Raw genomic sequence first — 53429 nt, 5'->3', positions numbered from 1 at the left:
CGTTCAGATCCGCACGATCAACGACGAGGAACTGGAGCAGGTCTGGGCTGGCAAAAAGTCGGCCAAGGATGCCCTGGACACCGCGGTCAAACGCGGCAACGAACAGCTGGAGCGATTCCAGAAGGCCAACAAGTCCTGATAATCTCGCCCGGGCCCCGCAAGGCGCCCCACCCGCCCCACCGCTGGCAGCCCCGGCCGGGGCGGGTTTTTCGTTGAACACGCACCCTTTGTGCACTGAAAGTCCCATGGAAAAACGAGTTCGGTTCAAGTCGTCTTGGCTGCCCTGGGCGCTGATCGCGCCGCAGATGGCCATCGTGCTGGTGTTCTTTTTCTGGCCGGCCGCCCAGGCGCTCTACCAAAGCCTGTTGACACAGGACCCGTTCGGTCTGTCCACCGAGTTTGTGGGTCTGGAGAATTTCCGGCGCTTGTGGGCCGACGACACCTACCTCGCCTCCTTCACCACCACCGCGGTGTTCTCGCTGCTTGTGGCGGTGATCGGTCTGTCGATTGCCCTGCTGCTGGCCGTGTACGCCGACCGTGTGCTCAAGGGCTCGGGGGTCTACAAGACGCTGCTCATCTGGCCCTATGCCGTGGCGCCCGTGGTGGCCGGCGTGTTGTGGCTGTTCATGTTCGCTTCGCCCATGGGCGTGGTGGCCTACTACCTGCGCGCGGTGGGCATCGAGTGGAACCACCTGCTGGACGCCGACCACGCCATGACGCTCATCGTGGCAGCCGCCGTCTGGAAGCAGATCTCCTACAACTTCCTGTTCTTCCTGGCCGGCCTGCAATCGATCCCGAAGTCGCTGATCGAAGCCGCCGCCATCGACGGTGCGGGCCCGTGGCGCCGCTTCTGGTCCATTGTGTTCCCGCTGCTGTCACCCACCACCTTCTTCCTGCTGGTGATCAACATCGTCTACGCCTTTTTCGACACCTTCGGCATCGTCGACGCCACCACCCAAGGTGGACCGGGCAAGGACACCGCCATCCTGGTCTACAAGGTCTACTACGACGGCTTCAAGGCGCTCGACATGGGCGGCTCGGCCGCGCAGTCGGTGGTGCTCATGGTGGTGGTCATCACGCTCACGGTGATCCAGTTCCGCTTCGTCGAGAAGAAAGTGCAGTACTGATGATCGAAAAACGCCCCGGCCTCACGGTCCTGTCCCACGTCGTGCTGATCCTCGGCGTGCTCATCGTCGGCTTCCCGCTCTACATCACCTTCATCGGCTCCACCCAGACGTCCGAGCAGATCGCGCAGGCCTTCCCCATGTCGCTCATCCCGGGCAACAACATGCTGGAGACCTACCGCACCGCGCTGTTTGGCGGCGAAACGCAAGCCGGCAGCCGCATTGCGGCGGCCGCGCCCATGATGTGGGTGAGTCTGGTGAGCGCGCTGGTGATCACCATCGGCAAGATCGCCATCTCGCTGCTCTCTGCCTTCGCCATCGTGTACTTCCGCTTCCCGATGCGCAACCTGGTGTTCTGGATGATCTTCGTCACCCTGATGCTGCCGGTGGAGGTGCGGATCGGGCCGACCTACGAAGTGGTGGCCAACCTCGGGATGCTCAACACCTACGCGGGCCTCACGGTTCCGTTGATTGCCTCGGCCACCGCCACCTTCCTGTTCCGGCAGTTCTTCCTGACCGTGCCCGACGAACTGGTGGAGGCTGCGCGCATGGACGGCGCGGGCCCCATGCGTTTCTTCAAAGACGTGCTGCTGCCACTGTCCAAGACATCGATCGCCGCGCTGTTCGTGATCCAGTTCATCTACGGCTGGAACCAGTATTTGTGGCCGCTGCTGGTGACCACCGACGAGTCCATGTACCCGGTGGTCATGGGCATCAAGCGCCTGATCTCGGGCGATTCGTACACCGAATGGAACGTGGTGATGGCCACCGCCATCCTGGCCATGCTGCCCCCGGCACTGGTCGTGATCTTCATGCAACGCTGGTTCGTCAAGGGCCTGGTCGACACTGAAAAGTAAAGACAAAAATGGCCTCCATTTCCCTGCGCAACGTCGTCAAGCGCTATGGCTCCGGCAAGACCGGGCTGCAAGTGATCCACGGCGTCAATGCCGAGATCACCAACGGCGAATTCATCGTCATCGTCGGCCCGTCGGGCTGCGGCAAGTCCACCCTGCTGCGCATGGTCGCAGGGCTTGAAGAAGTCAGCGGTGGCGAGATCTGCATCGGCGAGCGTGTGGTCAATGAACTGGAGCCGGCCGAACGCGACATCGCGATGGTGTTCCAGAACTACGCGCTCTACCCGCACATGACCGTGTTCGACAACATGGCCTACGGCCTGAAGATCAAGAAGGTGCCGATCGCCGAGATCAAGCAGCGCGTGGACAAGGCCGCCGGCATCCTGGAGCTGGGGCACCTGCTGGAGCGCAAGCCGCGCGAACTCTCGGGCGGCCAGCGCCAGCGCGTGGCCATGGGCCGCGCCATCGTGCGCCAGCCGCAGGTGTTCCTGTTTGACGAGCCGCTCTCCAACCTGGACGCCAAGCTGCGCGCCCAGACCCGGCTGGAGATCCAGAAACTGCACCGTGAATTGGGCATCACCTCGCTCTTCGTCACGCACGACCAGGTGGAGGCCATGACCCTGGCCGAACGCATGATCGTGATGAACGCCGGCAACATGGAGCAGTTCGGCACCCCCGAAGAGGTGTATTCGCGCCCCGCCACCACCTTCGTGGCCAGCTTCATCGGCTCGCCGCCCATGAACCTGCTCAAGAACGCTCCGGGTGGCAAGCCCGGCCAGATCCTGGGTGTGCGCCCCGAGCACCTCGACATCGGCACGGAAGGCTGGGCACTGCAAGTGGACACGGTGGAGCTGCTCGGCGCCGAACGCCTGGTGCACGCCCGCCTGGGCGACGAAAAACTCATCATCCGCACCCATGAGGACCAGGGCGCGCCGGTGGTGGGCAGCACCATCCACGCCCAGCCGCGGCTCGACCGGCTGCATTGGTTTGACGCGGCGACAGGCAAGCGGGTGTGAGCATGACCGACCCGATCCGGCCCTGGCCTTATCCGCGGTGGATCGCGCACCGGGGCGCCGGCAAGCTCGCGCCTGAAAACACCCTGGCCGCGTTCCGGCTGGGCGCGGCGCATGGCTACCGCATGTTCGAATGCGACGCCAAGCTCAGCGCCGACGGCGTGGTGTTCCTGCTGCACGACGACACGCTCAACCGCACCACCAACGGCCATGGTGTCGGCGGTGACCAATCCTGGAGCGCGCTGAGCCAGCTCGACGCCGGCGGCTGGCACTCGCGCGGTTTTGCGGGCGAGCCCCTGGCCACGCTCGAAGGCGTGGCCCGCTTCTGCCAGGCCAACGCCTGCTCGCTCAACATCGAGATCAAACCCACACCGGGCCTGGAAGCGCAGACCGGCCGGGCCGTGGCGGCCGCGGCTCAGCGCCTGTGGCAAGACCAGCCAGGCTGGCCACCGCTGCTCACCTCGTTCCGGCCCGAGGCCTTGCACGGTGCCATGCTCACCGCGCCCGAGCTGCCGCGCGGCCTGCTGCTGGACACGCTGTGGGACGGCTGGCTGGACGTGGCGCGTTCGCTCGAATGCGTGGCCATCGTCTGCAACCACGCGCTGTGGGACACGGCGCTGGTGAGCACCGCCCGCGCAAACGGTTTGCGCATGCTGGCCTACACGGTGAACGACGACTGGGCTGCCCAGCGCCTGCTCGACCTGGGGTTGGACGGCATCATCACAGACCGCTTGGAGCTGTTCGCGCCCGGGCGCTGAACCCGCGTGGGCTCAGCGCCCGCGCAGCCACCAAGCCAGCGTGCCTTGAACCAGCACCAGGGCGGCATAGGTGGCGATCCGGCCGTCGCGGCCAAAGTACGCCAGCCCCGCGAGCAAGACGCCGATGCCAGCCAGGCACAGCAGGGCGAGTTGCATGGCGCTGCCAAAACCCGGCCGTCCCTTGCGCCGGATGCGCAGACTGGCCCACAACAGCAAACCCACGCCGAGCGCGGGCGCCACAAAACCCGCCAGGTGGGCCAAGACAGACAGAAGTGTCATTGAAAGTTGACAGTGACATGCATAAGCGATCAATTTTATAATCGGGCCATGTCTGTCTGGACCCTCGGCATCAACCATCACACGGCTCCGCTCGATCTGCGGGGCCGTTTTGCGTTTGCCCTTGACCAGATCCAGCCCACGCTCAACGGATACCGCCAGAGCCTGGCGCGCCAACCCGAAGCCACCCTGCTCTCCACCTGCAACCGCACCGAGCTCTACGGCGCGGGCGACGCCTCATCCGTGGACCCCACGCTGGACTGGCTGGCCCAGACCGGTGGCGTGAGCACGCACGTGCTGCGCGACCACGCGTATGTGCTGCGCGACGACCAGGCTGCCCGCCATGCGTTTCGCGTGGCCAGCGGGCTCGACAGCATGGTGCTGGGCGAAGCGCAGATCCTGGGCCAGATGAAGGACGCGGTGCGCGCCGCCAACGACGCCGGCGCACTGGGCAGCACGCTGCACCAGCTGTTCCAGCGCTCGTTTGCCGTGGCCAAGGAAGTGCGCAGCTCCACCGAGATCGGCGCCCACTCCATCAGCATGACGGCCGCGGCCGTGCGCCTGGCCTCGCAGCTGTTTGAAGATTTGAAAGACATCCGGGTCCTGTTCGTGGGCGCGGGCGAGATGATCGAACTCGCTGCCACCCATTTCGCCGCCAAAACGCCCAAGAGCATGGCGATTGCCAACCGCACACTGGAGCGCGGCGAAAAGCTGGCCAACCGCTTCGGGGCCCAGGTGATCCGCCTGGCCGACGTGCCCGATCGCCTGCACGAGTTCGACGCCGTCATCAGCTGCACCGCCAGCACCCTGCCCATCATCGGTCTGGGCGCCGTGGAGCGCGCGCTCAAGAAGCGCCGTTACCGCCCCATGTTCATGGTCGACCTGGCGGTGCCGCGCGACATCGAATTCGAAGTGAAAGCGCTGACCGACGTGTACCTTTACACGGTGGACGACCTGGCCACGGTGGTGCAGACCGGCAAGGACAACCGCCAGGCCGCCGTGGCCCAGGCCGAGGTGATCATCGACGCCGGCGTGGCCAGCTTCATGAACTGGATGGAGCAGCGCAACCCCGCCAGCGGCGTGGTGCCCCTGATCCAGCAGATCAACGCCCAGGCGGATCAATGGCGTGCGGTGGAACTGGCCCGCGCGCGCCGCATGCTGGCCAAAGGCGAGCCGGTGGAAGCCGTGCTCGAAGCCCTGTCCAGGGGCCTCACCCAGAAAATGCTGCACGGCACGCTGGCCGAGCTCCACACCGGCGACAACGCCGCGCGCGCCGCCACCGCGCAAACCGTCTCGCGCCTGTTCCTGCGCGAATCTTCGGCCCGGTCGCCGCGCGATCCGCAGGCCTAGCGGCTTGCCCAGGGCATGGTCATCCGCGGTTCGATGCCGCCGGATGGCCGACCCGCCGACACCGACATTCCCCACCCATGAAACCCTTCGTCCGCGACACCTTGCTGCGCCAGCGCGCCCGCCTGCACGAGCTCGACGCCTTGCTGTCGGCGCCTGACGTGGTGGACAACATGGAGCGCTTCAAGACGCTGAGCCGCGAACACGCCGACGCCTCCACCGTGGTCGAGGTGTTCAACCGCTACCTGCAGCGCGAAGCCGACCTGGCTGCGGCCAACGACCTGCTGGGTGACGCCGACATGGCGGAGATGGCCCGCGAAGAAATTGACTCGGCGCAGACCGACCTGGCACAGCTGGACACCGACCTGCAGCAGCTGCTTTTGCCCAAGGACCCCGACGACGAGCGCAACGCCTTCGTGGAGATCCGTGCCGGCACCGGTGGCGACGAGTCGGCGCTGTTTGCGGGCGACCTGGCGCGGCTGTACACCCGCTACGCCGAGCGCCAGGGCTGGCAGGTTGAAGCGGTGAGCGAATCGCCCAGCGAGCTCGGTGGCTACAAGGAGGTGGTGCTGCGCGTGTCCGGCCCCGGCGCCTACGGCCGGCTGCGCTTCGAGTCGGGCGGCCACCGCGTGCAGCGCGTGCCCGCCACCGAAACGCAGGGCCGCATCCACACCAGCGCGGCCACGGTGGCCGTGATGCCCGAGCCCGACGAGACCGAGGCGGTCAAACTCAACCCGAGCGAGCTGCGCATCGACACCTACCGCGCCAGCGGCGCCGGCGGCCAGCACATCAACAAGACCGACTCGGCCGTGCGCGTGACGCACCTGCCGACCGGGCTGGTGGCCGAATGCCAGGACGACCGCTCGCAGCACCGCAACAAGGCCAAGGCGCTGGCCGTGCTGGCCGCGCGCCTGCGCGACCGCGAGCGCATCGAACGCGAAGCCCGGGAAGCGGCGACGCGCAAGGGCCTGATCGGCAGCGGCGACCGCAGCGACCGCATCCGCACCTACAACTTTCCGCAGGGCCGCATCACCGACCACCGCATCAACCTCACGCTCTACAAAGTGCTGCAGGTGATGGAGGGGGATCTGGACGAAGTGATCCACGCACTGCAGGTGGCGCGCGGCACCGAGCTGCTGGCCGAACTTGAACAGCGCAACGGTGCATGAACTCGGTTCGCGACACACTCTCGGCGCTGCAAAAAAGCGGCCTGGGCCGGCTCGATGCGCAAATGCTGCTGCTGCTCGCCCTGCAACGCGATCTGCACGACCGCGCGTGGTTGATCGCACACGACGGTGAGGCGCTGACACCTGAGGCAGCTGCGCGCCTGGATGCACTGGTTCAGCGGCGCCAGCGCGGCGAACCCATGGCCTACCTGCGAGGCGACCAGGAGTTTTTCGGTCTGCAACTGCAGGTAGACCCGCGCGTGCTGGTGCCCCGCCCCGACACCGAAACGCTGGTGAACTGGGCGCTGGAGAAGGTGGATGCCGCCCACAACGCCGTCCGCGTGCTGGACCTGGGCACGGGCAGCGGTGCCATCGCACTGGCCCTCGCCGCGCAGCGCCCCAAGACGGCGGTGTGCGCCACCGACGCCAGCGAAGACGCCCTGGCGGTCGCCCGCTCGAACGCACTGCACCTCGGGCTGCCCGTGCAGTTTCGAGCCGGGTCGTGGCTGGGCGCGGTACCGGGCCAGCGCTTCGAGGTGATCGTCACCAACCCACCCTACATCGCCGAGGGCGACCCGCATCTGGCCGCGCTGGCGCACGAACCCCTGAGCGCCCTCACCGCCGGCGCCGACGGCCTCGACGACATCCGCACCATCGTTGCCCAGGCACCCCAGGCGCTGGCGCCCGGCGGCTGGTTGCTGATCGAACATGGGTTTGACCAGGCCGCCGCGGTGCGCAGCCTGCTGCAAGCCGCCGGTTTCGAGCAGGTGAGCAGCCGCACCGACCTCGCGGCCATCGAGCGTTGCAGCGGCGGCCAATGGCCACAACAGCGATAATGCAGGCCGTTCCCGGGTCAGTCCAGACCCATTCGCAGAAGGACCTTTCAGCCATGAGCGACGCCCAAACCCGAATCGACCAACTGGTCAAATCCAACGACATCGTGCTGTTCATGAAGGGCAACGCGAGTTTCCCCATGTGCGGCTTCTCTGGCCGCGCGATCCAGATCCTCAAGGCCTGCGGCGTCGAGACCAAGACCCTCAAGACCGTGAACGTGCTCGAAGACGACGAAGTGCGCCAGGGCATCAAGGAATACAGCAACTGGCCCACCATCCCGCAGCTCTACGTCAAGGGCGAGTTCGTGGGCGGCTCGGACATCATGATGGAGATGTACCAGTCGGGCGAACTGCAACAGGTCATCACCGGCCAAGGCTGAAGCACCGGGCCTCCGAACCCAGCCACCTCCGGGTGGCTTTGTCGTTTCTGGCGCCCGCCATCTTTCAGACGGTTCTGCGAGGTTTTGCACGGACCGGGTCAATCCGGCCGTCAACGGGGTCTTCACGGGGCTTTTCGGTGTTCAGCGCAGGCACATCTTGTGCTTGAATGAAACTGCCACCGAACCTTCAAGGAGAACCGCATGAGCTCACGCAGCCTGGTCGCTTCACCCCCACTTGGTCTGCCCATCGCCCAGATGCGCAGCGTGTTCAGCGCCGACGACGTCGAGCGCAAGCTGGCCAAACTGCAGGCCAGCGGCAACGAGCGCGAATACGAGAGCCTGCGCAACACCTGGCAGCGCATGCTGGAGCGCGGTCCACAGCGCTTCGCCGTCAAACCCTCGGGCGTGCCCGACATGGCCCCGCTCTACGACCTGCTGCCCAACTTTGGTGAGGTGCTCGACGACGTGAAGCGCCACGTGGCCCTGAGCCAGGACAGCCGCGACAGCCTGGAGGTCACGCCCATCCTCTTGCTCGGCCCGCCCGGCGTGGGCAAGACCCACTTCGCACGACAGCTCGCCGACCTGCTGGGCACCAGCATGAGTCTCGTGCCCATGAGCTCCATGACGGCGGGCTGGCTGCTGTCGGGCTCCTCATCGCAATGGAAAGGCGCGAAGCCGGGCAAGGTGTTTGAAGCGCTGGTGGACGGCCAATACGCCAACCCGGTGATCGTGGTCGACGAAATCGACAAAGCGAATGCCGACGCGCAATACGATCCGCTGGGCGCGCTCTACAGCCTGCTGGAGCACGACACGGCGCAGAACTTCGTGGACGAGTTCGCCGAGGTGCCGATCGACGCCAGCCAGGTGATCTGGGTCACCACCGCCAACAACGAGCGCAGCATCCCCGAACCGATCATGAACCGCATGAACGTCTTCGAAATCGCACCGCCCACACTGGAAGCCGCGCGCAAGATTGCGGCACACCTGTACCGCGGCATCCTGGGCGAGCACGACTGGGGACAGCGGTTCGACCCCGAGCCAGCCGACGACGTGTTGGACCAACTCGCCGTGCTGGCACCGCGCGACATGCGCCGGGCGCTGGTGACAGCGTTCGGCAATGCGCGGCTGGACAACCGCTACCGCGTCGAACCCGACGACCTGCCCAGGGCAGGTGCGGGCAAGACACGCATCGGGTTTCTGCAATGAACGCCCGGACGTTCAGGCGTCCGGGTGCGCCCAGTTCCTGGCGGCAGCGTACACCGCGTTCGGGTACTCCGCCCGGCCCCGGCTGCCGTTGTAGCGCCCCAGCGCAAGAAACGTGTCGCCGCGTTCGCGGTCGAGGTAATGGCGCAGGATCACGCAGCCAAAGCGCAAGTTGGTCTGCATGTTGAAGAGCCGGCTGGGGTCGCCATCACCGATCACGCGCGACCAGAAAGGCATGATCTGCATGTAACCGCGTGCACCCACGCGCGAGATGGCGAACTTCCGGAAAGCACTCTCCACCTGAATCAAGCCCATCACCATCGTGATGTCCAGTCCCGCCCGGCGCGATTCGTACCACACGGTCTGCAGAAATTCGATGCGGGTTTGAAAGTCGGTCTTGCGGCGCTGCAGCCGCGTGCTGCTGGCGCCCAACCAACGCAGGTAGGCCAGACGCTTCTCCAGGTCGGTGAACTCGGGCACGGGCGGCGCACTGTTGGCGATGGCAGCGCTGAGCGCACCGCGCACCGAGTCGGCCAGCGGCTCCTCCAGCTGACCGCCTGCGTGCGCCCAAGTGGGCAACGAACCCAGCCCCAGCGATGCCACCGCTCCCAGCAGGCAATCGCGACGAGACCAAGCCTGCGGCTTCATGCGCCCAGCTTGCCTTTCAACAACGCGAGCACCTCAGCCAGGGCCACCGGGGTGGCAGCCGACTCACGACGGTGCTGGTATTCCACCTGTCCGGTTTTCAACCCCCGGTCGCCGATGGTCACCCGGTGCGGCACACCGATGAGTTCCCAGTCGGCGAACATGGCCCCTGGACGCTCGCCCCGGTCGTCCAGGATCACGTCGATGCCTGCGGCCACCAGGTCGGCGTGCAGTTGTTCGGCTGCCGCCTTCACTTCCGGGCTGCGGTCCATGCCGATGGGGCACACCACCACGGTGAACGGCGCCAGCGCGTCGGGCCAGATGATGCCGCGCTCGTCGTGGTTCTGCTCAATGGCCGCGGCCGGCAAGCGCGTGATGCCGATGCCGTAGCAACCCATCTCGAAGTGCGCCGGCTTGCCGTCTTCACCCAGGAAAGTGGCGCTCATCGCCTGGCTGTACTTGGTGCCGAGGTAGAACACATGGCCCACCTCGATGCCGCGCTCGATGGCGAGCGGGCCGTTACCGTCGGGCGACGCGTCACCCTCCACCACGTTGCGGATGTCCGCCACCACATCGGGCTCGGGCAGGTCGCGGCCCCAGTTCACGCCGGTCATGTGGAAGTCGGGCTCGTTGGCGCCACAGATCCAGTCGGCCATCACGGCCACCTCGCGGTCCACCACCAGCTTCACCGGCTTCTTCAAACCGATCGGACCCAGGTAACCCGGACGGCAACCGAAGTGCTCTTCAATTTCAGGGATGCTGGCAAAACGGAAGCCGGCGCTCAGCCCCGGCACCTTGTTCACCTTGACTTCGTTCATGTCGTGGTCACCACGCAGCAACAGCAACCACACCTGACTGCGCACGACCTCCCCCGCTTCGTTGACCACGTCGGTGGCCAGCACCAGCGACTTGACCGTGGTCGCCAGCGGCACGCCCAGCAAGTCGGCCACGTCGGCACAGGTGCTCTTGCCCGGTGTGGGCGTCTTGACCATGGAATTGGCCGCTGCCGCGCGCGCGGCAATGGGTGCCAGCGCTTCGGCCTTTTCCATGTTGGCCGCGTAGTCGCTGTTCGGGCAATACACGATGGCGTCTTCGCCCGTGGCCGCGATCACCTGAAACTCTTCGCTCAGGTCGCCGCCGATGGCGCCGCTGTCGGCCGCTACCGCGCGGTAGCGCAAACCGAAACGATCGAAGATGCGGCGGTAGGCTGCAGCCATCACCTGGTAGCTTGCCTTGGCCGCCGCCTCGTCGCGGTCGAAGCTGTAGGCGTCCTTCATGATGAATTCGCGCCCGCGCATCAGGCCGAAACGCGGACGGCGCTCGTCGCGGAACTTCGTCTGGATCTGGTAGAAATTTTTCGGCAGTTGCTTGTAGCTGCGCAGCTCCTGGCGTGCGATGTCGGTCACCACCTCTTCGCTGGTGGGCTGAACGATGAAGTCGCGGTCGTGCCGGTCCTTGATGCGCAAGAGCTCCGGACCCATCTTCTCGAACCGGCCGGTCTCCTGCCACAGCTCGGCCGGCTGGATCACCGGCATGGTCAGTTCCACCGCGCCAGCGCGGTTCATCTCCTCGCGCACGATGGCTTCCACTTTCTGGATCACGCGCAAGCCCATGGGCATGTAGCTGTAGATGCCGGCACCGAGCTTCTTGATCATGCCGGCGCGCGTCATGAGCTGATGGCTCACCACTTCGGCGTCGGCCGGGGCTTCCTTTTGGGTCGAAATGAAGAACTGGGAGGCTTTCATGGGCTCAATGCTGCCTGCTGGCAGCTCGGTGGGTTCGTCAAGGGAAGACTCTGAGCAGACATGTGCCGGACAAACTGGACCGAGTGGGCACAATTTTGGGGCGTCCAGCGGCGCTCAGAGAGATAACAGGTGTGTGATCACTTCGCAACTCGCACGGCGCGATGCATAATGGACACAGTTTAAAAATTTGGGGTTGATTATGCTTGACAGAGAAGGCTTCAGGCCCAATGTCGGCATCATTCTGCTCAACCAGCGAAACCAGGTGTTCTGGGGCAAACGCATCCGTTCCCACTCCTGGCAGTTTCCGCAAGGTGGCATCGACAGAGGCGAGACACCTGAGCAGGCGATGTACCGTGAGCTGCACGAAGAGGTGGGCCTCATGCCCGAACACGTCAGCATCGTTGCCCGCACACGGGACTGGTTGCGCTACGAAGTGCCGGACCGCTTCATCCGCCGGGATGCTCGCGGCCATTACAAAGGCCAGAAACAGATCTGGTACCTGCTGCGCCTGGTGGCGCAGGACTGGAACCTGAACCTGCGCGCCACCAGCCATCCCGAATTCGATGCATGGCGCTGGCACGACTACTGGGTGCCGCTGGATGTGGTGGTCGAATTCAAACGTGGCGTTTATGAAATGGCGCTCACCGAGCTGTCGCGCTACCTGCCCAGACAAGACCACCGCAACCGCTTCTTGCGAGGTGGTCTTCGCCAGCGCCACGATGAAGGGGACGATGCCGTCTCCCCGTTGTGCGCCCCCATGGGACTGGAACTGCCCCCAGGCGCCAGCTTTGACCCCGACCCACAGAACGAGGGTCGTTCCGTGAACAACCCATTCAAATGATCCTTCCTTCTCGACGCCGCTCGCAGCCTTTGACCTTGGTGCTCGCCATGGCCGCACTTTTTGCGACGGCCAACGCACTCCATGCACAGACGTCTTCCCAGGAGGAGCCGGTGTGGATGGAATCTGCGGTGACACCGCCTGCGGCATTCAAGACAGAGTCACTGCAGCCCTTTGACGTGATGCGAGACTCGGCGTTGAGCTATGGCATCGACCCCGGCAGTTTGACCGTCGGCGAGGACGGTGTGGTTCGTTTTGTCATGGTGGCGCGCAGTGCCAGTGGAGCACTCAACGTCTTGTTCCAAGGCATCCGTTGCGCGACCGCTGAAACAAAAACCTATGCGCGACTGAGCGACAAAGGCAACTGGAACGCCAGCTCGAAAGCCGAGTGGCAGGAACTGTCTTTTCGCGGCCCCACCCGCCCGGCGATGATGCTGGCACGCCAAGGCGTTTGCGATGGCAAGGCGGTCATGGGGTCGCCCCAGAAGATATTGAGCGCTTTGAAAACAGGCGTTGCCGACCGATACCGCTGAGCCGTCCTGGCGCGACGCGTGGTTCAGCTGCGTGCCAGCACCATGTTGTCGCGGTGAATCATCTCGGGTTCGGCCGCGTAGCCGAGCAAACGTTCGAAATCGGCTGACGATTTGCGACACAACAAGCGCGCCTCGGAACTGGCGTAGTTCGCGAGTCCACGCGCCACTTCCAGCCCGCGGCCGTCGCGCACGGCAATCACATCGCCACGGGAAAAATCGCCATCAACGCCGGTCATACCGATCGGCAGCAGGCTTTTGCCCTCACCCACGATCTTGCCCACGGCGCCGTCGTCGACCAGCACCGCGCCACGCAACTGCAGGTGGTCGGACATCCAGCGTTTGCGTGCCTGGTTCTTGGGCGTGTTGGCCACCAGACAGGTGCCGATGGCTTCACCTTGGCACAGCCGGATCAGCACCTCGGGCTCACGGCCCCATGCAATCACAGTCGACGCACCTGACCCGGCGGCACGCTTGGCCGCGAGGATTTTGGTGATCATGCCGCCCTTGCCGATGCCGCTCCCGGCGCCTCCCGCCATGGCTTCCAGCTGCGGATCGCCGGCTTGTGCCTCGTGCACAAACTGCGCCGAAGGATCGCGTCGCGGATCGGCTGTGTACAGACCTTTTTGGTCTGTGAGGATGACCAGCACATCGGCCTCGACCAAATTGGCCACCAGGGCGCCCAGCGTATCGTTGTCGCCAAACTTGATCTCGTCGTTGACAACGGTGTCGTTCTCGTTGATCACGGGCACCACGCCCAGTTGAAGCAACGTGAGCAAGGTCGAGCGCGCGTTCAGGTACCGCTCTCGGTCGGCCAGATCGGCGTGCGTGAGCAGCACCTGCGCACTGCCCACGCCACATTCCCGCAACTTGGACTCGTACATCTGCACCAAGCCCATTTGGCCCACGGCAGCGGCCGCTTGCAGCTCGTTGATCTCCTTGGGCCGCACCGACCAGCCCAGGCGCTTCATACCCTCGGCGACGGCGCCGCTGCTCACCATGATCAGCTCTCTCCCCTCCTGGACCAATGCCGCCAACTGCTGGCTCCACTGGCCAATCGCTTCCTCGTCGAGACCTCGACCCTCATTGGTCACCAGCGACGACCCAACCTTGACCACGATGCGGCGCGCGGCCTTCAAGGGACCATTGACGCGCAATGGCATCAAGGCCGAGTTGTCTGCGAGGAGCATGTTCGACATGTGAAAAGCTTCAGTTCGGCGAGGGCGCACCAAATCGCGGATCGATGTCCACCGGCGCCAACGTGGCCTGGTGCACCTTGGCGATGTGTTCGTAAACTTTCTGGACGAGGAACTCACAGCCTTCGCGTGTAAGGGCGGAGATCTCGAACACCGGCCCCTTGTACTTGAGGCGTTTCACGATGTCCTTGACCTTGGCCTCACGCTCGTCAAGCGGCACCATGTCGAGCTTGTTGAGCACCAGCCAGCGCGGCTTCTCATACAGTTTCTGGTCGTACTTCTTGAGCTCGGCAATGATGGCCTTGGCCTGCACCACAGGATCCACACCTTCATCAAACGGCGCGACATCCACCATGTGCAGCAGCAACCGGGTGCGCTGCAGATGACGCAAAAACTGATGACCGAGTCCGGCTCCTTCGGACGCACCTTCGATCAAACCCGGCACATCGGCGACGACGAAGCTCTTCTCCGGCGCAACCCTGACCACACCCAGATTCGGATGCAGCGTGGTAAACGGGTAGTCGGCAATCTTCGGACGGGCGTTGGAGATGGCTGAAATCAGTGTGGATTTCCCCGCATTCGGCATCCCGAGCAAACCCACATCGGCCAGCACCTTGAGCTCCAGCTTCAAGGTGCGTTTCTCGCCAGCCCAGCCCGGCGTCTTCTGGCGAGGTGCCCGGTTGGTGGAGCTCTTGTAGTGCATGTTGCCGAAGCCACCATCGCCGCCTTTGGCGATGGTGACCTGCTCGCCCGGCTGCAGCAACTCGTGCAGGGTTTCGCCGGTTTCGGCGTCGGCAATGATGGTACCGACCGGCATCTTGAGAATGATGTCGTCGCCCTTGACGCCGAACATGTCCGAGCCTTTGCCGTGTTCGCCGCGCGCGGCTTCAAAGCGGCGCGTGAAACGGAAGTCGACCAGCGTGTTCAGGCTGGCGTCTGCCACGGCGTACACATGCCCGCCGCGCCCGCCATCGCCACCGTCTGGACCGCCGAACTCCTTGTACTTCTCATGCCGGAAAGATGCGCAGCCGTTGCCGCCATCGCCCGCAGCGACATCGATGGTGGCTTCATCCACAAATTTCATGACATGCTTTCCAGGGACGCGTCCCCACTAAAAATCCAAAACAAAAAGCCCGCTGGGGCGGGCCTTCTGCATTTACACGTCAGCACTGCGCAAACGCCCCCGAAACTTTGCGATCCGGTGGCGTCTGAACGGCCCGGTCAAACGGGTGTGATGCTGACGGTCTGGCGATTGAGTTCGCCCTTCACCGCGAACGACACGTGGCCGTCGACGGTGGCAAAAATCGTGTGGTCCTTGCCCAAACCGACGTTGAGGCCAGGGTGGAACTTGGTGCCACGCTGGCGCACGATGATCGAGCCTGCGCTGACCAGTTCGCCACCAAACGCTTTCACGCCGAGCATCTTGGGCTTGGAATCGCGCCCGTTTCGCGTTGAGCCGCCGCCTTTTTTCTGTGCCATGTTGACCTACTCCTCAGCCTGCGATCGAAGAGATCTGCAGTTCGGTGAAATTTTGACGGTGACCCTGGCGCTTCTGGTAGTGCTTGCGCCGGCGCATCTTGAAGATGTGCACTTTGTCGTGTCTGCCATGGGCCAACACCGTGACCGTTACTGTTGCGCCGGAAACCAAGGGAGTGCCGATCTTGATTTCGGTGCCGTTGCCGACAGCCAGAACCTGGTCAAACACGATCTCTTGGCCCACATCCGCAGCAATCTGTTCTACTTTAATTTTTTCGCCAGCAGCAACACGATACTGTTTGCCACCGGTTTTTATGACCGCGTACATATGAACCTCTTGTAAAAATTCCACGAATGGAAATCCAGCGGACCCAATTCCGCTGAGCCCGCGAGTTTAGCATGCTCACGCGCCAGCGGCAAGGGCACGTTTCCGACACGCCCGGCCGTCTCTGGCCCGCCTCGATGCCCCGTGGGGCATCGGCTCGTTTCTATAATCCACACGGCCCGGCATCCTCCCATCACCCCCCTACCCGGCCCGAACCTTGACGACTCCCACTTCCAAACCTGGCAATCCGCTCGAACTGGTCCAACCGGACATGGCCCGCGTCGATGAGGTGATCCACGAACGGTTGACCACCGAAGTGCCCCTGGTCAGGGAGGTGGCGCAATACATCATCTCGGCCGGGGGCAAGCGCTTGCGTCCAGCCTTGCTGTTGATGTTGAGCGGCGCCATCGGCAGTCAAAGTCCGCATCGGCACACGCTGGCGGCGGTGGTGGAGTTCATCCACACCGCGACGCTCCTTCACGACGATGTGGTGGACGAATCCACCCTTCGGCGCGGACGCGAGACCGCCAACGAACGGTTTGGCAACGCCGCAAGCGTTCTGGTGGGCGATTTCCTCTATTCCCGCGCTTTCCAGATGATGGTTGACGTGAGCGACATGCGGGTCATGCAGGTGCTTTCCGACGCGACCAACGTCATCGCGGAGGGCGAGGTCCTGCAGCTGATGAACATGCACGATGCCTCGATTGACGAAGCGGCGTATCTGCGGGTGATTCGGTCCAAGACCGCGAAATTGTTCGAAGCCAGCGCACGGCTGGCAGCGATTCTGGCCAAGGCCGACGGCCCGACGGAGCTCTTGTGCGCCAGTTACGGACAAGCGCTGGGGACGGCGTTTCAGGTGATCGATGACGTGTTGGACTACGAAGGCAGCGCTGAAGAGCTCGGGAAAAACCTGGGCGATGACCTCAGGGAAGGCAAAGTGACCTTGCCCATCATTTGCGCTTTGCGCACCGGATCCGAAGCCCAGAAGCGTCTGATCCGCCAAGCCATCGAACAGGGGGACGTGGCCCACCTGGATGACATTCGCTCCATCATTCTCGACACAGGCGCACTTCGGGCCGCCAGAGCCAGCGCAGATGCCGAAGCGCAACGGGCCATCGACGCTGCGGGTCAGCTTCCCAAGAACGCCTACAGCGCTGCGTTGCTACAATTGGCGGCCGGGTTGCTGGACCGACGTTCGTGATGTTTGATGGCCCGCGCAACGGAATGATTCACGACCCATCGGGTCGATCGGGGTGTAGCTTAGCCAGGTAGAGCGCTACGTTCGGGACGTAGAGGCCGGAGGTTCGAATCCTCTCACCCCGACCAGATTCAACAATTCCCTCAATCCCCAACTGGCACCGATAAACGGGCCTTTTCAAGGGACCGGCGTGGGTGGCGCAACGCCGATACAACGCGGATCCGTGCGAATACGGATATTCAACACAACTTGCCTCAATATTGACGGCCAAGTCGTTGATTTACGCTAGATTACGGGCTTATGGCGTCCGTCGAATCAGTCACTCAAGAATCCCCATCCATGGCTTTGCCCGGCCTCGGGCGGGCATTGGTGTCGGCGGGCAAGCTCGGCCAGAAGGCCGCTGAAGACCTGTACCGCAAGGCCCAAAGCGGGCGCTCCAGTTTCATCGCCGAGCTCACCGGTTCGGGCGCTGTGTCGGCTTCGGACCTGGCGCACACGATGTCGGTCGCCTTTTCTGCTCCGCTGCTGGACCTCGATGCCATCGACGTGCAGCGTCTGCCCAGCGGCCTGCTCGATGCCAAGATCTGCGCCGACTACCGAATCGTTGTCCTCAGCAAGCGCAACAACCGCCTGATGGTGGCAACTGCCGACCCCGCGGATCAGCAGGCTGCAGAAAAAATCAAGTTCGCGACCCAGATGGGCGTGGACTGGGTCATCGCGGAATACGACAAGCTCAGCAAACTGGTGGAGTCACAAACCACCAGTGTCTCCGAGTCGATGGACAACATCATCGGCGGAGATTTCGAGTTCGACGAAATGGCGACCGAAACGGTGGTCACGGATACGAACGACAAAGCCTCCGAGGTCGATGACGCACCGGTGGTCAAGTTTCTGCACAAGATGCTGATCGACGCCTTCAACATGCGCGCGTCCGACCTGCACTTTGAGCCTTACGAGCACAATTACCGGGTTCGCTTCCGGGTCGACGGCGAATTGCGCGAGATTGCGTCCCCGCCCATTGCCATCAAGGACAAGCTGGCTTCGCGCATCAAGGTGATCTCCCGCATGGACATTTCCGAGAAGCGGGTGCCACAAGATGGCCGGATGAAGCTGAAAATCGGTCCCGACCGCGTCATCGATTTCCGGGTGAGCACGTTGCCCACGCTCTTTGGCGAAAAAATCGTGATCCGTATCCTTGACCCGAGCAGCGCCAAGGTGGGCATTGATGCGCTGGGTTACGAGCCCGAAGAAAAAGAACGCTTGATGGCGGCCATTGGTCGACCCTACGGCATGGTGCTGGTGACAGGACCCACCGGTTCGGGCAAGACCGTCTCGCTCTACACGTGCCTGAACATTCTGAACAAGCCGGGCATCAACATCTCGACAGCGGAAGACCCTTCCGAGATCAACCTGCCCGGGGTGAATCAGGTCAACGTGAACGAAAAGGCCGGACTCACTTTTGCCGCGGCCTTGAAGGCCTTCTTGCGTCAGGATCCTGATGTGATCATGGTCGGCGAGATCCGTGATCTGGAAACTGCGGACATCTCCATCAAGGCGGCGCAAACCGGTCACATGGTGCTGTCCACGCTGCACACCAACGATGCGCCGACCACCCTGACGCGGATGATGAACATGGGCATTCCCACGTTCAACATCGCTTCCAGCGTGATCCTGATCACCGCGCAGCGCCTGGCGCGGCGCCTGTGTGGCGTCTGCAAGGCGCCACTGGATGTGCCCCGCAAGGCTTTGGTCGACGCCGGCTTCAAGGCGGATGACCTGGACGGCACCTGGACACCCTTCCGACCGGTGGGATGCTCAGCTTGCAACAACGGCTACAAGGGCCGGGTCGGTATCTACCAGGTGATGCCGATTTCGGAAGAAATTCAACGCATCATCCTTCGTGGCGGCAGTGCGCTGGACATCGCACAGCAAGCCGGCAAGGAAGGCGTGCGCACGCTGCGCGAGTCAGGGCTGCTCAAGGTGAAACTGGGCATGACGTCGCTGGAAGAGGTGCTCAGCGTCACCAACGAGTGACGTTGAGTCGGACATAGGCCTGAGGGGACACCATGGCAACCGCTGCATCCAAGAGCATCAAAGAAGTTGTTTTCGAGTGGGAAGGCAAGGACCGCAACGGCAAAACGGTGCGCGGTGAAACGCGTGCGGCTGGAGAGAACCAGGTGCTGGCAGCGTTGCGCCGTCAGGGCATCATCCCGGGCAAGGTCAAGAAGCGCCGGATGAGTTCGGGCAAGCGCATCAAGCCCAAGGACATCGCCATCTTCACGCGCCAGCTGGCCACCATGATGAAAGCCGGTGTGCCCCTGCTGCAGGCGTTCGACATCGTCGGGCGCGGCAACCCCAACCCCAGCGTGACCAAACTGCTCAACGACATCCGCTCCGATGTCGAGACCGGTACATCGCTGAGTGCTGCCTTTCGCAAAAACCCGCTCTACTTCGACAGTCTGTACTGCAACCTGGTGGAAGCGGGTGAAGCGGCCGGTATTCTTGAAGAGCTGCTGGATCGCCTGGCGGTCTACATGGAAAAAACCGAGGCCCTCAAGTCGAAAATCAAGTCGGCGCTGATGTACCCGATCGCGGTGGTGATCGTGGCGTTCGTCGTGGTCGCCGTGATCATGATTTTCGTGATTCCTTCGTTCAAGGAAGTGTTTTCCTCGTTCGGCGCAGACCTCCCCGCCCCGACCCTGTTCGTCATTGCCATGAGCGAGTTCTTCACCGAGTACTGGTGGTTGATCTTTGGTGGACTGGGCGGCGGTTTCTACTTTTTCATGCAGGCTTGGCGCCGCAACGAGAAGGTGCAGAGGTTCATGGACCGCGTGCTGCTGAAGCTGCCGATCTTCGGTGTGCTGATTGAAAAATCCGTGATCGCCCGCTGGACACGAACGCTCTCCACCATGTTCGCCGCTGGTGTGCCTTTGGTGGAGGCCCTGGATTCGGTGGGGGGTGCCGCCGGCAATTCGGTTTTCTCTATTGCCACCGAGCGCATTCAGCAGGAAGTGTCGACCGGTACCAGTCTGACCAACGCCATGACCAACGCCAACATCTTTCCTTCCATGGTGCTCCAGATGTGCGCGATCGGCGAAGAGTCCGGCTCGATCGACCACATGCTGGGCAAGGCAGCCGACTTCTATGAGGCTGAGGTGGACGATATGGTTGCAGGCATCTCCAGCTTGATGGAGCCCATCATCATCGTGGTGCTGGGCACCGTCATCGGGGGCATCGTGGTCTCGATGTACCTCCCGATCTTCAAGCTGGGTCAGGTGGTTTGATGCTGGGTGCGAGCGCGGCAGACGCGGCGCTGCTGGGTCTTTTGGGCCTGCTGGTGGGCAGCTTTCTCAATGTGGTGATTCACCGGCTGCCCAAGATGATGGAGCAGCACTGGGCCGCCGAGTGCGCAGATCTCCATGCAGGAAAAGAGGAGCTGCTGCGGCCCGTTGCGGTGGTCGAGCCTTTCAACCTGATGGTGCCCAGGTCGCGCTGCCCTCAGTGCGGGCATCAAATCCGCTGGTTTGAAAACGTGCCCGTGCTCAGCTACATCGCGTTGCGCGGAAAGTGCAGCCAGTGCGCCACACCCATCAGCATGCGGTATCCGACGGTGGAGTTGATCGCGGGCGCCCTGTTCGCCTGGTGTGGCTGGTCGTGGGGACTGGGCTGGGAGGCCATCGCATGGTGCGGATTTTCAGCGGCGGTGCTTGCGCTGGCTTGCATTGATTGGGACACCACGTTGCTGCCCGACGACATCACCCTGCCTTTGCTGTGGGCCGGTTTGTGCTCGGCGGGCCTCCGGTTGACCGACACGGCGCTGCCGGACGCTTTGTGGGGCGCTGTGGGTGGCTACCTCTCGCTGTGGCTCGTGTATTGGGCTTTCAAGCTGGTCACGGGCAAAGAGGGCATGGGATACGGAGACTTCAAACTTTTCGCGGCCTTTGGCGCCTGGTTTGGTTGGCAAGCCCTGATCCCCGTGATCCTCATGGCCTCGGTGATCGGTGCCGTGATCGGCATCGGCATCAAACTCAAGGGTGAACTGCGCGAAGGGGGCTACGTGCCGTTTGGTCCCTTCCTCGCACTGGCGGGACTGACCGCCATGATCTTTGGGCCATCGGCGATCTTGGCCGTCATCGGTCTGTGAACGTGCCCTCTGAGACCCAGCGCATCCTGAAAGTGGGGCTCACGGGCGGCATTGGCAGCGGGAAGAGCACACTGGCTCGCCTGCTTCAAGGTCTGGGCGCGGATCTGATCGATGCGGATGCGATTTCGCGAGCCTGCACCGACATCGGCGGTTCGGCCATCCGCGGCATTGCCGAAACCTTTGGCAGCGAGTTCATCGCCCGGGACGGCTCACTGGACAGACAGCGCATGCGCGAGCACGTGTTTGCCCAACCCGATGCACGCACGCTTCTGGAACAGATCGTCCATCCGCTGGTGGGCGACGAAATTCGTCGGCAAACCACGCTGGCCACATCCAGGCTGGTGGTCTTTGACATCCCGCTGTTGGTCGAGTCGCCGCGCTGGCGGCCGCAGCTGGACCGCGTGCTGGTGGTGGACTGCCTGCCCGCCACGCAAGTCCGCCGGGTGGTGCAGCGCAGTGGATGGGACCTGCCGACCATCGAGGCGGCCATGCGCATTCAAAGCACGCGGGAAAAACGGTTGGCTTGCGCAGACCTGGTGGTGTTCAACGACACGGACAGCATCGACAACCTGCAACATCTGGCTCGGGCGTTGGCGAATCGGTTCGGGCTATGATGAACCCCCACCCGCCGCACCGCCCTGCGCACCCAAGCCGCTGTGATCCTGTACGAATACCCCTTCAACGAACGCATCCGCACCTACCTGCGACTTGAACAACTGTTCCGGCGCATGGTCGAACTGGTGCCACGTCAGCACCCGCTGGACCATCACTTCGCCATCCAAACGATCTTCGAAATTATCGAAGTGGCGTCGAGGGCCGACATGAAATCCGATGTGCTCAAGGACATCGAACGGCACAAGCAGCAACTCATTTCCTACCGGGGCAACCCCATGATCTCGGAGCAGGCGCTCAACGAGGCCATTGGTCAACTGGAAGATTGCTTTTCACAGCTCAGCGGGCTGGCCGGCAAGACAGGTCAGTCGCTGACCGAAAACGACTGGTTGATGAGCATCCGAAGTCGCATCGGCATCCCCGCCGGCACGTGCGAATTCGACCTCCCGGCGTATTACCACTGGCAACACCACAGCGCAGAGGTTCGGCAGGCCGACCTGCAGCGGTGGTCGGTGCCGCTGGCGCCGCTGGCGGAATCCGTTGTGCTGCTGCTCAAGATGCTGCGCGACTCGGGATCGCCACAAAAAGTGGTGGCGCCCGGTGGCCAGTTTCAGCAGACATTGCCCCAGGGCCGTACTTTTCAGCTGCTGCGCCTGCGCATCGACCCGAGCTCGGGTCTGATTCCGGAAATCAGCGGCAACCGCCTGATGTTGTCGGTGCGCATGATGCGTCTGGGCGACGACGACCGCCTGCACCCGGCGCAAGACGACACGGCGTTTGAGTTGACCCTCTGCGCGTGAGTCTCGACGAGCTCGTTCATGCCTTCCAACGCCCACACCAGTCCTTTGAAAACGGTGCGATGCCCCGGGTGCGGCGGCCCGAGCATCTACGCGCCGAGCAACGCTTTTCGGCCATTCTGCTGCGAGCGCTGCAAGAACATGGACTTCGGCGCCTGGGCCACCGAGAGCTTCAAACTGCCCGAGCAGGACAGCCAGAACGATCCGGACTTCGGGGTCTCCTGACCCCGGAAGCTCCGGCTCAGACCGACGCCTGGGCGCGCTCCTGCGCGAGCCATTCCAGCACGGGCACGGTGCCCGGCAAGATCGGTGCGCAGCGTGCTGGCAAGGCCTCCCAGCTGAACTGCTGGCCCTCGTGCATCTGGAGTTCACCCGTCCAGTTGAACACCTTGCAAAAGTGCAGGCGCACCAGCGCGTGGGGATAGTCCACCAGGCTGTCGCGCCACGTGTGGGCCGATCCAATGGTCACGCCGATCTCTTCCTGCAGTTCGCGGCGCAGGGCCTGCTCCACCGACTCGCCGGCTTCCAGCTTGCCACCGGGAAACTCCCAGTAGCCGGCATACACCTTGCCCACCGGGCGCGAGGTGAGCAGAAAGCGACCATCGGGCGCCATCAACAAGCCCACCGCCACGTCAACCACGGGTCGGTCAACCGGTCGTTCAACGCCGGGGTCGGCGTCCACGACGAGAACCGGCGATCTCATGCTTTTGACGCGTGCGTGCCGGCGTAGTCACGGGCGAACTGGTAGGCCACGCGTCCGCTGCGCGAACCGCGCTCCAACGCCCACACCAGCGCCTGAGGACGCGCGGCTTCGATGTCGCTGGCGGTCACGCCGAACGACGAGAGCCACTGAGCCACGATGGTGAGGTATTCGTCCTGGCTGAACGGATAGAAGCTCACCCACAGACCAAAGCGCTCCGACAGCGAGATCTTTTCTTCGACCACCTCACCCGGATGCACCTCGCCTTCGGCGGTGTGCGTGTAGGTGAGGTTTTCCTTCATGTACTCGGGCAGCAGGTGGCGACGGTTGCTCGTGGCGTAGATGAGCACGTTGGGACTGGCCGCCGACACCGAACCATCGAGAATCGATTTGAGCGCCTTGTAGCCCGGTTCACCGTCCTCGAAGCTCAGGTCGTCGCAGAACACGATGAAGCGCTCGGGCCGTTCGGACACCACATCGACGATGTCCGGCAAATCCACGAGATCCGCCTTGTCGACCTCGATCAGGCGAAGACCCTGCGGCGCGTATTCGTTGAGGCAGGCGCGGATCAACGACGACTTGCCGGTGCCGCGCGCACCGGTGAGCAGCACGTTGTTGGCCGGCCGGCCCTGCACGAACTGCTGCGTGTTGCGCTGGATCTTTTCTTTCTGCCCGTCGATCTCCTGCAGATCGCTCAGGCGCATGGCGCCCACATGGCGCACCGGCTCCAGTGCACCATGGCCGCTGGAGCGTTTGCGGTAACGCCACGCCACGGCGGCCGCCCAATCGGGTGCCTGCATGGGTTGGGGCAGCACCGATTCGATGCGGGCCATCAACTGCTCGGCGCGCGCCAACAGGCGTTCGAAGTGTTCGTTCATGGCGGGTTGTTCAAGAACGGTAGTCGGCGTTGATGGTCACGTAGTCGTGGCTGAAATCGCAGGTCCACACCGTCTCGGTGGCCGCACCGCGGCCCAGGCCGATGCGCACCAGGATCTCGGCCTGTTTCATCACACGCTGACCATCCTCTTCGCGGTAGTCGGGGTGGCGACCGCCGTGGGTAACCACGTGCACATCGCCCAGGTGAAGCTCGATGCCGCTCACGTCGAGATCGTGGATGCCGGCGTAGCCCACGGCGGCCAGGATGCGACCGAGGTTGGGATCGCTGGCGAAGAAGGCCGTCTTGACCAGGGGCGAATGCGCAACGGCATACGCCGCCAGCAGACATTCCGCCGCGGTTCGACCACCCTCAACTTGAACGGTGATGAACTTGGTGGCGCCCTCGCCATCGCGCACGATGGCATGCGCGAGGAAGCGCGCCACTTGCGTCAAGCCGTCCAGCAAGGCCACGCCCGCCGGGCTGTTCAGGTCCGTGATGGGGGCATGGCCCGCTTGACCCGTGGCCACCACCACAAACGAGTCGTTGGTGCTGGTGTCGCCGTCCACCGTGACCCGGTTGAACGACGCATCGGCCAGGCGACGCGCCAACTCATTCATGAGCGCGGGCGCCACGGCAGCGTCGGTGGCCAGGAAGCCCAACATGGTGGCCATGTTCGGGCGGATCATCCCGGCGCCTTTGGCAATGCCGGTGGCGTGCACGGCGTGACCATCGATCACCATGCGCTGGCTGCGGGCCTTGGGCAGGGTGTCGGTGGTCATGATGCCCTGGGCCGCCATCAGCCACTGTGCGCCGCTGTCGTTTTGCGGTTGCGCCGCGTCGGTGAGGGCGGCTGGCAAACCGGCAAGCAGGCGATCGAGCGGCAGCGGCTCCATGATCACGCCGGTGGAGAACGGCAACACCTGCTCGTGGCGCACACCCAAGGACAGGGCCAGCGCCGTGCAGGTCTGGCGGGCATTCGCGAGACCCGGCTCACCAGTGCCAGCGTTGGCGTTGCCGGTGTTGATCACCAACGCGCGCACGCCCTGCCCTGCGGCCAGGTGTTCACGGCAGACCTGCACCGGCGCCGCGGCGTAGCGGTTCTGGGTGAACACCGCACCGACCGCACAGCCTTCATCCAACAAGAAGACCGTGAGGTCTTTGCGGTGGGCCTTGCGGATGCCGGCTTCTGCGACCCCGATGCGCACACCCGCGATGGGGAGCAGGTCGTTGGCCGAGGGCGTGTCGAGTTGAACGGGCATGGAGACTCCGTGGGTTCAGGGTTGAGCCGGTCAGCGGAACGCGCGGGCCCCCGGGCCCGGACGCGTCAGTCCAGCTTGCCGTGGCACTGCTTGTATTTCTTGCCGCTGCCACAAGGGCAAGGATCGTTGCGTCCCACGCGCGGCACATCGCCGGCGGGACGCGGTGCTGCCCCGGACGCGCCCACCGTTTCCGCTTCACCGGTCTCGGTGGGGGCGGTGTAGGTCACGTTGGCGATCTGCTCGGCGCGCTCTTCCAGCTGTTCAGCCGCTTGCGCCATCTGTTCGGCAGACTGCACGCGCACGTTCATCAACACGCGCGTCACATCGTTCTTCACCGTGTCCAGCAGCTGGCCAAACAACACGAAAGCCTCGCGCTTGTACTCCTGCTTGGGCTGCTTCTGCGCATAGCCGCGCAAGTGGATGCCCTGACGCAGGTAGTCCAGCGCGGACAGGTGCTCGCGCCACTGCCCGTCGATGGTCTGCAGCAACACCACGCGCTCGAACTGGGTGAAGTTCTCCTCGCCCACGATCTGAACCTTGGCCTCGAACGCCGTCCTGGCCGCGGCCACCACGCGCTCGGCAACTTCTTCCGCGTCGATCGACTCGGCGTCCGACACCCAGGTCGTCACCGGCACATCGACGGCCCACTCTTCGCGCAGCACGCGCTCCAGCGTGGGCAGGTCCCACTGCTCCTCCACACTGCCTTCGGGGACGTACTGGTGCACCAGGTCGGCAAAACAACCATCGCGCAGCGAATCGATCTGCGCGCGCAAGGACTCGGCATCGAGGATGTCGTTGCGCTGCTGATAGATCACTTTGCGCTGGTCGTTGGACACGTCGTCGTATTCCAGCAGCTGTTTGCGGATGTCGAAGTTGCGCGCCTCGACCTTGCGCTGCGCGCTCTCGATGCTGCGCGTGACAATGCCAGCCTCGATGGCCTCGCCCTCGGGCATTTTGAGGCGGTCCATGATCGCTCGCACGCGGTCGCCCGCAAAGATGCGCATCAGCGAATCGTCCAGGCTCAAATAGAAACGCGACGAACCCGGGTCTCCCTGACGACCGGAGCGGCCACGCAGCTGGTTGTCGATGCGACGCGACTCATGGCGCTCGGTGGCGATGATGCGCAGGCCACCCAGGGCCTTGACCTTGTCGTGGTCGGCCTGCCAGTTCTGGCGCAGCGATTCGATGCGCGCGGCCTTGGTGGCATCGTCCAGCGTCTCGTCGTTCTGCACCGCATCGACCATCTTCTCCAGGTTGCCACCGAGCACGATGTCGGTGCCGCGACCGGCCATGTTGGTGGCGATGGTGATGCCGCCCGGACGGCCCGCCTGGATGATGATGTCGGCCTCGCGCGCATGCTGCTTGGCGTTCAGCACCTCGTGGGGCAGGCCTTCCTTGACCAGCAGCTCGGCGATGATCTCCGAGTTCTCGATGGACGACGTGCCCACCAGCACCGGCTGACCGCGCTCGTGGCATTCGCGAATGTCCTGAATGGCCGCGACGTACTTCTCTTTCGTGGTCTTGTAGACGCGATCGAGCTGGTCAACACGCTTGCTCACGCGGTTCGGCGGAATCACCACCGTCTCCAGGCTGTAGATCTCCTGAAATTCATACGCCTCGGTGTCGGCCGTGCCGGTCATGCCCGAGAGCTTGCCGTAGAGGCGGAAGTAATTCTGGAACGTGATGGACGCCAGTGTCTGGTTCTCGGGCTGGATCGCCACACCTTCCTTGGCTTCGACCGCCTGGTGCAGGCCGTCGCTCCAGCGCCGACCCGTCATCAATCGACCGGTGAATTCGTCGACGATCACGATCTCGCCGTTCTGGTTCACGTAGTGCTGGTCACGGTGGTAGAGGTGGTGTGCCTTGAGCGAGGTGACCAGGTTGTGCAGCAGCGCAATGTTAGCCGGGTCGTAGAGCGACGCGCCTTCGGGCAACAGGCCCGCCTGGCTGAGCAACTGCTCGGCATGCTCATGACCCTGTTCGGTCATGTGGATGGCGTGCGCCTTCTCGTCCACGGTGAAGTCGCCCGGCTTGATCACGCCCTCGCCTGTGCGCACATCGGCTTCGCCTTCCTGGCGCACCAGGTGCGGCACCAGCTGCTTAATCGCCATGTAGGTCTGGGTCTGGTCTTCGGCCTGGCCGCTGATGATCAGCGGCGTGCGGGCCTCGTCGATCAGGATCGAATCCACCTCATCGACAATGGCGAAGTTCAGGCCGCGCTGCACGCGGTCTGCGGCTTCATAGACCATGTTGTCACGCAAATAGTCGAAGCCGTATTCGTTGTTGGTGCCGTAGGTGATGTCGGAGCGGTAAGCCGCCTGCTTCTCGTCGCGGGGCGCCTGCGGCAGGTTGATGCCGACCGAGAGACCGAGAAAGTTGTACAGGCGCCCCATCCACTGCGCGTCGCGGCTGGCCAGGTAGTCGTTGACCGTGACCACATGCACGCCCTTGCCGGTAAGAGCGTTCAGGTACACCGGCAGCGTGGCGGTCAGGGTTTTCCCCTCACCCGTGCGCATCTCGGCCACCTTGCCGTGGTGGAGCGCGAGGCCACCCACCAGCTGCACGTCGAAATGGCGCATTTTCATGATGCGCTTGCTGCCTTCGCGAACCACTGCGAAGGCTTCGGGCAACACGGATTCCAGGCTCTCGCCCTGCGCGATGCGTTGCTTGAACGATTCCGTTTTTCCACGGAGTTCGTCATCGCTGAGTTTCTCAAACTGCGCCTCCAGGCCGTTGATGCGCTCCACCGTTTTGCGGTAGGTCTTGAGCAATCGGTCGTTGCGGCTACCAAAGAGTTTGGTGAGGAAGTTTGTGGCCATACATGCGGGCTTGCACCAGACACCCTGAAGGCGCCGGGCAGGCAAAGGAAATGAGGAGGGCTCTTGCGAACCTGGAGGGCGTGCACTGTGTGCCAGCGAGTTGCCGGCAAACGCAGCGCTTTCAAGAGCAAAGTGGCGATTTTAACTGCCGGGGACCACCCCAGTTCAGGGCTTGCGAGGGCCCAGGGTGGAGGACTTGGCCGCTGCAATTTTTTCGCCAGCCGCCAGGAAGCGCTGGGGATCTTGCGGCACCCCGGCCACCCAGACCTCAAAATGCAAATGCGGGCCCGTGGAGCGCCCGGTCGACCCCACGCTGGCGATCTTTTGCCCACGCTTGACGATGTCGCCCTTTTTGACGAAGGTGGCCGAAGCATGGGCGTAGCGGGTGATCAGATCGTTCCCATGATCAACCTCGATCATGTTTCCATAAGCCGGGTGGTACTCCTGCACCACGACCACACCCCCCGCGGCGGCCAGGATCGGTGTGCCGACATCAGCGGGGAAATCCAGCCCGGTGTGCAAGGCCGACCGGCCCGTGATCGGGTCGATGCGAAACCCGAAGGCGGAGCCGACTTGAACACCGTCGACCGGTTTTTCGGTGGGTATCAAGGTCTGCTGGATCTTCTGATCGAACAGCCGAGACTCCACCACCGTGAGCCAATCGACGCGAGAGCCACTGGACACTTCGACCGACTCGAGCGCCTGCATCAATTCCTGCATGCTGATGTCGCGGCTCGCCACCAACGATCCGCCCGAACCGGGTGCGTTCTTGAACTCGGCCGGGTTGAGACCAGCGAGTCCGGCCACGCGCTCACCGAGTGAGTCGATCTGCACCATGCGCGCCTGCATTTCCCCAAGCTTTCGGGCCATGGCATCCAGATTGGCACGCATGTAAGCGTCCTTGGAGTCCGCATCGCTTTGGTGAACCAAGCGCGCAACCGATGCGAACCCCGGCCACCCTTGGCGCACCCCTTCGAGAAAGAACCAGTGGTAGGTGGCGATCGATGCAAGCATCAGCAGCATCGATGCGAGCAAGCCCACACCGATCAGCTTGAAGCCACTGAGGTGCATCGCCCTGCTTCGGGCCAGCCAGGCGTCCGTGATAATGATGTGCACTCTTCAACCTTTCTGTGCGGTGAACAGCGGTTGCTGTTCCCGTTCAATTCACATGGCCACCGATTCACGTCCCCGCACGCTGTACAGCCTGGCTCAGGCTGTGGGGGCTGCGCCGTCCCTGGCCTTGCTGCAGGAACGCATTCGCGAATCCCAGGGGTGCATGGACCAGATCCGCCATCTCATACCGGCGGCCATGCGACAGCACGTGGTGGCAGGCCCGCTTCAGGACCAGGAGTGGTGTTTGTTGGTGGGCAGCGCCGCCGCGTCCACCAAGCTGCGACAGCTCTTGCCAGCCATTCAGCAGACCTTGACCGCCGGCGGTGCGCAGGTTAACGCAATCAGGATCAAAGTCCAAATGCCGGGGCGATGAACTGACAGCGCTCGCTCGCGAGCGAGGGAGTACAGAGGGGTTTGGTGCCGCTTGTCTGACTCGAACAGACGACCTATCGCTTACAAGGCGATTGCTCTACCAACTGAGCTAAAGCGGCCCGAAAAACACGGTGGACGCGAGTTTACTTGACGCGTTTGAGTTGGGGCCGACCGGGCGCTCGGCCCGGGCCGTCGTTGGGAGGCTCTGGTGGCAGGTCATCACCCTCCGTCTCGGCGTCTTCGCTGGTCACAGACCGCAACGGGCTGCGTGACACAGGGTCTGTGAGCGGCTGCGGCCCGCCGGACGCTTCATCCTGAGGCTTCAGGGCAGACAACATCGCGGGAGCAGGAGCGGGAAATGCCATGCCCTGACCATTCTCGCGTGCATAGATCGCAATGACATGGCTGATGGGCACCACGATTTCACGCGCCACCCCGCCAAACCGCGCTTTGAACTCGATGAAATCGTTGCCCAGTCGCAGTGCACTGGTGGCGTCGATGCCCACATTGAGCACGATTTCGCCGTTTTTCACGAACTCCATCGGCACCTGCACGGACGCGTCCACCTGCACGGCAATGTAGGGAGAAAACCCGTTGTCCGAACACCACTCGTGCAAAGCACGGATCAGGTAGGGCCGGGTGGAAGGAATATCGGCGTCGACAGGACTCATGGACAGTCGCTGGGGATCAGGCAAGCCCGGCCAGACAGGCCGGGGCATCCATCACTTGCGCATCACTTTCTCGGAGGGCGTCAACGCCTCAATGTAGGCCGGACGCGAGAAAATCCGCTCGGCATACTTGAGCAAAGGTGCCGCGTTCTTGCTGAGTTCAATGCCGTAAAAGTCCAGGCGCCACAGCAGAGGGGCAATCGCCACGTCGAGCATGGAGAAGTTGTCGCCCAGCATGAACTTGTTCTTCAGGAAAACGGGCGCCAGCTGCGTGAGGCGGTCGCGAATGTGTGCGCGGGCTTTTTCAAGCGCCTTCTCGTTGCCCTTGGTCACGCGCGACTCGAGCATGGACACGTGCGTGAACAGTTCTTTTTCGAAGTTGAGCAAGAACAAGCGCACGCGAGCCCGGTCAACCGGATCACCAGGCATCAGCTGTGGATGGGGAAAACGTTCGTCAATGTACTCATTGATGATGTTGGACTCGTACAGGATGAGGTCGCGCTCGACCAGGATGGGCACCTGGCCGTACGGGTTCATCACGCTGATGTCTTCAGGCTTGTTGTAGAGGTCGACATCCCGGATCTCGAAGTCCATGCCCTTTTCGAACAACACGAAGCGGCAGCGGTGGGAATACGGGCAAGTCGTGCCCGAGTACAAGACCATCATGGGGGAGTCTCCTTAAAGCAAAAAACAGTGGTTTGCATTCGTGTCATACGGACACTGCAAACCACTGCGAAATTGACAGGCCGGTGGCGCATGCCACCGGCCCTGTCGGGTGGGATTACTTGATGTCTTTCCAGAAGGCGGCATTCAAGCGCCAGGCCACCACAGTGAAGGCCGCGAGAAACAACATCACCCAAACGCCGATGCGGACACGGCTGTTTTGTGCCGGTTCGGCCATCCATTGAAGATACGCAACCAGATCACCCACGTTGCGGTCGTACTCGGCAGCGCTGAGCGTGCCCGGCTTGACCGATTCCCAACCTTTGACCCGATCGACTTCGTGACCGTGGCTCATCACCTTTTCCATCACAGGGCGCTGTTCGCCCTGCAACTCCCACAGTGGGTTGGGCATGCCAATGTTGGGGAACGCCAGGTTGTTCCAGCCGGTGGGCTTGGTCTCATCACGGTAGTAGGTCCGCAGCATGGTGTAGACGTAGTCGGCACCGGTGCCCGCCTTGCTCGAGCGCGAGCGGGCGATCAAGGTCAAGTCGGGTGGATTCACACCGAACCACTGCTTGGCCTGCCTGGGGTCGATCGAGGCCTTCATCGTGTCGCCGATCTTGTCGGTGGTGAACGTCAAGTTTTCGGCGATCTGCTTGTCATTGAGACCGATGTCGCGCAAGCGGTTGTAGCGCATGAACGCTGCCGAGTGACAGCTGAGGCAGTAGTTCACAAACAGCTTGGCACCGTTTTGCAGTGCAGCCATGTCGTTGGTGCGCTGCGGTGCTTTGTCCAACGGAATGCTTCCGCCGGCAGCCACGGCGGCGCCAGACATGCCCAATGCCAGTGCAAAGCCCAGGAGGATTTTTTTCATTTGCTTGACTCTCAGAAATGGCTCTTCAGGGCTCAATGGGGCTGGAAGGTCACGCGGTCGGGCACGGCCTTGAACTCACCCAGGCGGCTCCACCAAGGCATCAACAGGAAGAAGCCGAAGTAGAACAGGGTGCCGACCTGGGACACGCGCTCGCCGATGGGCGAGGGAGGCAACACGCCCAGATAACCAAGGATCAGGAAGTTGATGACGAACAAGCCGTACAGGTACTTGTTCCAGGTCGGGCGGTAGCGGATCGACTTCACCGGGCTGTGATCCAGCCAAGGCAGGAAGAACAGGATGATCACGGCGCCACCCATGGCGACCACACCCCAGAACTTGGCGTCGATGGCCAGCATGAGGGCCACCAACACGATCGCGCCCAGAACGATAGCGCCCTTGATGGCACCGGACACTTTGGCCTTGAGCGCTCCGAGCACGGCAGCGATCACGACGATGGCGACCAGCGCGAACATCATCTCGCTGGTGATGGCGCGCAGCATCGAATAAAACGGCGTGAAGTACCAGACTGGCGCGATGTGCAGGGGTGTGACCAGCGGGTCCGCCGGGATGAAGTTGTTGTACTCCAGGAAGTAACCGCCAAACTCCGGTGCGAAGAAGATGATCGCCGAGAACAGCATCAGGAAGACCGACACGCCGAGCACGTCGTGCACGGTGTAGTAGGGGTGGAAGGGAATGCCGTCCAGCGGAATGCCTTTGGCGTCCTTCTTGGCCTTGATCTCCACGCCGTCCGGGTTGTTGGACCCCACCTCGTGCAGCGCGATGATGTGCGCCACCACCAGACCCAACAGGACCAGCGGCACTGCGATCACGTGGAAGCTGAAGAAGCGGTTCAAGGTAGCGTCGCCCACCACGAAGTCCCCGCGGATGAGCAGCGCCAGATCGGGGCCCACAAACGGAATGGCTGCGAACAGGTTGACGATCACCTGTGCGCCCCAGTAGGACATCTGGCCCCAGGGCAGCAGGTAGCCCATGAACGCCTCGGCCATCAGACACAGGAAAATGGCACAACCAAACACCCAGACCAGCTCACGCGGCTTTCGATAGCTGCCGTAGATCAGGCCGCGGAACATGTGCATGTACACCACCACAAAGAAAGCGGAAGCGCCGGTGGAATGCATGTAGCGGATCAGCCAACCCCAAGGCACATCACGCATGATGTATTCAACGGACGCAAACGCCAGCGCCGCATCGGGCTTGTAGTGCATCACGAGAAAAATGCCGGTCACGATCTGGATCACGAGCACCAGCAGGGCGAGCGAGCCGAAAAAGTACCAGAAGTTGAAGTTCTTCGGTGCGTAGTACTCGGCCAGATGCTCGTTGTACAGCTTGGAGAGCGGGAACCGGTTGTCAACCCAGTTCAGCGCCTTCTCGGCGATCGGGGCGTTGGGGGAAACTTCTTTGAATTCAGCCATGGGTTGCCTCTGTGTGGCGTTGTCTGATCTCGCTTCGAACCGCTGCGGCTCAGGCCTGCTTCTCTTCACCCACCAGCAAGGTGGTGTCGGACAGGTAGTAGTGCGGCGGCACTTCCAGGTTGTCCGGGGCCGGCTTGTTCTTGAACACGCGACCAGCCAGATCGAAGGTGGAACCGTGGCAGGCACACAGGAAGCCGCCCTGCCAGTCGTCCGGCAGAGAGGGCTGTGGGCCCGGGGTGAGCCGGTCTCCAGGGGAGCATCCCAGGTGCGTACAGATGCCCACGGTCACCAGAATTTCGGGCTTGATGGACCGGTGGTGGTTCTTCGCGTACTCGGGTGTGGGAACCGCGTTGCGCGCCGACTCCGGGTCGGCCAGCTGACCGGCGATCTTTTCGAGTTCGGCCAACTGCTCGGGCGTGCGCCGCATGATCCAGACGGGCTTGCCGCGCCACTCGACGACGATTTTTTCGCCCGGAAGGATGCCCGAAACGTCCACCTCGACCGCTGCACCAGCGGCTTTGGCTCGCTCGGAGGGCTGAAACGTGCTCACGAAGGGCACAGCGACTGCGGCTGCACCCACGCCACCCATGGCGCAGGAGGTGATCAGCCAGGTACGGCGGCTGCTGTTGGCAGGCGCTTGGGCGGTAGCTTCACTCATGGAACTCTTTCAATGAGACTTCGGGTCAGGACACTCGGGACAACCCGGCATTGTACTGGAGAGCGCTGAACGCTCTCCCGTTTGTCGGGGCGCAGCTCAGGGCTATTGATGTGCGCGACGCACGTCGTTCCGTGCACCGCTTCGCCGGACCTGCCCGCCAACACCTCGGGCGCTTGTGTGAGAATCTTTTTGCCATAGCGCACAGCATGGCAACGACGATCGCCAATAACCATCCATTGAGGGAAACACCATGAGCGTTGTGCAGGAATTCAAGGAATTTGCCGTCAAGGGCAATGTCATCGATCTGGCCGTTGGCGTGATCATCGGGGGGGCATTCGGCAAGATCGTCACGTCGATGGTGGAAGACATCATCATGCCGCTGGTGGGCGCCGTTTTCGGCAACTTCGACTTCACCAACCTTTATGTGGCCCTGGGCAAGGTGCCAGATGGAACGGCGCCGACACTGGCGGCACTCAAAGCTGCGGGAGTGCCCACGCTGGCGTACGGCAGTTTCATCACCGTGGCCATCAACTTCACGATCCTGGCCTTCATCATCTTCATGATGGTCAAACAGATCAACCGACTCAAGCGCGAAACCCCGGCTGCACCTCCCGCGCCGGTGGCCACGCCTGAAGACGTGGTGCTGCTGCGCGAGATCCGCGACAGCCTCAGGAAGTAAGGCTGGCCGCCAGGGCCGCGTCGATCGCGGCCAGCAAACTGCTGGGGTTCGCGCGGCCCGTGCCCGCGATGTCGAACGCGGTTCCGTGGTCGGGGCTGGTGCGCACAAAGGGCAAGCCCAGTGTGGTGTTCACGCCATCGTCCAGGCCCAGCAACTTGACCGGGATGAGCCCCTGGTCGTGGTACATGGCCACGACCACATCAAAAGCACCCTGCCGCGCCCGCATGAAGACCGTGTCCGGCGCGTGCGGGCCGCTGGCATCCACCCCCTCCTGCCGGGCGCGGACAATGGCCGGGGCGATCACATCCCGATCTTCGAACCCGAACAAACCGCCCTCCCCCGCGTGCGGGTTGAGCCCCGCCACGGCGATGCGCGGCCGGACCATGCCGATGCGCAGAAAGTGCGCTTGTGTGATGCGGATCGTCTGCAACACCTGCTCGGTGGTCACCGCGTCCAGCGCCTGACGGAGCGAGACGTGGATGCTCACGAGCACCGTGCTCAGACCGGGGCAGCTCAGCATCATGCGCACAGGCAACTCCGCCACCGCCACGCCGAGGTGGGCCGCGCCGAGCGACTGCAGCAGCTCGGTGTGTCCGGGGTACTCGACGCCCGCCGCGGCCAAGGCCTCCTTGTGGATCGGCGCAGTCACCACGGCGCGAGCCTGACCTTCCAGCACAGCCTGGGCTGCCCATGCGATGCAATCAGCGGCTGCGCGTCCGGCTGATGCGCTGATGCACCCCATCGCGACCGGCTCGACCAACTTGCACGCCTGCACCACGGCCATGCAACCCGGGGGAACCGCCGCCAGGTCGGCCATGTCTGCAATTTCGGCCAGCATCACACGGTTCGATCCGGCGCCCCACTGCCGCGCCGCCCGGCGCAGGGTCTCCACATCGCCCGCCACCACGGTCTGCGGCAGAAGCGCTGGGCGCTCGCTCAAAGCTTTCGCGATGATCTCCGGCCCGATGCCGGCCGGATCTCCCATGGTCAACACGATGGGGCTGATCCGGGCCGTGTGGCGCGTGGTGGATGGTGGCATCGGGATTCAGGCCGGGTTATCGATGTCGATGAACACGTGCTCCAGCCCAAGCAGGGCCGCGACGTGCGCGCCCACGGCGGGCGCACCGTAGCGCTCGGAAGCGTGGTGTCCGCAGGCGATGTAGGCCACCCCACATTCGCGGGCGTAGTGGGCCTGCGGCTCGGAAATTTCACCGGTGATGAACACGTCGGCACCAGCGGCGATGGCGGCTTCAAAGTAGCCCTGCGCGCCACCCGTGCACAGCGCGACGTGCCGCACGGGTCGGTCGGGTTCGGCCACCAGGGTGACGGCTCGACCGAGCTGCTGCGACACGTGCTCGGCCAACTCGGCGGCCGACGCCGACGGCCGGTGACCCATGAAACCCAGCGACTGCTCACCAAACCGGCCACGCGCATCGGTGTACAGCGCCACCCCCAGCCGCTGCGCCAGTTGCGCGTTGTTGCCCAGCTCGGCGTGGGCATCCAGCGGGAGGTGGTAGGCCAGCAGGTTGATGTCGTGGGCCAACAAGCGGGACAGGCGCTGCTTCATCCAGCCCGTCACCCGACCATCCTGACCGCGCCAGAACAAGCCATGGTGCACCAGGATGGCGTCGGCGCCCTCGTCGATCGCAGCGTCGATCAGTGCGCGGCTGGCGGTCACACCGCTGACCAGTTTGCCGACCTCGGCACGCCCTTCGACTTGCAATCCGTTGGGGCCGTGGTCCTTGAACAGTGCGGGTTGCAACAACTGGTCCAGCGCCTGTGTGAGGGCCTCGCGGCGCACCGCGGGCGGTGATGGGTGGTCGGTTGACATGGGATGGTCGATTTCGCGAACGGCTGCGGTGGTCGCCCATTCTGACACCCGCCTCGCGCAGCGTCGGTGGCGCACGCAACGGCCTTGAACGCCGCATGCCCGATCGCATATGCAGGACAATCAGCGCCGTACCCAACCCATCTTCAGCTCCTCCATGAAACGACTCTGGCTCCTGTTCGCCCAAACCGTCACCGTGCTGGTGGCGGCCCTGTTTGTGGTGGCCACTTTGCAGCCGCAGTGGCTCGGACGCTCGGCCTCCGTGGCGTCGGTGGTGCCGGTGCTGGAAGCGCCTTCCCTGGGCACCGCGCCCGCGGCGGTGGATGGCGCTTCGAGCTTTCGCAGCGCCGCACGTGCCGCTTCGCCTGCGGTGGTGAGCATCAACACCAGCAAGGCGGCCGTCAGCGGCGCACAAAGCGCCGACCCCTGGTTCCGCTTCTTTTTTGGCGATCAGGCCCAGAGCCAGCCACAAACCGGCCTGGGTTCGGGTGTCATCGTGAGCCCCGCGGGCTATGTGTTGACCAACAACCACGTGATCGAGGAGGCCGACGAAATCGAGGTCATCCTCAACGACGGACGCAAAAGCGCGGCCAAGGTGATCGGCACCGACCCCGAAACCGATCTCGCGATCCTGAAGATCGAGCTGACCGACCTGCCCGTGATCACACTGGGGAACTCCGACGCGCTGGAGATCGGCGACCAGGTGCTGGCCATCGGCAACCCGTTCGGCGTCGGGCAGACCGTCACCAGCGGCATCGTGAGCGCGCTGGGCCGCACGCAGCTGGGCATCAACACCTTCGAGAACTTCATCCAGACCGACGCGGCCATCAACCCAGGCAACTCGGGCGGGGCGCTGGTGGACGTGAACGGGCACCTGATGGGCATCAACACGGCCATCTATTCACGCTCCGGCGGCTCGATGGGCATCGGTTTTGCCATCCCCACCTCCACGGCACGCAACGTGCTGGACGCGATCGTGCGCGACGGTCAGGTCACGCGCGGCTGGATCGGTGTGGAACCTCAGGAGCTGACACCCGAACTGGCGGAAAGTTTTGGTCTGGCACCCGGCGCGGGCGTGGTCATCACGGGTGTGCTGCAAAACGGTCCCGCCGCTCAGGCAGGCATCCGTCCAGGTGACGTGATCACTGCCGTCGCAGGCAAGCCCGTGAGTTCGGTGCCCCAGTTGTTGTCGGCGGTGGCCTCCCTCCAACCCGGCACGGCTTCACCACTGGACGTGACACGCCGCGACAGCAAGATTCAGGTGCAGGTCACGCCGGGGCGGCGCAATGTCGCGCGCCAGGCAGCGGCGCGATAAGCCACTCAGGAAGCCGATTCCTTCTCCGCGGTCTCGGCTTCGGTGGGTGCCGCCGCCTTGATGAACCACTGGGCTCCCCAGATGCCGATCTCGTACAGGATGCACATGGGCACGGCGAGCGCCAGTTGGGAGATCACATCGGGTGGCGTCACCACCGCGGCAATCACGAACGCCACCACGATGAAGTAGCCGCGGAACTCCTTGAGCTTCTCCACCGTCACCATGTTCATCTTCACCAGCAGCACCACCACGATGGGCACCTGGAAGGCCAGGCCAAAGGCGAGGTACAGCGAGAGGATGGCCTCCACATACGACGCGATGTCGGGCGTGGCGGCCACGCTGGCGGGCGTGAACTGCTGGATGAAGCCGAACATCTTGTCCAGCACGAAGAACTGCACAAAGGCAATGCCCACATACGCCAGCAAGCTGCCGAGCACGATCAACGGGATGGCAAATCGCTTTTCGTGGCTGTAGAGCCCCGGCGCCACGAAGGCCCACACCTGGTACATCCACCACGGCAGCGAGAGCAGCAGTGCCGCCATGGCCAGCACTTTGATGGGCACGAAGAAAGGCGAAAACACGCCCACGGCGATCAGCTTGGCGTCGGGCGGCATGTGCGCGCGGATGGGAACGGCAATCAGGTCGATCAAACCACTGGGGCCCGGCCAGAAGGCCAGCAAGGCCATGCAGATGGCCAGTCCGATGACACCGTAGAGCAGGCGATCCCGCAGCTCCATCAGGTGCTGCACGAACGGTTGTTCTGAACCGGCGAGTTCGTCGGTGGATTTTTCGGTGTCGGACATCAGCGGGGGGCGGAAGAGGAGCGGGGCCGGAAACGGGCCACGCGGGCCGCACCGGATTGGGTGCGCGTGCGCACCCCGGTGCGGGCCTTGTACCACTGGGGCATGGCCTTCTGCTTGAGCCGCCAGTTCTTTTTGGGGTGCTTGTAAACCGGCGGTTCAAGCGAACCGAGGGTGTCGTTGGAGCTGTAGGACGAACTGCTGCTGCCGTCCAGTCCGGCGGTTGCTTCGGACCACGATTTTTCGAAGTCGGTGGCGCCGCTCTGCACAGACTGTTCCACATCGCGCGCGGCACTCGTCACCGAGTCCTTCATCTTCTTGAGCTCCTCGAGCTCCATGGAGCGGCTGACCTCGGACTTCACGTCGGCCACATACCGCTGCGCCTTGCCCAGCAAGGCGCCCACGGTGCGCGCCACACGCGGCAACTTCTCGGGGCCGATGACGATCAACGCCACAGCCCCGATGAGGGCGAGTTTGGAAATGCCCAGATCAATCATGTGTCGGCCATCCTGCGGGCGGTTCGGGCTCGAAGCGAGCCTCGGGGTGGGCGCTCAGGCAGCGAGTGGTGTCACCGCAGCGCTCGGGGGAGATCAGCTCTTTTGCTTGGCTTCGACGTCGATGGCGTTTTTGTCGGCACGGGTTTCCTGGGTCACCTGACCGGCCGAGGCCGATGCGGTGTCGGCGGGATTCTGACCGCCTTCCTTGATACCGTCCTTGAAACCTTTGACGGCACCGCCCAGGTCGGAGCCGATGTTCTTGAGCTTCTTGGTACCGAACACCATCACCACGATGAGCAGCACGATGAGCCAATGCCAGATAGAAAACGAACCCATGGTTTACTCCAGATATTGAGGTGTAGCGCAGTGCGCTGTGGGTGGGATTCTAAGCCCGTGCAGTAGTTCAAGCCCGTTGGGCAGGCAATTCCAGCGCCGCCACCGTGGAGTGTCTCGCCCGCGGTGGATCGATCAGCCGCGCAACCAGGGTCTGGGGCCGCCCATCACGTGCACATGCAGGTGGTGAACCTCCTGCCCTCCTTCGGCGCCGGTGTTGCACACCATGCGAAATCCACCCTCGGGATAGGGGTTGCAGCCTTGTTCTGCGGCGAGCCTGGGTGCCAGCACCATCAAACGGCCCATGAGCCGCTCGTGCTCGGGCCCGACCTGCGCCATGGAGGCAATGTGCAGCTTGGGCACCAGCAGGAAGTGCACCGGCGCCCAGGGGTGGATGTCGTGGAAGGCAAAGAGGTCTTCGTCCTCGTACACCTTCTTCGATGGAATCTGGCCGGCAATGATCTTGCAGAAGATGCAGTTGGGGTCGTGTGCGGTCATGTGGAATGCGTGGAAAGGTTCAATCGGGCATGGCCTGGTTGGCGTTCATGCGCACCATGCCCTTGACGATGCGGTAGAGGAACCAGATGGAAATGACACCCCACGCGATCCACCCGGGCAGCACGAAGAGCAGCCACAGCGGCAAGGTGACGAGGTAGAGCACAGCGGCCCAGATCACGGTGCGGATGCGCCAGGAAAAATGGCTGGCCTGCCAGGTGCCTTCGGCGTCGCTCTTTTTCACCAGATCGATGACCAGCGCCACGATCAACAAGGCCACACCGGGCTGGGTGGCCGGCAACACCGCGCCCACGGCCACGATCAGGTGCAGGAGGTAGCTGATCCAGCCGATGGTCTTGAGGGATTGGGCCCGCTCGCTGTCCACCGGTTCAACGTCGATGATGTCGCTCATGGCAGTGTCCTTTCAGTGGGCGTCGGGCTCGGTGCCGGCTTCACGCGCCAGCACCTTGCGCATGGCTTTTTCTTCCAGGCCGCTCAGGCCTTCGCGGCGCACCAGCTCGGCCACCACGTCGGCCGGGCCGAGCTGGTAATGGGCCAGTGCGATCATGCAGTGAAACCAGAGGTCGGCTGTTTCGTTCACCAGCTTTTGCGGGTCGCCGCCATGGTCGAGGTCCTTGGCGGCCATCACGGCTTCGGTGGCTTCTTCGCCGATTTTCTTGAGGAAGCTGTCGGGCCCTTTGTGCAGCAGACGGGCCACGTAACTCTTCTCGGGGTCGCCGCCGTTGGCCGGCTTGCGGCTTTCAATCACAGCGGCCAGACGCGCCAGGTCATCGGTGGGGTTCATCGTGGGCTCACTTGTAGATCGATTCGGGGTCTTTGAGCACCGGTTCGACGGCATTCCATCGGCCATCGGCCAGGCGCTGGAAGAAACAACTGTGGCGCCCGGTGTGGCAGGCAATGCCGGGCTCATGGCCCAGCTGGGTGACCTTGAGCAGGACCACGTCGTTGTCACAGTCCATGCGGATGTCGTGCACGGTCTGCACGTGGCCCGACTCTTCGCCCTTGAACCACAGCTTGTTGCGCGAGCGGCTGAAATACACAGCACGCCCCAGCTCGGCGGTTTTTTGCAGCGCCTCGCGGTTCATCCACGCGAACATGAGCACATCGCCCGTGGCCGCCTCTTGCGCGATCACGGGCACCAGGCCCTGCGCGTCCCATTTCACATCGTCCAACCAGTTCATCGGTTGAATCTAACATGGCCATTTGGGGGCCCGAACGACCACGCCGGCAAAGCCGCTACGATGAACCCGGTTCTGACAAGACCGATGCCCCACCCGATCACTTGCCATGGCGCAGCTCCGCGCACAGGAACCCCCATGAAAATCCGCACCCTGCTCCTCATCCTCTTCATCCTGCTGGTCGCTGGCTTCGTGGCGCTCAACTTCGCCCAGATCCTGCAACCCACCGCACTGAGTTTCGGCTTCACCGAGGTGCAGGCGCCACTCGGGCTGGTGCTGCTGGGCATGCTGGCATTGGTGCTGGTGGTGTTTCTGGCCGCGCTGGTGTACCAGCAGACCACGCACATGATGGAAGTGCGCCGCGTCACCCGCGAAGCATCGGAGCAACGCACGCTGGCCGACAAGGCCGAGGCCTCGCGCTTCACCGAGCTGCGCACTTTTCTGCAAGCCGAAATGCAGGCCACGGCGGCACGTGAAATCGATCTGGCCGAGAAACTGCACCTGAAGGTGGACCGCCTGCAAGCGGCCATGACCGAGGTGATCGAGCAGAACGGCAACGGCCTGAGTGCCACCCTGGGTGAACTGGAAGACCGCCTGGAGCGTCAGTACCAGCTGCGCAGCGACCGCACCTGAGCGGGCGCGTCAGAGCCGGACGGGGATCCCGCGTTCGGCCATTCGGGCCTTGGCCTGCGCCACGGTGAACTCACCGTAGTGAAAGATGCTCGCGGCCAGCACGGCATCTGCCCCGCCTTGTTGCACGCCGTCGGCCAAGTGGTCGAGCGTGCCCACGCCGCCCGAGGCGATCACCGGCACGTCCACCGCATCGGCCACGGCACGGGTGAGCGCGAGGTCAAAGCCCGATTTGGTGCCGTCACGGTCCATACTGGTCAGCAGGATCTCGCCGGCGCCGTGTTCGGCCATCTGTCGGGCCCAGGCCACCGCGTCCAGGCCCGTGTTCTTGCGCCCGCCGTGGCTGTACACGTCCCAGCCTTCACCGCGTTGGGCCAGGTCTTCGCCCTGTCGGCGTTTGGCGTCGATGGCCACCACGATGCACTGGGCGCCGTACTTGGCAGACGCATCACGGATCACCTGCGGGTTGGCCAGCGCGGCCGAATTGAAGCTGGTCTTGTCGGCCCCGGCGTTGAGCAGGCGGCGCACGTCTTCGACCGTGCGGACGCCACCGCCCACCGTGAGCGGAATGAAGACCTGCGAGGCCACAGCCTCGATGATGTGCAGGATCAGGTCGCGCCCGTCGCTGGTCGCCGTGATGTCGAGGAAGGTCAGCTCGTCGGCACCCTGGTCGTTGTACCGCGCCGCGATTTCCACCGGATCGCCAGCATCGCGCAGTTCCACGAAGTTGACGCCTTTGACCACGCGGCCGCCGGTCACGTCGAGGCAGGGAATGATGCGCTTGGCCAGCATGGGCAGTGTTATCCGTTCAGGTCGTCGGCGAGTTGCTGAGCCGCTTCAAAGTCGAGGTCGCCGCTGTAGATCGAGCGGCCACAGATCACGCCTTCGACGCCCTCGTCTTCCACCGCGCACAACGCACGGATGTCGTCCAGGTTGGACAGGCCACCCGATGCGATCACGGGGATGGACAGCGCCTGCGCCAGCTTGACCGTGGCCTCGATGTTGATGCCCGAGAGCATGCCGTCGCGGCCAATGTCGGTGTAGATGATGCCTTCGACGCCGTAGTCCTCGAACTTCTTGGCCAGGTCCACCACCTCGTGGCCGGTGAGCTTGCTCCAGCCATCGGTGGCAACCTTGCCGTCCTTGGCGTCCAGGCCCACGATGATGTGACCACCGAACGCGGTGCAGGCGTCCTGCAGGAAACCGGGGTTCTTCACGGCGGCGGTGCCGATGATCACGTAGCGCAGGCCGGCATCGAGGTAACGCTCGATGGTGTCGAGATCGCGGATGCCGCCCCCGAGCTGCACGTCCACCTCGGAGCCCACCTCTTTGAGAATGGCGCGAATCGCCTGCTCGTTCTTGGGCTTGCCGGCGAAGGCGCCGTTGAGGTCCACCAGGTGCACGCGGCGCGCGCCCTTGTCGACCCAGCTGCGCGCGATGGCCGCCGGGTCTTCACCGAACACGGTGGATTGGTCCATGTCGCCTTGTTTCAAGCGAACGCACTGGCCGTCTTTCAGATCAATGGCAGGAATCAGCAGCATGATGGTGTGGTGAAAGGCCTAGGGGTTCCAGGAGAGGAAGTTGCGGTAAAGCGCCAGCCCCTGGTCGGCGCTTTTTTCGGGGTGAAACTGGGTGGCAAAGATGTTGTCGCGCGCGATCGCCGCGGCAAAGCGGCCACCATAGTCGGCTTCGCCCACGCAATGCAAGGCTTGGGCAGGCCGAGCATAGAAGCTGTGCACAAAATAAAAATAGGCGCCATCCCGGATGCCGTCGAACAGCGGGTGCACCGGGCGGCCGAGGTCGTGAAACACCGGGTTCCAGCCCATCTGGGGCACCTTGAAGCGGCTGCCATCGGCCTGAAGACGCCCTTCGAGCCGGAAACGCACCACCTCGCCGGGGATCAGGCCCAACCCGTCGGTCGGACCTTCCTCGCTGCGGTCCAGCAGCATCTGCATGCCCACGCACACGCCAAACAGCGGTTTGTTGGCAGCCGCGTGCAGCACGGCGTCTTTCAGGCCGGAAGCGGCGAGCTCGTTCATGCAATCGGCCATGTGGCCCTGGCCCGGCAGCACCACGCGGTCGGCGTCCAGCACATCCTGCGCGAGTGAGGTGACCAGCACCTCCACATCTTCGGCGCGTGCCACATGTTGCACGGCCTGCGAGACGGAGCGCAGGTTGCCACTGCCGTAGTCCACCACGGCGACTGTCTTGCGTTTCATGGCCGGGAAGGGGTTACAACGAACCTTTGGTCGAGGGAATCACGTCGCCCATGCGCGGGTCGCGCTCCAGCGCCATGCGCACGGCGCGGGCAAACGCCTTGAACACGGTTTCGGCCTGGTGGTGGGCGTTTTCGCCGTGCAGGTTGTCGATGTGCAGGGTCACGCCGGCGTGGTTGACGAAGCCCTGGAAGAATTCGAAGGCGAGCTGGGTGTCGAAACCGCCCACCATGCCGCTCTTGAAGGGCACGCGCATGTGCAGACCCGGGCGGCCCGAAAAATCGATGACGACACGCGAGAGCGCTTCGTCCAGCGGCACGTAGGCATGGCCGTAGCGGCGAATGCCTTTTTTGTCGCCCACGGCCTTCGCAAAGGCCTGGCCGAGCGTGATGCCCACGTCTTCCACCGTGTGGTGACCGTCGATGTGCAGGTCTCCCACCGCCTGGATCTCGAGGTCGATCAGCCCGTGGCGGGCGATCTGGTCGAGCATGTGGTCAAAGAAGCCGATGCCGGTGGACAGCGTGGCGGCACCGGTACCGTCGAGGTTCACACGCACGCCGATCTGCGTTTCCGAGGTGTTTCGCTGCACGAATGCCGTGCGGTCATGGGTTCCTGCGGGGGCGGATGCGGAAGGCGTGGAAGTCATGGAGTGGTTTGGAGGGCGCGGATCAGCGAGGCGTTTTCCGACGGTGTGCCCACCGTCAGCCGCAGACAGTTTGTCAGCAGTGGGTGCATTTTAGAAACATTCTTCACCAGAATGCCCTGGGCCTTGAGGCTGTCAAAACAACGTTGCGCATCGGGCACACGCACCAGCACCATGTTGGCGTCGCTGGGGAAGGGCTGAAAACCCGGGATCTGGCGCAAGGCGTCGGTCAACACGGTGCGCTGCTCACAGATTTGCGCGGCCTGCTCAGCGAACACGCCGGCGTGCTCCAGCGCAAACAACGCACATTCGGCGTTGAGCACGCTCACGTTGTAGGGCGGACGCAGCTTGTCGATCTCCTGCACCAGCGCCTGCGGCCCGAGCATGTAGCCCAGACGCACGCCGGCCAGGCCGAACTTGGAGAGCGTGCGCATGAGCAGCACATTGGCGTTGGCCGCCGGGTGGGCACGGATCTCGTCCAGCCAGCTGCGGCTGGAGAACGGCTGGTAGGCCTCGTCCATCACCACCAGCCCCCCGAAGCCCGCAGCCTCGGCGATCAGGCGGCGGATGGTGTCGGCGCTCCAGAGGTTGGCCGTGGGGTTGTTGGGGTAGGCGATGTAGGTGATGGCGGGTTGGTGCTCGCGTATCGCGCTCAGCATGGCCGCTTCGTCCAGCTCGAATTCGGCCGTGAGCGGCACACCCACGAACTTCAAACCCTGCAACTGCGTGCTCATGGCGTACATGACAAAGCCCGGCAGCGGCGCCAGCACGGTGGCGCCCGGCAGGTCGCAGGCCAGGGTCACCAGCGAGATGAGTTCATCGGAACCGTTGCCCAGCATCAGGCTGCAGCCGGCGGGCAGGTCCACGTAGCGAGCCAGCGCGGCCTTGAGGTCGTCCACACGCGGGCCGGGGTAGCGGTTCACCGCCACCGCGCCCAGGCGTGCGCCCAGCGCGGCCTGCAGCTCGGGCGGCAGCGCGAACGGGTTCTCCATCGCGTCGAGCTTGACCATGCCGGCGGCGTCCTGCACGGCGTAAGCGTGCATCGACTGCACGTCCTGGCGGATCACGCTCAGCGGGTTGACGCTCATGCTGCACCCCGCATGGGTGGCACGTCGTCCAATCGCATCTCGGCCGCACGCGCATGCGCCTGCAGGCCTTCGCCGTAAGCCATCTCGGCGGCGATCTTGCCCAGGCTCTGCGCGCCGGCCTGACTCACCTCGATCAGGCTGCTGCGCTTCTGGAAGTCGTACACGCCCAGCGGCGAAGAGAAGCGGGCCGTGCCGCTGGTGGGCAGCACATGGTTGGGGCCGGCGCAGTAGTCGCCCAGGCTTTCGCTGGTGTAGGCGCCGAGGAAGATCGCGCCGGCGTGCTTGAGCAGCGGCTCCCAGCGGTGCGGGTCGCGCGAGCTGACCTCGAGGTGCTCGGGTGCGATGCGGTTGCTGATCTCGCAGGCCTCTTCCATGCTGCGCGTGTGGATCAGCGCGCCGCGGCCTTCGAGCGACGCGCGGATCACGTCGCGGCGCGGCATCGTGTCGATCAGCCGGTCGATCTCGGCCTGCACCCGCTCGATGTAGGCCGCGTCGGGACACAGCAGGATGCTCTGCGCGAGTTCGTCGTGCTCGGCCTGGCTGAACAGGTCCATCGCCACCCAGTCGGCCGGCGTGCTGCCGTCGGCCAGCACCAGGATTTCGCTCGGGCCGGCGATCATGTCGATGCCCACGGTGCCGAACACGCGCTTCTTGGCGCTGGCCACATAGGCGTTGCCCGGGCCGGTGATCTTGTCGACCTTGGGCACGGTGGCCGTGCCGTAGGCCAGCGCGGCCACGGCCTGCGCGCCACCGATGGTGAAGGCGCGCGTGACGCCCGCCACGAAGGCGGCGGCCAGCACCAGCGGGTTTTTCTCACCGCGCGGGGTGGGCACCACCATGATGATTTCCGCCACGCCGGCCACATGGGCGGGGATGGCGTTCATCAGCACGCTGGAGGGATAGGCTGCCTTGCCACCCGGGACGTAAATGCCCACGCGGTCCAACGGGGTGACCTTCTGGCCCAGCAACGTGCCGTCTTCGTCGCGGTAGCTCCAGCTCTCGCCACCGGCCTTTTTCTGCGCTTCGTGGTAGCTGCGCACCCGGCGGGCCGCGGCCTGCAGGGCATCGCGCTGGGCAGCGGGCAGGCTGTCGAAAGCTGACTTCAATTCGGTCTGGGTGAGTTCCAGCTGTTTCAGGTCCGGCACATCGAGGCTGTCAAACCGCGCTGTGTACTCCAGCACGGCGGCGTCACCGCGCAACTTCACGTCCGCCAGGATGCTGGCCACGCGCTCTTCGATCGCGCCATCGGTCTCGGCCGACCAATGCAGCCGGGCCGCGAACTGCGCCTCGAAATCGGCGGCGGCGGTGGAGAGGCGGGCGGGACGGGCGGTGAAGGTCATGCGGGTGTGCCTTGTTCGATGGCTTGGGCGAAGGCGTTGATGATCGGGCGGATGGCGGCTTGCTTGAGCTTGAGCGAGGCCTGGTTCACCACCAGGCGCGCGCTGATGTCCATGATGCGTTCGACTTCGATCAGGTGGTTGGCCTTGAGCGTGTTGCCGGTGGACACGAGGTCGACGATGGCGTCGGCCAGGCCGGTCAGCGGCGCGAGCTCCATGCTGCCGTAGAGCTTGATCAGGTCCACGTGCACACCCTTGCTGGCGAAGAACTCGCGCGCGATGTGGGTGTACTTGGTGGCCACTTTCAGGCGCGAGCCCTGGCGCACGGCCGAGGCATAGTCGAAGTCGGCACGCACGGCCACGCTGACGCGGCAGCGCGAGATGTTCAGGTCCAGCGGTTGGTACAAGCCCTGGCCCCCGTGCTCGATCAGCGTGTCCTTGCCGGTCACACCGAGGTCGGCGCCGCCGTGTTCCACATAGGTGGGCACGTCGCTGGCGCGCACCAGCACCACCCGCACGTCCGGGTTGCTGGTGGCCAGGATCAGCTTGCGCGATTTTTCGGGATCTTCCAGCACCTCGATGCCGGCGGCTTTCAGCAGCGGCAGGGTCTCGTCGAAGATGCGGCCTTTGGAGAGGGCGAGGGTGATCATGGCGACTCCCGCCGGGCCGCCCCATGGGAGGCGCGCGCCCCCTCGGGGGGCAGTGAACAGAGTGAACGTGGGGGCTGTTTCATTTGACCCTCTCGATGTCGGCGCCGATGCCGCGCAGTTTTTCTTCCATCTGGTCGTAGCCACGGTCCAGGTGGTAGATGCGGTCGACGATGGTGTCACCCTCGGCCACCAGGCCGGCAATCACGAGGCTGGCCGATGCGCGCAGATCGGTGGCCATGACGGTGGCACCCGACAGACGCGGAATGCCCTCGACCACGGCGATCTTGCCGTCGACCTGGATGTGCGCACCCAGGCGCACCAGTTCGTTGACGTGCATGAAGCGGTTTTCAAAGATGGTCTCGGTGACCTTGCTCGTGCCTTCGGCGATGCAATTGAGCACCATGAACTGGGCCTGCATGTCGGTCGGGAAGCCCGGGTACTCGGTGGTGCGAAAGCTCTGGGCCTTCAGGCGGCCCGAGGCCCGCACGCGGATGAAATCACCACCCGCGTCCTTGCCGGCTTCGATCTCGGCACCAGCCTCGTGCAGCTTGTCGATCACCGCGTCCAGGTGCTCGGCGCGGCCGTGGCGCAGCACCACGTCACCGCCCGTGGCGGCCACGGCGCACAGGAAGGTGCCGGTCTCGATGCGGTCGGCCACCACCTGGTGGGTGCAGCCATGCAACCGGTCGACGCCCTGGATGTGGATGCGGCTGGTGCCGTGGCCTTCGATCTTGGCGCCCATGGCGATCAGCATCTCGGCCAGGTCACCAATCTCCGGTTCCTGCGCGGCGTTTTCCAGCAGCGTCTCACCCTCGGCCAGCGCGGCGGCCATCAGGAAGTTTTCCGTGCCGGTGACGGTCACCATGTCGGTGGCGATGCGCGCACCGTGCAGCCGGGTCTTGCCCGCCGGCAGTTTGGCGACCATGTAGCCGTGTTCCACCACGATCTCCGCACCCATGGCCTGCATGCCCTTGATGTGCTGGTCCACCGGGCGCGAGCCGATGGCGCAACCACCCGGCAGGGACACGCGGGCATGACCAAAGCGCGCCAGCAGCGGCCCGAGGACCAGCACCGAGGCTCGCATGGTCTTGACCAGCTCGTAGGGCGCTTCTGCCAGAATAGGATCGGCCGCCCGCAGCGTGATGCCGCCGCGCTCGCCGTGGGTCTGCGTCTGCACGCCCATGTTGTCGAGCAGCTGGCGCATGGTGGCCACGTCGCGCAGGCGCGGCACGTTGTTCAGCGTGACCGGGTCGGCGGTGAGCAGCGCGGCGCACAGCTCGGGCAGCGCGGCGTTCTTTGCGCCGGAGATGGTGACTTCGCCTTGCAGCGTACGGCCGCCCGTGATTCGGAGTTTGTCCATGAAACGCTGCCGGTTCAGGGTTGGGCCGCCCATTCGGCGGGGGTGTAGGTCTTCATCGACAAGGCGTGCACCTCGTCGGTCTGGATGCGACCGCCCAGCGTGCCGTAGACGGCCTGGTGGCGCTTGATCAGGCGCAGGCCTTCAAAGGCGGGCGACACGATCACCGCAGCCCAGTGGCGACCGTCACCGGTGACTTCGAGGTGTTCGCACGGCAGGCCGGCGGCGATGAGCGATTGCAGTTGTTCAGCGGTCATGTCAGTGGCGAATTTTGTAGCCGGTCTTGAGCAGGTGCAGCGCGATCGCGCTCACGATGGCGAGAGCGCCACCCACCAGCGCCAGGCTGATCCAGGGGGATACGTCGCTCTTGCCGAAGAAGCCGTAACGGAAGCCGTCGATCATGTAGAAAAACGGGTTGAGGTGGCTCACCTTCTGCCAGAACTCGGGGAGGGAGTGGATCGAGTAGAACACGCCCGAGAGGAAGGTCATGGGCACGATGATGAAGTTCTGGAACGCGGCCATCTGGTCGAACTTCTCGGCCCACAGACCGGCGATCAAACCGAGCGCGCCCAGCAGCGCCGCGCCCATGAAGCCAAAGGCCAGGATCCACAGCGGCGCCACCAGCGAGGGCTGCGCGAACCACCAGGTGACCACCATCACGCCCGCGCCCACGGCGAGCCCGCGCACGATGGACGAACCGACATAGGCCACAAACCAGGCGCGGTGCGACAGCGGCGTGAGCAACAAGAACACCAGGTTGCCCATGATCTTGCTCTGGATCAACGAAGACGAGCTGTTGGCGAACGCGTTCTGCAGCACGCTCATCATCACCAGACCCGGCAACAGGAAAGCGGTGTAGCTCACCGAGTCGTACACCTGCACCCGGTCTTCGAGCACATGACCGAAGATCATCAGGTACAGGATGGCGGTGATCACGGGCGCGGCCACGGTCTGGAAACCCACCTTCCAGAAGCGCAAGATTTCCTTGTAGAACAGCGTCTGCCAGCCGGTCATGCTGGAACCTCTGCAGGGGCAGTCTGCCGGGGCTGTGCGCCGGTCAGCTCCAGGAACACGTCTTCCAGATCGGCCTTGCGGATCTCGATGTCTTCGGGCACCACACCCGCCTCGCGCAGCCGCGCTAGGATGCGCTCCACCGCCAGTGCGTCGTTCGCTGGCAGCTGAACCACACGGCCTGTGATGCGGGCCTGAACCGCCAGATCGGTGGGCAGCAGGGCGTCGGTCTTGAAGCGCAACACGTTCGACGCGGCGCGCGCGAGCAGGGCCGAGGTGGATTCGAGCGCCACCACCCTGCCCTGCTTGAGCATGGCAATGCGTCCGCACAGCGCTTCGGCTTCTTCGAGGTAATGCGTGGTGAGCAGCACGGTGCTGCCCAGGCGCTTGTTCAGATCGGAGATGAACTGCCACAAGGTCTGGCGCAACTCCACGTCCACGCCGGCGGTGGGCTCGTCGAGCACGATCACCGGTGGTTTGTGCACCAGTGCCTGCGCAATCAACACCCGGCGCTTCATGCCGCCCGAGAGCTGGCGCATGTTGGCATTGGCCTTGTCGGCGAGGCCCAGGCCTTCGAGCAGTTCGTCGATCCAGGCGTCGTTGCGCTGGATGCCGAAATAGCCGGACTGGATGCGCAGCGCCTCGCGCACATTGAAAAAGGGGTCGAACACCAGCTCTTGCGGCACCACGCCAAGCTGGCGGCGCGCCGCCTGGTAGTCCGCCTGCACGTCGCTCCCGTGCACCAGCACGCGGCCCGACGTGGCGCGGGCCAGACCGGCCAGGATGCTGATCAAGGTGGTCTTGCCGGCGCCGTTGGGGCCCAGCAGGCCGAAGAACTCGCCGGCCTCAATGTCGAACGACACCGACTGCAAGGCTTGCACGGTGCCGCGAGAGGACGGGTAGCTTTTGGAGACGTCAGAGAAGGAAACGGCGGACATGTGCGGGAGAACCACTGAGGTCATGGGCCGCGCACAGGGCGTCTGGCAGCGGTGAGTAACCGCGTATTTTAGGCCCGACGGGGTGTCCGCACAGGACACGGGGCCAGACCCCGAACCCAGCGGGCACTGAAAGCGCTTAGGGTGCGAGCAGCTCGTTCACGCCGTACAGACCCATCAGGCTCTCCAGCCGTCGCGGCCAATGGCTCACCTGGAGGGTCTTGCCTTCGGCGCGCAGCAACCGACGCAATTCCAGCAGCACCGCCACAGCCGAGGAATCGAACACGCTGAGCGATGCCGCATCGAGCATCACCACCGGACCGGTCTGGAGTGAAAGCGCCTGCTTCAGTTCCACCAGGGTCCGGCCGGCGTTCGCCAGCGTGACCTGCGACGGAAGGGCCGCAGAAACAGCGGCCTTGGACATGGAAGTCGTCACCGGATCAGCTGGTCTTGGCCACGTTGGACTTGTTGCGCTGCACCAGCGATGCGATCAGGCCATCGATGCCTTTGGCGTTGATCTCCTGCGCGAACTGGGTGCGGTAGGTTTCCACCAGCCAGACGCCCAGCACGTTGATGTCGTAGATCTTCCAGCCGTTGGCGGTTTTCTCCATGCGGTAATCGAGCTGGATCGGATCGCCCTTGCCGCGCACTTCGGAGCGCACCACCACCTCGGTGTCTTCGGGCTTGGAGCGCATCGGCTTGAAGGTCACGGTCTGATCTTTCACCTCACCGAGCGCGCCGGAGTAGGTTCGCACCAGCAGGATCTTGAACTCGTCCTGCAGCTGCTTCTGCTGCTCGGGCGTGGCCTGACGCCAGAAGCGACCGACCGCGGAGGACGTCATGCGGGTGAAGTTCACGCTCGGCAGGATCTTGGTGTCGACCAGCGCCACGATGCGGTTCACGTCACCGGCCTGAATCGCGGGATCGGCTTTCACCGAAGCCAGCACGTCGCTGGAAATGCGCTTGACCAAGGCGTCGGGGGCTTCGTCTTGCGCCATGGCGGGCAGAGACATCACACCAGCGGCGGTGATCACGAGGGCGGAGAGCCAGGAGCGGCGTTTCATCATGGTTGTTTTCCTTTCGAGGCCATTGGCCTGACTGCAGACAGCGCAGCGTAGTGCATCAGAGCGGCAGGTATGTGAAGCGGTTCCACTGCATTCGTTGCGAGACGTATCGGTGGTTCACCGATCGCGGCCGCCCAGACCCACACCCTTGTCGATCATGTCGTCGATCTGGCTTTGACGGCGGTTGAGGTACAGATCGCGGGTGAAGCTGTATTTGTCGAGCGCGGCCTCTTCCAGCAAGGACGAAGCGCGCAGCAGGCCCGCGCGCGTGTCGACCACGCGCAGCGCCGTCAGCGAATTGCGTGCCGACACGTCGTTCATGCCCGAGACCGGATCCACGCTCATGTCCACCACCAGCCCGGTGCCGTCACGCACCGACGAGGGACCAAAAATGGGCAACACCAGGTAGGCGCCCGACGGCGCGCCCCAGCGTCCCAGGGTGTGGCCAAAATCCAGGCGGGTACGGGGAATACCGGCTTCGGTGGCGATGTCGAGCAGACCCCCCAGGCCGAGCACCGTGTTGACGCTGAACCGCATCAGGTTTTCACCCGCTTCGCGGGGGCGCAGCTGGAAGGCCGCGTTGGCCGCCGACCAGAGGTCGCCGATGTTGCCGAAGAAGTTGTTCACGCCGGTTTGCACCGGGCTGGGTGCGACGTCTTTGTAGACCGTGGCCACCGGCTTGAGGACCGCCGTGTCCACCGCATCGTTGAAGCGGTAAACGCCACGGTTGAACGGCTCCAGCGGATCTTGAGGGTTGGCGTCGGGCCCGGTGGCGCAGCCGGTGAGCACGGTCAGCGTGAAGGCGCTGACCAGCATGGCCGGAGTCCGGCTGGTGAGTTTGAGCTTGTTGTTCATGTTGAAACCCCCTGGGCGCTGTGCCCGAATCGTTGTTGCGTCGTTGTTGCGTGAGCAGCCTGCATTCTTGTCGGATTGCCGCGTCATGTCAGGGTGCGCCGCCAAAAGCCTTGCCGGGCTTACTCAGCGGGCTTGGCGTCACCGCTGTCGGCGGCCTTGCTGAAGAGGAACTGGCTGATCAGGTTTTCCAGGATCACCGCCGACTGGGTTTGTGTGATCACGGCGCCCGCTGCGATGTTCTCTGCGTCGCCGCCGGGTTCGATGCCGATGTATTGCTCACCCAACAGGCCGTTGGTGAGGATCTTGAGCGAGCTGTCTTTGGGAAACTTGTACCGCGTTTCGAGCGCCAGGGTGATGTTGGCCTGGAAAGTGGTGTCATCGAAGGTGATGGACTCCACCCGACCGACCACCACGCCCGCACTGCGCACCGCCGCTTTGGGTGTGACGCCACCGGCGTTGTCGAAACGGCCCACCACCTGGTAGGTTTTCTCGAAGTTCAAGCTCAACAGGTTGGCCGACTGCAGGGCCAGGAACAGGATGGCCGCTGCGCCGATCAGCACGAACAGGCCGACCCAGATGTCGTTTTTGGAAGTTTGCATGG

The 53429-nt window shown here is 63.9% G+C and carries 64 protein-coding genes and 2 tRNA genes (1 of these 66 running past the window's edge); 24 read left to right on the top strand and 42 right to left on the bottom strand.

What is annotated here, in order from left to right:
* From ugpB to ugpQ, 5 genes are all read left to right on the top strand, one after another.
* A protein-coding gene (gene ugpB / locus Q1W68_RS02260; protein ID WP_300655108.1) for a sn-glycerol-3-phosphate ABC transporter substrate-binding protein UgpB crosses the window boundary here: on the top strand, positions 1-139 show its end. Its footprint begins 1178 nt before the window's first position; 139 of the gene's 1317 nt are visible here — the last part of the coding sequence; the start codon falls outside the window, past its left edge; it ends in the stop codon at positions 137-139.
* 106 nt (positions 140-245) lie between these two features.
* Positions 246-1127 (top strand): sn-glycerol-3-phosphate ABC transporter permease UgpA, encoded by an 882-nt coding sequence (ugpA, locus tag Q1W68_RS02255; RefSeq protein ID WP_300655111.1) that lies wholly within the window; start codon positions 246-248, stop codon positions 1125-1127.
* Positions 1127-1981: a sn-glycerol-3-phosphate ABC transporter permease UgpE gene (gene ugpE, locus Q1W68_RS02250; RefSeq protein ID WP_300655113.1), complete on the top strand. Its 855-nt coding sequence runs from the start codon at positions 1127-1129 to the stop codon at positions 1979-1981. Before ugpA ends, ugpE begins: the two co-directional genes overlap by 1 nt.
* A gap of 8 nt (positions 1982-1989) precedes the next feature.
* Positions 1990-2994, top strand: coding sequence for a sn-glycerol-3-phosphate ABC transporter ATP-binding protein UgpC (gene ugpC / locus Q1W68_RS02245; RefSeq protein ID WP_300715505.1), 1005 nt, complete (start codon positions 1990-1992; stop codon positions 2992-2994).
* 2 nt (positions 2995-2996) lie between these two features.
* Positions 2997-3749: a glycerophosphodiester phosphodiesterase gene (gene ugpQ / locus Q1W68_RS02240; RefSeq protein WP_300715504.1), complete on the top strand. Its 753-nt coding sequence runs from the start codon at positions 2997-2999 to the stop codon at positions 3747-3749.
* Between the two features lie 12 nt (positions 3750-3761).
* Here the strand turns inward: ugpQ and Q1W68_RS02235 are convergent, their stop codons facing one another.
* Positions 3762-4028, bottom strand: coding sequence for a hypothetical protein (locus tag Q1W68_RS02235; RefSeq protein ID WP_300715503.1), 267 nt, complete (start codon positions 4026-4028; stop codon positions 3762-3764).
* Between the two features lie 48 nt (positions 4029-4076).
* Between Q1W68_RS02235 and hemA the strand changes: the two genes are divergently transcribed.
* The 5 genes from hemA to Q1W68_RS02210 all read left to right on the top strand — a co-directional run bounded on the left by hemA (position 4077) and on the right by Q1W68_RS02210 (position 8957).
* Positions 4077-5375: a glutamyl-tRNA reductase gene (gene hemA, locus Q1W68_RS02230; protein ID WP_300715502.1), complete on the top strand. Its 1299-nt coding sequence runs from the start codon at positions 4077-4079 to the stop codon at positions 5373-5375.
* 77 nt (positions 5376-5452) lie between these two features.
* Positions 5453-6541: a peptide chain release factor 1 gene (prfA, locus tag Q1W68_RS02225; protein WP_300715501.1), complete on the top strand. Its 1089-nt coding sequence runs from the start codon at positions 5453-5455 to the stop codon at positions 6539-6541.
* The gene (gene prmC / locus Q1W68_RS02220; protein WP_300715500.1) at positions 6538-7374 is read left to right on the top strand and encodes a peptide chain release factor N(5)-glutamine methyltransferase; all 837 of its coding nucleotides are present in this window, start codon (positions 6538-6540) and stop codon (positions 7372-7374) included. The genes prfA and prmC overlap by 4 nt, the downstream gene beginning before the upstream one ends.
* A gap of 53 nt (positions 7375-7427) precedes the next feature.
* Positions 7428-7751: a Grx4 family monothiol glutaredoxin gene (gene grxD / locus Q1W68_RS02215; RefSeq protein WP_300649687.1), complete on the top strand. Its 324-nt coding sequence runs from the start codon at positions 7428-7430 to the stop codon at positions 7749-7751.
* A gap of 201 nt (positions 7752-7952) precedes the next feature.
* Positions 7953-8957 (top strand): AAA family ATPase, encoded by a 1005-nt coding sequence (locus Q1W68_RS02210; RefSeq protein ID WP_300649685.1) that lies wholly within the window; start codon positions 7953-7955, stop codon positions 8955-8957.
* A gap of 12 nt (positions 8958-8969) precedes the next feature.
* On the opposite strand, the gene Q1W68_RS02205 is transcribed toward Q1W68_RS02210, so the two are convergent.
* Together Q1W68_RS02205 and Q1W68_RS02200 are read right to left on the bottom strand one after the other, a co-directional pair.
* Positions 8970-9602: a lytic transglycosylase domain-containing protein gene (locus tag Q1W68_RS02205; RefSeq protein ID WP_300649684.1), complete on the bottom strand. Its 633-nt coding sequence runs from the start codon at positions 9600-9602 to the stop codon at positions 8970-8972.
* Complete coding sequence (locus Q1W68_RS02200) at positions 9599-11344, bottom strand: proline--tRNA ligase (RefSeq protein ID WP_300715499.1); 1746 nt, start codon at positions 11342-11344, stop codon at positions 9599-9601. The genes Q1W68_RS02205 and Q1W68_RS02200 overlap by 4 nt, the downstream gene beginning before the upstream one ends.
* Positions 11345-11543: 199 nt before the next feature.
* Here Q1W68_RS02200 and Q1W68_RS02195 point away from each other — a divergent pair, with 199 nt between their 5' ends.
* Positions 11544-12185, top strand: a complete 642-nt coding sequence (locus Q1W68_RS02195) for an RNA pyrophosphohydrolase (protein WP_300649681.1) — start codon at positions 11544-11546, stop codon at positions 12183-12185.
* Positions 12186-12232: 47 nt separating this feature from the next.
* Positions 12233-12715 (top strand): CNP1-like family protein, encoded by a 483-nt coding sequence (locus Q1W68_RS02190; RefSeq protein WP_300658692.1) that lies wholly within the window; start codon positions 12233-12235, stop codon positions 12713-12715.
* Positions 12716-12738: 23 nt separating this feature from the next.
* Here Q1W68_RS02190 and proB read toward each other — a convergent pair whose 3' ends face one another.
* From proB to rplU, 4 genes are all read right to left on the bottom strand, one after another.
* The gene (gene proB, locus Q1W68_RS02185) at positions 12739-13875 is read right to left on the bottom strand and encodes a glutamate 5-kinase (RefSeq protein WP_300649695.1); all 1137 of its coding nucleotides are present in this window, start codon (positions 13873-13875) and stop codon (positions 12739-12741) included.
* Between the two features lie 46 nt (positions 13876-13921).
* On the bottom strand, positions 13922-14992 hold the full coding sequence (gene cgtA / locus Q1W68_RS02180; protein ID WP_300649677.1) for an Obg family GTPase CgtA: 1071 nt from the start codon (positions 14990-14992) through the stop codon (positions 13922-13924).
* Positions 14993-15129: 137 nt separating this feature from the next.
* Positions 15130-15387: a 50S ribosomal protein L27 gene (rpmA, locus tag Q1W68_RS02175; protein WP_056273119.1), complete on the bottom strand. Its 258-nt coding sequence runs from the start codon at positions 15385-15387 to the stop codon at positions 15130-15132.
* A gap of 13 nt (positions 15388-15400) precedes the next feature.
* Positions 15401-15712 (bottom strand): 50S ribosomal protein L21, encoded by a 312-nt coding sequence (gene rplU / locus Q1W68_RS02170; protein WP_069047504.1) that lies wholly within the window; start codon positions 15710-15712, stop codon positions 15401-15403.
* 268 nt (positions 15713-15980) lie between these two features.
* Here rplU and Q1W68_RS02165 point away from each other — a divergent pair, with 268 nt between their 5' ends.
* The 8 genes from Q1W68_RS02165 (at position 15981) to Q1W68_RS02130 (ending at position 22685) form a co-directional block, all read left to right on the top strand.
* On the top strand, positions 15981-16910 hold the full coding sequence (locus Q1W68_RS02165; protein ID WP_300649676.1) for a polyprenyl synthetase family protein: 930 nt from the start codon (positions 15981-15983) through the stop codon (positions 16908-16910).
* Positions 16911-16958: 48 nt separating this feature from the next.
* A tRNA-Pro gene (locus tag Q1W68_RS02160) sits at positions 16959-17035 on the top strand.
* Between the two features lie 172 nt (positions 17036-17207).
* Positions 17208-18941, top strand: a complete 1734-nt coding sequence (gene pilB, locus Q1W68_RS02155) for a type IV-A pilus assembly ATPase PilB (RefSeq protein WP_300658694.1) — start codon at positions 17208-17210, stop codon at positions 18939-18941.
* A 32-nt stretch (positions 18942-18973) separates the two neighbouring features.
* Entirely contained in the window at positions 18974-20191 is a 1218-nt protein-coding gene (locus tag Q1W68_RS02150; RefSeq protein WP_300649673.1) for a type II secretion system F family protein, read from the top strand.
* Positions 20191-21051: an A24 family peptidase gene (locus tag Q1W68_RS02145; RefSeq protein ID WP_300649671.1), complete on the top strand. Its 861-nt coding sequence runs from the start codon at positions 20191-20193 to the stop codon at positions 21049-21051. The genes Q1W68_RS02150 and Q1W68_RS02145 overlap by 1 nt, the downstream gene beginning before the upstream one ends.
* 2 nt (positions 21052-21053) lie before the next feature.
* Complete coding sequence (gene coaE / locus Q1W68_RS02140) at positions 21054-21665, top strand: dephospho-CoA kinase (RefSeq protein ID WP_300649693.1); 612 nt, start codon at positions 21054-21056, stop codon at positions 21663-21665.
* Positions 21666-21707: 42 nt separating this feature from the next.
* Positions 21708-22463, top strand: coding sequence for a cell division protein ZapD (gene zapD / locus Q1W68_RS02135; protein ID WP_300649670.1), 756 nt, complete (start codon positions 21708-21710; stop codon positions 22461-22463).
* Between the two features lie 18 nt (positions 22464-22481).
* A complete protein-coding gene (locus Q1W68_RS02130) occupies positions 22482-22685 on the top strand; it encodes a DNA gyrase inhibitor YacG (RefSeq protein ID WP_300649668.1) in 204 nt (67 codons plus the stop codon).
* 16 nt (positions 22686-22701) lie between these two features.
* Here Q1W68_RS02130 and Q1W68_RS02125 read toward each other — a convergent pair whose 3' ends face one another.
* The 5 genes from Q1W68_RS02125 to Q1W68_RS02105 all read right to left on the bottom strand — a co-directional run bounded on the left by Q1W68_RS02125 (position 22702) and on the right by Q1W68_RS02105 (position 29231).
* The gene (locus Q1W68_RS02125) at positions 22702-23163 is read right to left on the bottom strand and encodes an NUDIX domain-containing protein (RefSeq protein ID WP_300649666.1); all 462 of its coding nucleotides are present in this window, start codon (positions 23161-23163) and stop codon (positions 22702-22704) included.
* Positions 23160-24038: an ATP-binding protein gene (locus tag Q1W68_RS02120; RefSeq protein WP_300649664.1), complete on the bottom strand. Its 879-nt coding sequence runs from the start codon at positions 24036-24038 to the stop codon at positions 23160-23162. The genes Q1W68_RS02125 and Q1W68_RS02120 overlap by 4 nt, the downstream gene beginning before the upstream one ends.
* 10 nt (positions 24039-24048) lie before the next feature.
* Complete coding sequence (argJ, locus tag Q1W68_RS02115; protein WP_300649662.1) at positions 24049-25296, bottom strand: bifunctional glutamate N-acetyltransferase/amino-acid acetyltransferase ArgJ; 1248 nt, start codon at positions 25294-25296, stop codon at positions 24049-24051.
* Positions 25297-25361: 65 nt separating this feature from the next.
* The gene (gene secA, locus Q1W68_RS02110) at positions 25362-28115 is read right to left on the bottom strand and encodes a preprotein translocase subunit SecA (RefSeq protein WP_300658696.1); all 2754 of its coding nucleotides are present in this window, start codon (positions 28113-28115) and stop codon (positions 25362-25364) included.
* Between the two features lie 165 nt (positions 28116-28280).
* Positions 28281-29231 (bottom strand): M23 family metallopeptidase, encoded by a 951-nt coding sequence (locus Q1W68_RS02105; RefSeq protein ID WP_300658699.1) that lies wholly within the window; start codon positions 29229-29231, stop codon positions 28281-28283.
* 52 nt (positions 29232-29283) lie between these two features.
* Between Q1W68_RS02105 and Q1W68_RS02100 the strand changes: the two genes are divergently transcribed.
* A complete protein-coding gene (locus tag Q1W68_RS02100) occupies positions 29284-29601 on the top strand; it encodes a hypothetical protein (RefSeq protein WP_300649657.1) in 318 nt (105 codons plus the stop codon).
* A gap of 42 nt (positions 29602-29643) precedes the next feature.
* Here Q1W68_RS02100 and Q1W68_RS02095 read toward each other — a convergent pair.
* The 6 genes from Q1W68_RS02095 to petA all read right to left on the bottom strand — a co-directional run bounded on the left by Q1W68_RS02095 (position 29644) and on the right by petA (position 33896).
* Positions 29644-29719, bottom strand: a tRNA-Thr gene (locus Q1W68_RS02095).
* Between the two features lie 24 nt (positions 29720-29743).
* Positions 29744-30271 carry a ClpXP protease specificity-enhancing factor gene (locus Q1W68_RS02090; RefSeq protein ID WP_300649655.1) on the bottom strand — a complete coding sequence of 176 codons (528 nt, stop codon included), beginning with the start codon at positions 30269-30271 and terminating at the stop codon, positions 29744-29746.
* Positions 30272-30322: 51 nt separating this feature from the next.
* Positions 30323-30934: a glutathione S-transferase N-terminal domain-containing protein gene (locus Q1W68_RS02085; RefSeq protein WP_300649653.1), complete on the bottom strand. Its 612-nt coding sequence runs from the start codon at positions 30932-30934 to the stop codon at positions 30323-30325.
* Positions 30935-31049: 115 nt separating this feature from the next.
* Entirely contained in the window at positions 31050-31805 is a 756-nt protein-coding gene (locus tag Q1W68_RS02080; RefSeq protein ID WP_300649651.1) for a cytochrome c1, read from the bottom strand.
* Between the two features lie 32 nt (positions 31806-31837).
* Positions 31838-33238, bottom strand: a complete 1401-nt coding sequence (locus tag Q1W68_RS02075; RefSeq protein WP_300658703.1) for a cytochrome bc complex cytochrome b subunit — start codon at positions 33236-33238, stop codon at positions 31838-31840.
* Positions 33239-33287: 49 nt separating this feature from the next.
* Positions 33288-33896 carry a ubiquinol-cytochrome c reductase iron-sulfur subunit gene (gene petA / locus Q1W68_RS02070; protein ID WP_300652328.1) on the bottom strand — a complete coding sequence of 203 codons (609 nt, stop codon included), beginning with the start codon at positions 33894-33896 and terminating at the stop codon, positions 33288-33290.
* Positions 33897-34146: 250 nt separating this feature from the next.
* Here petA and mscL point away from each other — a divergent pair, with 250 nt between their 5' ends.
* Complete coding sequence (mscL, locus tag Q1W68_RS02065; RefSeq protein ID WP_300652330.1) at positions 34147-34575, top strand: large conductance mechanosensitive channel protein MscL; 429 nt, start codon at positions 34147-34149, stop codon at positions 34573-34575.
* Here the strand turns inward: mscL and pdxA are convergent.
* Both pdxA and Q1W68_RS02055 read right to left on the bottom strand, forming a co-directional pair.
* Positions 34565-35614, bottom strand: a complete 1050-nt coding sequence (pdxA, locus tag Q1W68_RS02060) for a 4-hydroxythreonine-4-phosphate dehydrogenase PdxA (RefSeq protein WP_300652333.1) — start codon at positions 35612-35614, stop codon at positions 34565-34567. The genes mscL and pdxA overlap by 11 nt on opposite strands.
* A 6-nt stretch (positions 35615-35620) precedes the next feature.
* Positions 35621-36406 (bottom strand): Nif3-like dinuclear metal center hexameric protein, encoded by a 786-nt coding sequence (locus Q1W68_RS02055; RefSeq protein WP_300652336.1) that lies wholly within the window; start codon positions 36404-36406, stop codon positions 35621-35623.
* A gap of 154 nt (positions 36407-36560) precedes the next feature.
* On the opposite strand from Q1W68_RS02055, the gene Q1W68_RS02050 reads away from it, so the two are divergent.
* Positions 36561-37718 (top strand): Do family serine endopeptidase, encoded by a 1158-nt coding sequence (locus tag Q1W68_RS02050; RefSeq protein WP_300658707.1) that lies wholly within the window; start codon positions 36561-36563, stop codon positions 37716-37718.
* 5 nt (positions 37719-37723) lie between these two features.
* Here Q1W68_RS02050 and tatC read toward each other — a convergent pair whose 3' ends face one another.
* From tatC to hisI, 7 genes are all read right to left on the bottom strand, one after another.
* Positions 37724-38521: a twin-arginine translocase subunit TatC gene (tatC, locus tag Q1W68_RS02045; RefSeq protein ID WP_300654147.1), complete on the bottom strand. Its 798-nt coding sequence runs from the start codon at positions 38519-38521 to the stop codon at positions 37724-37726.
* On the bottom strand, positions 38521-39015 hold the full coding sequence (locus tag Q1W68_RS02040; protein ID WP_300715498.1) for a twin-arginine translocase TatA/TatE family subunit: 495 nt from the start codon (positions 39013-39015) through the stop codon (positions 38521-38523). Before Q1W68_RS02040 ends, tatC begins: the two co-directional genes overlap by 1 nt.
* Positions 39016-39108: 93 nt before the next feature.
* Entirely contained in the window at positions 39109-39351 is a 243-nt protein-coding gene (gene tatA / locus Q1W68_RS02035) for a Sec-independent protein translocase subunit TatA (protein ID WP_300715497.1), read from the bottom strand.
* Between the two features lie 132 nt (positions 39352-39483).
* Positions 39484-39846 (bottom strand): histidine triad nucleotide-binding protein, encoded by a 363-nt coding sequence (locus tag Q1W68_RS02030; RefSeq protein ID WP_300654139.1) that lies wholly within the window; start codon positions 39844-39846, stop codon positions 39484-39486.
* A 19-nt stretch (positions 39847-39865) separates the two neighbouring features.
* Positions 39866-40255, bottom strand: a complete 390-nt coding sequence (locus Q1W68_RS02025) for a hypothetical protein (protein ID WP_300658709.1) — start codon at positions 40253-40255, stop codon at positions 39866-39868.
* A gap of 12 nt (positions 40256-40267) precedes the next feature.
* Entirely contained in the window at positions 40268-40648 is a 381-nt protein-coding gene (locus Q1W68_RS02020) for a phosphoribosyl-ATP diphosphatase (protein ID WP_300652698.1), read from the bottom strand.
* A gap of 7 nt (positions 40649-40655) precedes the next feature.
* Positions 40656-41054 (bottom strand): phosphoribosyl-AMP cyclohydrolase, encoded by a 399-nt coding sequence (gene hisI / locus Q1W68_RS02015; RefSeq protein WP_300658736.1) that lies wholly within the window; start codon positions 41052-41054, stop codon positions 40656-40658.
* A gap of 126 nt (positions 41055-41180) precedes the next feature.
* Between hisI and Q1W68_RS02010 the strand changes: the two genes are divergently transcribed.
* The gene (locus Q1W68_RS02010) at positions 41181-41675 is read left to right on the top strand and encodes a LapA family protein (protein ID WP_300653659.1); all 495 of its coding nucleotides are present in this window, start codon (positions 41181-41183) and stop codon (positions 41673-41675) included.
* A gap of 9 nt (positions 41676-41684) precedes the next feature.
* On the opposite strand, the gene hisF is transcribed toward Q1W68_RS02010, so the two are convergent.
* The 15 genes from hisF to mlaD all read right to left on the bottom strand — a co-directional run bounded on the left by hisF (position 41685) and on the right by mlaD (position 53427).
* Positions 41685-42464: an imidazole glycerol phosphate synthase subunit HisF gene (gene hisF, locus Q1W68_RS02005; RefSeq protein ID WP_300653662.1), complete on the bottom strand. Its 780-nt coding sequence runs from the start codon at positions 42462-42464 to the stop codon at positions 41685-41687.
* Between the two features lie 8 nt (positions 42465-42472).
* Positions 42473-43213 carry a 1-(5-phosphoribosyl)-5-[(5-phosphoribosylamino)methylideneamino]imidazole-4-carboxamide isomerase gene (gene hisA, locus Q1W68_RS02000; RefSeq protein ID WP_300653665.1) on the bottom strand — a complete coding sequence of 247 codons (741 nt, stop codon included), beginning with the start codon at positions 43211-43213 and terminating at the stop codon, positions 42473-42475.
* A gap of 18 nt (positions 43214-43231) precedes the next feature.
* Entirely contained in the window at positions 43232-43891 is a 660-nt protein-coding gene (gene hisH / locus Q1W68_RS01995; RefSeq protein ID WP_300653668.1) for an imidazole glycerol phosphate synthase subunit HisH, read from the bottom strand.
* Between the two features lie 13 nt (positions 43892-43904).
* Complete coding sequence (hisB, locus tag Q1W68_RS01990; protein ID WP_300653669.1) at positions 43905-44534, bottom strand: imidazoleglycerol-phosphate dehydratase HisB; 630 nt, start codon at positions 44532-44534, stop codon at positions 43905-43907.
* Positions 44531-45619 (bottom strand): histidinol-phosphate transaminase, encoded by a 1089-nt coding sequence (gene hisC, locus Q1W68_RS01985; RefSeq protein WP_300715496.1) that lies wholly within the window; start codon positions 45617-45619, stop codon positions 44531-44533. The genes hisB and hisC overlap by 4 nt, the downstream gene beginning before the upstream one ends.
* Positions 45616-46959: a histidinol dehydrogenase gene (gene hisD, locus Q1W68_RS01980; RefSeq protein ID WP_300715495.1), complete on the bottom strand. Its 1344-nt coding sequence runs from the start codon at positions 46957-46959 to the stop codon at positions 45616-45618. Before hisD ends, hisC begins: the two co-directional genes overlap by 4 nt.
* On the bottom strand, positions 46956-47606 hold the full coding sequence (gene hisG, locus Q1W68_RS01975) for an ATP phosphoribosyltransferase (protein ID WP_300653674.1): 651 nt from the start codon (positions 47604-47606) through the stop codon (positions 46956-46958). The genes hisD and hisG overlap by 4 nt, the downstream gene beginning before the upstream one ends.
* A gap of 79 nt (positions 47607-47685) precedes the next feature.
* Positions 47686-48966: a UDP-N-acetylglucosamine 1-carboxyvinyltransferase gene (gene murA, locus Q1W68_RS01970; protein ID WP_300653676.1), complete on the bottom strand. Its 1281-nt coding sequence runs from the start codon at positions 48964-48966 to the stop codon at positions 47686-47688.
* Between the two features lie 14 nt (positions 48967-48980).
* The gene (locus Q1W68_RS01965) at positions 48981-49220 is read right to left on the bottom strand and encodes a BolA family protein (protein ID WP_069047539.1); all 240 of its coding nucleotides are present in this window, start codon (positions 49218-49220) and stop codon (positions 48981-48983) included.
* 1 nt (position 49221) lies between these two features.
* Positions 49222-49977, bottom strand: coding sequence for an ABC transporter permease (locus Q1W68_RS01960; protein ID WP_300658714.1), 756 nt, complete (start codon positions 49975-49977; stop codon positions 49222-49224).
* Positions 49974-50912 carry an ABC transporter ATP-binding protein gene (locus Q1W68_RS01955; protein ID WP_300653682.1) on the bottom strand — a complete coding sequence of 313 codons (939 nt, stop codon included), beginning with the start codon at positions 50910-50912 and terminating at the stop codon, positions 49974-49976. Before Q1W68_RS01955 ends, Q1W68_RS01960 begins: the two co-directional genes overlap by 4 nt.
* 136 nt (positions 50913-51048) lie before the next feature.
* Positions 51049-51333 (bottom strand): STAS domain-containing protein, encoded by a 285-nt coding sequence (locus tag Q1W68_RS01950; RefSeq protein ID WP_300658715.1) that lies wholly within the window; start codon positions 51331-51333, stop codon positions 51049-51051.
* Between the two features lie 16 nt (positions 51334-51349).
* Entirely contained in the window at positions 51350-51973 is a 624-nt protein-coding gene (locus tag Q1W68_RS01945; protein ID WP_300653689.1) for a phospholipid-binding protein MlaC, read from the bottom strand.
* A 117-nt stretch (positions 51974-52090) separates the two neighbouring features.
* A complete protein-coding gene (locus Q1W68_RS01940) occupies positions 52091-52789 on the bottom strand; it encodes a VacJ family lipoprotein (protein ID WP_300653690.1) in 699 nt (232 codons plus the stop codon).
* Positions 52790-52947: 158 nt separating this feature from the next.
* Positions 52948-53427 carry an outer membrane lipid asymmetry maintenance protein MlaD gene (mlaD, locus tag Q1W68_RS01935; protein WP_300653686.1) on the bottom strand — a complete coding sequence of 160 codons (480 nt, stop codon included), beginning with the start codon at positions 53425-53427 and terminating at the stop codon, positions 52948-52950.
* Positions 53428-53429: the final 2 nt, after the last annotated feature.

Source organism: Hydrogenophaga sp., from assembly GCF_030158645.1.
In the GTDB taxonomy this organism is placed as follows: Bacteria; Pseudomonadota; Gammaproteobacteria; order Burkholderiales; family Burkholderiaceae_C; genus Hydrogenophaga.
Note: the sequence above shows the minus strand (reverse complement) of the source record. Positions and strands in the feature narration are given on the sequence as shown.

Excerpts from the sequence above, each read along its gene's own strand:
- Q1W68_RS02080 (WP_300649651.1), bottom strand. The coding sequence starts at position 31,805 with ATGAAAAAAATCCTCCTGGGCTTTGCACTGGCATTGGGCATGTCTGGC.
- Q1W68_RS02195 (WP_300649681.1), top strand. The coding sequence starts at position 11,544 with ATGCTTGACAGAGAAGGCTTCAGGCCCAATGTCGGCATCATTCTGCTC.
- Q1W68_RS02100 (WP_300649657.1), top strand. The coding sequence starts at position 29,284 with ATGGCCACCGATTCACGTCCCCGCACGCTGTACAGCCTGGCTCAGGCT.
- argJ (WP_300649662.1), bottom strand. The coding sequence starts at position 25,296 with ATGCCCGTTCAACTCGACACGCCCTCGGCCAACGACCTGCTCCCCATC.
- Q1W68_RS02125 (WP_300649666.1), bottom strand. The coding sequence starts at position 23,163 with ATGAGATCGCCGGTTCTCGTCGTGGACGCCGACCCCGGCGTTGAACGA.
- ugpA (WP_300655111.1), top strand. The coding sequence starts at position 246 with ATGGAAAAACGAGTTCGGTTCAAGTCGTCTTGGCTGCCCTGGGCGCTG.
- Q1W68_RS02030 (WP_300654139.1), bottom strand. The coding sequence starts at position 39,846 with ATGACCGCACACGACCCCAACTGCATCTTCTGCAAGATCATTGCCGGC.
- Q1W68_RS02050 (WP_300658707.1), top strand. The coding sequence starts at position 36,561 with ATGAAACGACTCTGGCTCCTGTTCGCCCAAACCGTCACCGTGCTGGTG.
- grxD (WP_300649687.1), top strand. The coding sequence starts at position 7,428 with ATGAGCGACGCCCAAACCCGAATCGACCAACTGGTCAAATCCAACGAC.
- hisB (WP_300653669.1), bottom strand. The coding sequence starts at position 44,534 with ATGACTTCCACGCCTTCCGCATCCGCCCCCGCAGGAACCCATGACCGC.
- petA (WP_300652328.1), bottom strand. The coding sequence starts at position 33,896 with ATGAGTGAAGCTACCGCCCAAGCGCCTGCCAACAGCAGCCGCCGTACC.
- Q1W68_RS02150 (WP_300649673.1), top strand. The coding sequence starts at position 18,974 with ATGGCAACCGCTGCATCCAAGAGCATCAAAGAAGTTGTTTTCGAGTGG.
- ugpQ (WP_300715504.1), top strand. The coding sequence starts at position 2,997 with ATGACCGACCCGATCCGGCCCTGGCCTTATCCGCGGTGGATCGCGCAC.
- pdxA (WP_300652333.1), bottom strand. The coding sequence starts at position 35,614 with ATGCCACCATCCACCACGCGCCACACGGCCCGGATCAGCCCCATCGTG.
- hisF (WP_300653662.1), bottom strand. The coding sequence starts at position 42,464 with ATGCTGGCCAAGCGCATCATTCCCTGCCTCGACGTGACCGGCGGCCGC.
- Q1W68_RS02190 (WP_300658692.1), top strand. The coding sequence starts at position 12,233 with ATGGCCGCACTTTTTGCGACGGCCAACGCACTCCATGCACAGACGTCT.
- prfA (WP_300715501.1), top strand. The coding sequence starts at position 5,453 with ATGAAACCCTTCGTCCGCGACACCTTGCTGCGCCAGCGCGCCCGCCTG.
- Q1W68_RS02145 (WP_300649671.1), top strand. The coding sequence starts at position 20,191 with ATGCTGGGTGCGAGCGCGGCAGACGCGGCGCTGCTGGGTCTTTTGGGC.
- Q1W68_RS01965 (WP_069047539.1), bottom strand. The coding sequence starts at position 49,220 with ATGACCGCTGAACAACTGCAATCGCTCATCGCCGCCGGCCTGCCGTGC.
- murA (WP_300653676.1), bottom strand. The coding sequence starts at position 48,966 with ATGGACAAACTCCGAATCACGGGCGGCCGTACGCTGCAAGGCGAAGTC.
- secA (WP_300658696.1), bottom strand. The coding sequence starts at position 28,115 with ATGGCCACAAACTTCCTCACCAAACTCTTTGGTAGCCGCAACGACCGA.
- Q1W68_RS02235 (WP_300715503.1), bottom strand. The coding sequence starts at position 4,028 with ATGACACTTCTGTCTGTCTTGGCCCACCTGGCGGGTTTTGTGGCGCCC.
- Q1W68_RS02010 (WP_300653659.1), top strand. The coding sequence starts at position 41,181 with ATGAAAATCCGCACCCTGCTCCTCATCCTCTTCATCCTGCTGGTCGCT.
- proB (WP_300649695.1), bottom strand. The coding sequence starts at position 13,875 with ATGCCATTGCGCGTCAATGGTCCCTTGAAGGCCGCGCGCCGCATCGTG.
- hemA (WP_300715502.1), top strand. The coding sequence starts at position 4,077 with ATGTCTGTCTGGACCCTCGGCATCAACCATCACACGGCTCCGCTCGAT.
- Q1W68_RS02090 (WP_300649655.1), bottom strand. The coding sequence starts at position 30,271 with ATGAGTCCTGTCGACGCCGATATTCCTTCCACCCGGCCCTACCTGATC.
- Q1W68_RS02165 (WP_300649676.1), top strand. The coding sequence starts at position 15,981 with ATGGCCCGCGTCGATGAGGTGATCCACGAACGGTTGACCACCGAAGTG.
- Q1W68_RS02120 (WP_300649664.1), bottom strand. The coding sequence starts at position 24,038 with ATGAACGAACACTTCGAACGCCTGTTGGCGCGCGCCGAGCAGTTGATG.
- Q1W68_RS02040 (WP_300715498.1), bottom strand. The coding sequence starts at position 39,015 with ATGATTGATCTGGGCATTTCCAAACTCGCCCTCATCGGGGCTGTGGCG.
- Q1W68_RS02130 (WP_300649668.1), top strand. The coding sequence starts at position 22,482 with ATGCCTTCCAACGCCCACACCAGTCCTTTGAAAACGGTGCGATGCCCC.
- tatA (WP_300715497.1), bottom strand. The coding sequence starts at position 39,351 with ATGGGTTCGTTTTCTATCTGGCATTGGCTCATCGTGCTGCTCATCGTG.
- Q1W68_RS02210 (WP_300649685.1), top strand. The coding sequence starts at position 7,953 with ATGAGCTCACGCAGCCTGGTCGCTTCACCCCCACTTGGTCTGCCCATC.
- Q1W68_RS02075 (WP_300658703.1), bottom strand. The coding sequence starts at position 33,238 with ATGGCTGAATTCAAAGAAGTTTCCCCCAACGCCCCGATCGCCGAGAAG.
- Q1W68_RS02055 (WP_300652336.1), bottom strand. The coding sequence starts at position 36,406 with ATGTCAACCGACCACCCATCACCGCCCGCGGTGCGCCGCGAGGCCCTC.
- Q1W68_RS02085 (WP_300649653.1), bottom strand. The coding sequence starts at position 30,934 with ATGATGGTCTTGTACTCGGGCACGACTTGCCCGTATTCCCACCGCTGC.
- ugpC (WP_300715505.1), top strand. The coding sequence starts at position 1,990 with ATGGCCTCCATTTCCCTGCGCAACGTCGTCAAGCGCTATGGCTCCGGC.
- Q1W68_RS01950 (WP_300658715.1), bottom strand. The coding sequence starts at position 51,333 with ATGTCCAAGGCCGCTGTTTCTGCGGCCCTTCCGTCGCAGGTCACGCTG.
- tatC (WP_300654147.1), bottom strand. The coding sequence starts at position 38,521 with ATGTCCGACACCGAAAAATCCACCGACGAACTCGCCGGTTCAGAACAA.
- Q1W68_RS01945 (WP_300653689.1), bottom strand. The coding sequence starts at position 51,973 with ATGAAACGCCGCTCCTGGCTCTCCGCCCTCGTGATCACCGCCGCTGGT.
- Q1W68_RS01960 (WP_300658714.1), bottom strand. The coding sequence starts at position 49,977 with ATGACCGGCTGGCAGACGCTGTTCTACAAGGAAATCTTGCGCTTCTGG.
- cgtA (WP_300649677.1), bottom strand. The coding sequence starts at position 14,992 with ATGAAATTTGTGGATGAAGCCACCATCGATGTCGCTGCGGGCGATGGC.
- Q1W68_RS01940 (WP_300653690.1), bottom strand. The coding sequence starts at position 52,789 with ATGCTGGTCAGCGCCTTCACGCTGACCGTGCTCACCGGCTGCGCCACC.
- Q1W68_RS01955 (WP_300653682.1), bottom strand. The coding sequence starts at position 50,912 with ATGTCCGCCGTTTCCTTCTCTGACGTCTCCAAAAGCTACCCGTCCTCT.
- prmC (WP_300715500.1), top strand. The coding sequence starts at position 6,538 with ATGAACTCGGTTCGCGACACACTCTCGGCGCTGCAAAAAAGCGGCCTG.
- rplU (WP_069047504.1), bottom strand. The coding sequence starts at position 15,712 with ATGTACGCGGTCATAAAAACCGGTGGCAAACAGTATCGTGTTGCTGCT.
- hisC (WP_300715496.1), bottom strand. The coding sequence starts at position 45,619 with ATGAGCGTCAACCCGCTGAGCGTGATCCGCCAGGACGTGCAGTCGATG.
- Q1W68_RS02020 (WP_300652698.1), bottom strand. The coding sequence starts at position 40,648 with ATGAACCCCACCGATGACCTGGCGCGTCTGGCCGCTGTGATTGAAAGC.
- mlaD (WP_300653686.1), bottom strand. The coding sequence starts at position 53,427 with ATGCAAACTTCCAAAAACGACATCTGGGTCGGCCTGTTCGTGCTGATC.
- hisH (WP_300653668.1), bottom strand. The coding sequence starts at position 43,891 with ATGAAACGCAAGACAGTCGCCGTGGTGGACTACGGCAGTGGCAACCTG.
- Q1W68_RS02205 (WP_300649684.1), bottom strand. The coding sequence starts at position 9,602 with ATGAAGCCGCAGGCTTGGTCTCGTCGCGATTGCCTGCTGGGAGCGGTG.
- Q1W68_RS02025 (WP_300658709.1), bottom strand. The coding sequence starts at position 40,255 with ATGAGCGACATCATCGACGTTGAACCGGTGGACAGCGAGCGGGCCCAA.
- rpmA (WP_056273119.1), bottom strand. The coding sequence starts at position 15,387 with ATGGCACAGAAAAAAGGCGGCGGCTCAACGCGAAACGGGCGCGATTCC.
- mscL (WP_300652330.1), top strand. The coding sequence starts at position 34,147 with ATGAGCGTTGTGCAGGAATTCAAGGAATTTGCCGTCAAGGGCAATGTC.
- pilB (WP_300658694.1), top strand. The coding sequence starts at position 17,208 with ATGGCGTCCGTCGAATCAGTCACTCAAGAATCCCCATCCATGGCTTTG.
- hisG (WP_300653674.1), bottom strand. The coding sequence starts at position 47,606 with ATGATCACCCTCGCCCTCTCCAAAGGCCGCATCTTCGACGAGACCCTG.
- Q1W68_RS02200 (WP_300715499.1), bottom strand. The coding sequence starts at position 11,344 with ATGAAAGCCTCCCAGTTCTTCATTTCGACCCAAAAGGAAGCCCCGGCC.
- hisA (WP_300653665.1), bottom strand. The coding sequence starts at position 43,213 with ATGCTGCTGATTCCTGCCATTGATCTGAAAGACGGCCAGTGCGTTCGC.
- hisD (WP_300715495.1), bottom strand. The coding sequence starts at position 46,959 with ATGACCTTCACCGCCCGTCCCGCCCGCCTCTCCACCGCCGCCGCCGAT.
- ugpE (WP_300655113.1), top strand. The coding sequence starts at position 1,127 with ATGATCGAAAAACGCCCCGGCCTCACGGTCCTGTCCCACGTCGTGCTG.